Annotated in this window: 51 protein-coding genes (2 of these 51 cut by a window edge); 21 read left to right on the top strand and 30 right to left on the bottom strand. The window is 70.7% G+C overall.

The genetic code is table 11. The features are described 5' to 3' along the window. Positions 1-51 carry the final stretch of an XRE family transcriptional regulator gene (locus tag AB0B02_RS03525; RefSeq protein WP_357296584.1) on the top strand. It extends 597 nt beyond the left edge of the window, so the window shows 51 of its 648 coding nt (coding positions 598-648); its start codon lies beyond the left edge, outside the window; it ends in the stop codon at positions 49-51. Positions 52-242: 191 nt separating this feature from the next. On the opposite strand, the gene AB0B02_RS03530 is transcribed toward AB0B02_RS03525, so the two are convergent. From AB0B02_RS03530 to AB0B02_RS03540, 3 genes are all read right to left on the bottom strand, one after another. Further along, positions 243-812: a GNAT family protein gene (locus AB0B02_RS03530; protein WP_357296585.1), complete on the bottom strand. Its 570-nt coding sequence runs from the start codon at positions 810-812 to the stop codon at positions 243-245. A gap of 125 nt (positions 813-937) precedes the next feature. Beyond that, positions 938-1,288: a hypothetical protein gene (locus tag AB0B02_RS03535; RefSeq protein ID WP_357296586.1), complete on the bottom strand. Its 351-nt coding sequence runs from the start codon at positions 1,286-1,288 to the stop codon at positions 938-940. A gap of 165 nt (positions 1,289-1,453) precedes the next feature. Then, complete coding sequence (locus AB0B02_RS03540) at positions 1,454-1,768, bottom strand: hypothetical protein (RefSeq protein ID WP_281934990.1); 315 nt, start codon at positions 1,766-1,768, stop codon at positions 1,454-1,456. A 348-nt stretch (positions 1,769-2,116) separates the two neighbouring features. Here AB0B02_RS03540 and AB0B02_RS03545 point away from each other — a divergent pair, with 348 nt between their 5' ends. The 4 genes from AB0B02_RS03545 to AB0B02_RS03560 all read left to right on the top strand — a co-directional run bounded on the left by AB0B02_RS03545 (position 2,117) and on the right by AB0B02_RS03560 (position 5,373). Next, on the top strand, positions 2,117-3,715 hold the full coding sequence (locus AB0B02_RS03545; protein ID WP_357296587.1) for a hypothetical protein: 1,599 nt from the start codon (positions 2,117-2,119) through the stop codon (positions 3,713-3,715). Between the two features lie 73 nt (positions 3,716-3,788). After that, entirely contained in the window at positions 3,789-4,592 is an 804-nt protein-coding gene (locus AB0B02_RS03550; protein WP_357296588.1) for a class I SAM-dependent methyltransferase, read from the top strand. A gap of 13 nt (positions 4,593-4,605) precedes the next feature. Then, a complete protein-coding gene (locus tag AB0B02_RS03555) occupies positions 4,606-5,175 on the top strand; it encodes an AAA family ATPase (protein WP_281934996.1) in 570 nt (189 codons plus the stop codon). Between the two features lie 45 nt (positions 5,176-5,220). Continuing rightward, positions 5,221-5,373 carry a hypothetical protein gene (locus tag AB0B02_RS03560; protein ID WP_281934998.1) on the top strand — a complete coding sequence of 51 codons (153 nt, stop codon included), beginning with the start codon at positions 5,221-5,223 and terminating at the stop codon, positions 5,371-5,373. Positions 5,374-5,450: 77 nt separating this feature from the next. Here AB0B02_RS03560 and AB0B02_RS03565 read toward each other — a convergent pair whose 3' ends face one another. After that, on the bottom strand, positions 5,451-6,413 hold the full coding sequence (locus AB0B02_RS03565) for a YafY family protein (protein ID WP_357296589.1): 963 nt from the start codon (positions 6,411-6,413) through the stop codon (positions 5,451-5,453). A 57-nt stretch (positions 6,414-6,470) separates the two neighbouring features. Here AB0B02_RS03565 and AB0B02_RS03570 point away from each other — a divergent pair, with 57 nt between their 5' ends. Beyond that, the gene (locus tag AB0B02_RS03570; RefSeq protein WP_357296590.1) at positions 6,471-7,214 is read left to right on the top strand and encodes an alpha/beta hydrolase; all 744 of its coding nucleotides are present in this window, start codon (positions 6,471-6,473) and stop codon (positions 7,212-7,214) included. Positions 7,215-7,333: 119 nt separating this feature from the next. Here AB0B02_RS03570 and AB0B02_RS03575 read toward each other — a convergent pair whose 3' ends face one another. After that, positions 7,334-7,687 (bottom strand): nuclear transport factor 2 family protein, encoded by a 354-nt coding sequence (locus tag AB0B02_RS03575; RefSeq protein WP_357296591.1) that lies wholly within the window; start codon positions 7,685-7,687, stop codon positions 7,334-7,336. A gap of 187 nt (positions 7,688-7,874) precedes the next feature. Further along, positions 7,875-9,176 (bottom strand): M23 family metallopeptidase, encoded by a 1,302-nt coding sequence (locus AB0B02_RS03580; protein ID WP_357296592.1) that lies wholly within the window; start codon positions 9,174-9,176, stop codon positions 7,875-7,877. Positions 9,177-9,423: 247 nt separating this feature from the next. Between AB0B02_RS03580 and AB0B02_RS03585 the strand changes: the two genes are divergently transcribed. The 4 genes from AB0B02_RS03585 to AB0B02_RS03600 all read left to right on the top strand — a co-directional run bounded on the left by AB0B02_RS03585 (position 9,424) and on the right by AB0B02_RS03600 (position 13,162). Continuing rightward, positions 9,424-9,831, top strand: a complete 408-nt coding sequence (locus AB0B02_RS03585) for a helix-turn-helix domain-containing protein (protein ID WP_357296940.1) — start codon at positions 9,424-9,426, stop codon at positions 9,829-9,831. Beyond that, positions 9,780-11,861 carry a tetratricopeptide repeat protein gene (locus AB0B02_RS03590; protein ID WP_357296593.1) on the top strand — a complete coding sequence of 694 codons (2,082 nt, stop codon included), beginning with the start codon at positions 9,780-9,782 and terminating at the stop codon, positions 11,859-11,861. Before AB0B02_RS03585 ends, AB0B02_RS03590 begins: the two co-directional genes overlap by 52 nt. A 16-nt stretch (positions 11,862-11,877) precedes the next feature. Then, positions 11,878-12,354, top strand: a complete 477-nt coding sequence (locus tag AB0B02_RS03595; RefSeq protein ID WP_357296594.1) for a hypothetical protein — start codon at positions 11,878-11,880, stop codon at positions 12,352-12,354. A gap of 85 nt (positions 12,355-12,439) precedes the next feature. Further along, positions 12,440-13,162 (top strand): DUF305 domain-containing protein, encoded by a 723-nt coding sequence (locus AB0B02_RS03600; RefSeq protein ID WP_281935009.1) that lies wholly within the window; start codon positions 12,440-12,442, stop codon positions 13,160-13,162. A gap of 50 nt (positions 13,163-13,212) precedes the next feature. On the opposite strand, the gene AB0B02_RS03605 is transcribed toward AB0B02_RS03600, so the two are convergent. Continuing rightward, positions 13,213-13,338 (bottom strand): hypothetical protein, encoded by a 126-nt coding sequence (locus tag AB0B02_RS03605; RefSeq protein ID WP_357296595.1) that lies wholly within the window; start codon positions 13,336-13,338, stop codon positions 13,213-13,215. 312 nt (positions 13,339-13,650) lie between these two features. Here AB0B02_RS03605 and AB0B02_RS03610 point away from each other — a divergent pair, with 312 nt between their 5' ends. Beyond that, on the top strand, positions 13,651-14,700 hold the full coding sequence (locus tag AB0B02_RS03610) for a peptidase (RefSeq protein WP_357296596.1): 1,050 nt from the start codon (positions 13,651-13,653) through the stop codon (positions 14,698-14,700). A gap of 52 nt (positions 14,701-14,752) precedes the next feature. Here AB0B02_RS03610 and AB0B02_RS03615 read toward each other — a convergent pair whose 3' ends face one another. Further along, positions 14,753-18,049, bottom strand: a complete 3,297-nt coding sequence (locus AB0B02_RS03615; protein WP_357296597.1) for a hypothetical protein — start codon at positions 18,047-18,049, stop codon at positions 14,753-14,755. Beyond that, complete coding sequence (locus AB0B02_RS03620; protein WP_357296598.1) at positions 18,046-18,486, bottom strand: hypothetical protein; 441 nt, start codon at positions 18,484-18,486, stop codon at positions 18,046-18,048. The genes AB0B02_RS03615 and AB0B02_RS03620 overlap by 4 nt, the downstream gene beginning before the upstream one ends. A gap of 320 nt (positions 18,487-18,806) precedes the next feature. Here AB0B02_RS03620 and AB0B02_RS03625 point away from each other — a divergent pair, with 320 nt between their 5' ends. Beyond that, complete coding sequence (locus tag AB0B02_RS03625; RefSeq protein ID WP_357296599.1) at positions 18,807-19,868, top strand: SMP-30/gluconolactonase/LRE family protein; 1,062 nt, start codon at positions 18,807-18,809, stop codon at positions 19,866-19,868. A gap of 34 nt (positions 19,869-19,902) precedes the next feature. Beyond that, on the top strand, positions 19,903-21,636 hold the full coding sequence (locus AB0B02_RS03630; RefSeq protein ID WP_357296600.1) for a PQQ-dependent sugar dehydrogenase: 1,734 nt from the start codon (positions 19,903-19,905) through the stop codon (positions 21,634-21,636). Between the two features lie 150 nt (positions 21,637-21,786). On the opposite strand, the gene AB0B02_RS03635 is transcribed toward AB0B02_RS03630, so the two are convergent. Beyond that, positions 21,787-22,020 carry a hypothetical protein gene (locus tag AB0B02_RS03635; protein WP_281935022.1) on the bottom strand — a complete coding sequence of 78 codons (234 nt, stop codon included), beginning with the start codon at positions 22,018-22,020 and terminating at the stop codon, positions 21,787-21,789. 309 nt (positions 22,021-22,329) lie between these two features. On the opposite strand from AB0B02_RS03635, the gene AB0B02_RS03640 reads away from it, so the two are divergent. Then, positions 22,330-23,244, top strand: coding sequence for an AEC family transporter (locus tag AB0B02_RS03640; protein WP_281935024.1), 915 nt, complete (start codon positions 22,330-22,332; stop codon positions 23,242-23,244). Positions 23,245-23,330: 86 nt separating this feature from the next. Here AB0B02_RS03640 and AB0B02_RS03645 read toward each other — a convergent pair whose 3' ends face one another. Next, positions 23,331-25,295: a right-handed parallel beta-helix repeat-containing protein gene (locus tag AB0B02_RS03645; RefSeq protein ID WP_357296601.1), complete on the bottom strand. Its 1,965-nt coding sequence runs from the start codon at positions 25,293-25,295 to the stop codon at positions 23,331-23,333. Between the two features lie 53 nt (positions 25,296-25,348). Continuing rightward, a complete protein-coding gene (locus AB0B02_RS03650) occupies positions 25,349-27,016 on the bottom strand; it encodes a CocE/NonD family hydrolase (RefSeq protein WP_357296602.1) in 1,668 nt (555 codons plus the stop codon). A gap of 77 nt (positions 27,017-27,093) precedes the next feature. On the opposite strand from AB0B02_RS03650, the gene AB0B02_RS03655 reads away from it, so the two are divergent. Further along, positions 27,094-28,623, top strand: coding sequence for a glycoside hydrolase family 43 protein (locus tag AB0B02_RS03655; protein WP_357296603.1), 1,530 nt, complete (start codon positions 27,094-27,096; stop codon positions 28,621-28,623). A 14-nt stretch (positions 28,624-28,637) separates the two neighbouring features. On the opposite strand, the gene AB0B02_RS03660 is transcribed toward AB0B02_RS03655, so the two are convergent. The 9 genes from AB0B02_RS03660 to AB0B02_RS03700 form a co-directional block, all read right to left on the bottom strand. Then, the gene (locus AB0B02_RS03660; RefSeq protein ID WP_357296604.1) at positions 28,638-29,507 is read right to left on the bottom strand and encodes a carbohydrate ABC transporter permease; all 870 of its coding nucleotides are present in this window, start codon (positions 29,505-29,507) and stop codon (positions 28,638-28,640) included. Beyond that, a complete protein-coding gene (locus AB0B02_RS03665) occupies positions 29,504-30,457 on the bottom strand; it encodes a sugar ABC transporter permease (protein ID WP_281936241.1) in 954 nt (317 codons plus the stop codon). The genes AB0B02_RS03660 and AB0B02_RS03665 overlap by 4 nt, the downstream gene beginning before the upstream one ends. Positions 30,458-30,528: 71 nt before the next feature. Further along, entirely contained in the window at positions 30,529-31,785 is a 1,257-nt protein-coding gene (locus tag AB0B02_RS03670) for an ABC transporter substrate-binding protein (RefSeq protein WP_281935032.1), read from the bottom strand. Between the two features lie 578 nt (positions 31,786-32,363). After that, the gene (locus tag AB0B02_RS03675; protein WP_357296605.1) at positions 32,364-33,053 is read right to left on the bottom strand and encodes a LysE family translocator; all 690 of its coding nucleotides are present in this window, start codon (positions 33,051-33,053) and stop codon (positions 32,364-32,366) included. After that, entirely contained in the window at positions 33,046-33,444 is a 399-nt protein-coding gene (locus AB0B02_RS03680; protein WP_281935036.1) for a hypothetical protein, read from the bottom strand. Before AB0B02_RS03680 ends, AB0B02_RS03675 begins: the two co-directional genes overlap by 8 nt. A 4-nt stretch (positions 33,445-33,448) precedes the next feature. After that, positions 33,449-34,708 (bottom strand): SidA/IucD/PvdA family monooxygenase, encoded by a 1,260-nt coding sequence (locus AB0B02_RS03685; RefSeq protein ID WP_281935038.1) that lies wholly within the window; start codon positions 34,706-34,708, stop codon positions 33,449-33,451. Between the two features lie 14 nt (positions 34,709-34,722). Then, positions 34,723-35,781, bottom strand: coding sequence for an FAD-dependent oxidoreductase (locus AB0B02_RS03690; RefSeq protein WP_281935039.1), 1,059 nt, complete (start codon positions 35,779-35,781; stop codon positions 34,723-34,725). Continuing rightward, the gene (locus tag AB0B02_RS03695) at positions 35,774-37,138 is read right to left on the bottom strand and encodes a class I tRNA ligase family protein (protein ID WP_281935041.1); all 1,365 of its coding nucleotides are present in this window, start codon (positions 37,136-37,138) and stop codon (positions 35,774-35,776) included. Before AB0B02_RS03695 ends, AB0B02_RS03690 begins: the two co-directional genes overlap by 8 nt. After that, a complete protein-coding gene (locus AB0B02_RS03700; RefSeq protein WP_281935043.1) occupies positions 37,131-37,514 on the bottom strand; it encodes a cupin domain-containing protein in 384 nt (127 codons plus the stop codon). The genes AB0B02_RS03695 and AB0B02_RS03700 overlap by 8 nt, the downstream gene beginning before the upstream one ends. 497 nt (positions 37,515-38,011) lie before the next feature. Between AB0B02_RS03700 and AB0B02_RS03705 the strand changes: the two genes are divergently transcribed. Then, positions 38,012-38,944, top strand: a complete 933-nt coding sequence (locus AB0B02_RS03705) for an NB-ARC domain-containing protein (RefSeq protein WP_357296606.1) — start codon at positions 38,012-38,014, stop codon at positions 38,942-38,944. A gap of 36 nt (positions 38,945-38,980) precedes the next feature. Here the strand turns inward: AB0B02_RS03705 and AB0B02_RS03710 are convergent, their stop codons facing one another. After that, positions 38,981-39,655: a pyridoxamine 5'-phosphate oxidase family protein gene (locus tag AB0B02_RS03710; RefSeq protein WP_281935047.1), complete on the bottom strand. Its 675-nt coding sequence runs from the start codon at positions 39,653-39,655 to the stop codon at positions 38,981-38,983. A 218-nt stretch (positions 39,656-39,873) separates the two neighbouring features. On the opposite strand from AB0B02_RS03710, the gene AB0B02_RS03715 reads away from it, so the two are divergent. Continuing rightward, a complete protein-coding gene (locus tag AB0B02_RS03715) occupies positions 39,874-40,518 on the top strand; it encodes an NYN domain-containing protein (protein ID WP_357296607.1) in 645 nt (214 codons plus the stop codon). Between the two features lie 286 nt (positions 40,519-40,804). On the opposite strand, the gene AB0B02_RS03720 is transcribed toward AB0B02_RS03715, so the two are convergent. Together AB0B02_RS03720 and AB0B02_RS03725 are read right to left on the bottom strand one after the other, a co-directional pair. After that, positions 40,805-45,166 (bottom strand): hypothetical protein, encoded by a 4,362-nt coding sequence (locus AB0B02_RS03720; RefSeq protein ID WP_357296608.1) that lies wholly within the window; start codon positions 45,164-45,166, stop codon positions 40,805-40,807. A gap of 230 nt (positions 45,167-45,396) precedes the next feature. Beyond that, positions 45,397-45,774, bottom strand: coding sequence for a hypothetical protein (locus AB0B02_RS03725; protein WP_357296609.1), 378 nt, complete (start codon positions 45,772-45,774; stop codon positions 45,397-45,399). Positions 45,775-46,075: 301 nt separating this feature from the next. On the opposite strand from AB0B02_RS03725, the gene AB0B02_RS03730 reads away from it, so the two are divergent. Together AB0B02_RS03730 and AB0B02_RS03735 are read left to right on the top strand one after the other, a co-directional pair. Beyond that, positions 46,076-49,168: an NACHT domain-containing protein gene (locus tag AB0B02_RS03730; protein ID WP_357296610.1), complete on the top strand. Its 3,093-nt coding sequence runs from the start codon at positions 46,076-46,078 to the stop codon at positions 49,166-49,168. A gap of 319 nt (positions 49,169-49,487) precedes the next feature. Next, a complete protein-coding gene (locus AB0B02_RS03735; protein ID WP_357296611.1) occupies positions 49,488-50,177 on the top strand; it encodes an SMI1/KNR4 family protein in 690 nt (229 codons plus the stop codon). Between the two features lie 37 nt (positions 50,178-50,214). On the opposite strand, the gene AB0B02_RS03740 is transcribed toward AB0B02_RS03735, so the two are convergent. Further along, the gene (locus AB0B02_RS03740; protein ID WP_357296612.1) at positions 50,215-50,553 is read right to left on the bottom strand and encodes a hypothetical protein; all 339 of its coding nucleotides are present in this window, start codon (positions 50,551-50,553) and stop codon (positions 50,215-50,217) included. A 983-nt stretch (positions 50,554-51,536) separates the two neighbouring features. On the opposite strand from AB0B02_RS03740, the gene AB0B02_RS03745 reads away from it, so the two are divergent. After that, positions 51,537-51,806 (top strand): hypothetical protein, encoded by a 270-nt coding sequence (locus AB0B02_RS03745; protein ID WP_064448886.1) that lies wholly within the window; start codon positions 51,537-51,539, stop codon positions 51,804-51,806. A 703-nt stretch (positions 51,807-52,509) separates the two neighbouring features. On the opposite strand, the gene AB0B02_RS03750 is transcribed toward AB0B02_RS03745, so the two are convergent. The 5 genes from AB0B02_RS03750 to AB0B02_RS03770 form a co-directional block, all read right to left on the bottom strand. Next, positions 52,510-52,920: an SMI1/KNR4 family protein gene (locus tag AB0B02_RS03750; protein WP_357296613.1), complete on the bottom strand. Its 411-nt coding sequence runs from the start codon at positions 52,918-52,920 to the stop codon at positions 52,510-52,512. Between the two features lie 190 nt (positions 52,921-53,110). Then, positions 53,111-53,359, bottom strand: coding sequence for an MmcQ/YjbR family DNA-binding protein (locus AB0B02_RS03755; protein WP_357296614.1), 249 nt, complete (start codon positions 53,357-53,359; stop codon positions 53,111-53,113). After that, the gene (locus AB0B02_RS03760) at positions 53,356-53,493 is read right to left on the bottom strand and encodes a hypothetical protein (RefSeq protein ID WP_357296615.1); all 138 of its coding nucleotides are present in this window, start codon (positions 53,491-53,493) and stop codon (positions 53,356-53,358) included. Before AB0B02_RS03760 ends, AB0B02_RS03755 begins: the two co-directional genes overlap by 4 nt. 355 nt (positions 53,494-53,848) lie before the next feature. Beyond that, positions 53,849-54,166, bottom strand: a complete 318-nt coding sequence (locus AB0B02_RS03765) for a hypothetical protein (RefSeq protein WP_357296616.1) — start codon at positions 54,164-54,166, stop codon at positions 53,849-53,851. Positions 54,167-54,923: 757 nt separating this feature from the next. Further along, the gene (locus AB0B02_RS03770) at positions 54,924-56,123 is read right to left on the bottom strand and encodes a helix-turn-helix domain-containing protein (RefSeq protein WP_357296617.1); all 1,200 of its coding nucleotides are present in this window, start codon (positions 56,121-56,123) and stop codon (positions 54,924-54,926) included. Between the two features lie 331 nt (positions 56,124-56,454). On the opposite strand from AB0B02_RS03770, the gene AB0B02_RS03775 reads away from it, so the two are divergent. Continuing rightward, positions 56,455-57,671, top strand: partial view of a helix-turn-helix transcriptional regulator gene (locus AB0B02_RS03775; RefSeq protein ID WP_357296618.1) — the 5' portion only. It continues 205 nt past the right edge of the window; the window shows 1,217 of its 1,422 coding nt (coding positions 1-1,217); it begins with the start codon at positions 56,455-56,457; its stop codon lies beyond the right edge, outside the window.

The following is a 57,671-nucleotide window of genomic DNA, read 5'->3' on the forward strand; positions in this document are numbered from 1 at the left end:
GCGTCGACATCCAAGGCGACGCTCGATCGCTACAACACGCGAGCGATGTAGCGTGGCTCCGTGGGGGTCCAGCCCACACCCTCCACCCGCCCGATGATCCGTCTGGCATTCACCGCCGAGCACAAGGACCATGGAAAGCGCACCTACCCTGCGAGATCGACACGGGTCTCTGCCAGCGACGGTCCAGGTGGCGCAGCTCTGACCCGGCTCGGCCCCGGCCCGGGGGACGCCGAGTCATCCGGTCACAGCGGTGACGGGTCGTCGCGCAACCGGCTGTAGAGCCATCCGTCCCGCCAGGCGCCGGCCCGGAACTCGCAGGCCCGCAGGACCCCCTCCAGCTGGAAACCGGCCTTCTCCAGCGACCGCTGCTCGGCGGCGTTCTCGGCATGGGTGCCGGCCTGGATGCGCTGCGCCGGGGTGTGGCTGAACAGGTAGTCGCAGAGCAGCGCCTGGGCCCGCCAGCCGAGCCCCCGGCCGCGCCACTCGGGCAGCAGCACGATGCCGATCTCCCAGTACGGCGCCCGCCCGCCGCCCTGGCGCTGCTGGTAGCTGAGGTAACCCGCCGGAACGTCCGGCGGATCGACCTGGACGATCAGGCCGCCGACCTGCTCGCCGAGATAGCCGTCCTCGGCGAAGCGGCGGGCCGGGGCGGCTGCGTCCCGGAAGCCGGCCCAGTCGAGCCCGATCAGCCCAGGTTCGACCGCGAACCGGCGCAGCATCGCCAGATCGTCCTCGGCCACCGGACGCAGTCGTACGGTCGAACCGGGCGCCTCGTGCACGACGCCGACCACCGGCGGATGGGAGCTGTCCATCCTCCGCACCGTAGTGACGGCCCGAACCGCCCGCTGCCCCGCGCAGCGATTCCGCGCGGTGACCACGCCGGGGCCGGGGTCACCGCAGTACACGGCGCAGCCGGCGGCGAGGTCGGGAAGGGCGGTCAGCCGGCGGTGCGGTCGAGCAGTTGCAGCAGCTCGTGCGCAGCCAACTCGACGTCCTTGTGGCGCCACTCGGAGGCGCGGTAGACGCAGGCGATGAGCCCGGAGCGGTGGACCCGACGGAAGTCGCCGTACGCGAAGGCGTAGCGCCCCTTCGTCTCCTCGCTCGCCCCGTCCGTGCAGGCGAGGAACCACTCGCCGTACTCGGTCCACGAGTGCGCGTCGAGGTAGGCGTTCTCGTCGCTCGCCCGGGGTTGCACGGCACCCCAGTCGCTGTCGAGAACGTACTGCCGGGCTTCGATGAGCCGCCGAGCGCGGGCGACGGCCGAGTTGTTCACCGAGTACGACGCCATGGTCGTCAGGATTCCCCGGAGCACGACCTGCTACGCCTCATCGAGCCGGCGCTTTCGAGTCCATTGTCCGACCGGGCAGGACCTCCGCTGCGTCTGAGTTGGGGTGCCGGGCCCCGTCAGGTGCTCACCGGGCCCGGCTGCCCGTGCCGCGTCGCCCGCGAGACGTCAGTAGTCGCACTCGTCGACCCACGGCATCCGATACCAGGTGGTGTGGGTGTCGATGTAGTAGTCGGCGGCGTAGCCCTCGCCGCCCGGATACACGATGTAGTCCCAGATGGTGTCCCCGTTGACCAGTTCGCCGACGTACTGGCAGACGACGTGCACGGCGGTGCCGGGCGCCAGCGTGGCCTGAAGCCTGCATGAGGTGCCCGGCCAGGGCGGCTTCGTCGGGTGGTAGCAGTCACGGACGTTGACGCCGCTGCCGCCGACGTTGGCGGCGTGCCAGCTGGCATGGGCCGGAGCAGCGGTCAGGCTGAGCACCGTGGCACCAACCGCGACGACCGCGGCGAGCCGCGCCGGGACACGGCTTCGGCGCCGTGCGGTCGCTCCGGCAGCGGCATCGCCCCTGTCGCCGGCCCGCCCGCTCCGGGATACGTCTCTGTCGTGGCGCTTGATCCGGAACATCTGCTTCTCCTCCTCGTCGTGCCGCCTCACCGTCCACCCGGCTTCCCTGGTGCGTCGGCGGCTGCCCTCCGTCGAAGCTTCGCCCACGCCCGGCTCTCCACTCCGGACCGTTGCGCGCGAAGACAGCCGTGCAACGGCCGCACCCGCACGTGCGCACCGCGATGGGATGTTGACAACGAGTGACCACCCCGGCACCTTGGGGACATGCTTCCCCTCGCGCCTCGGCGACGGATCGGCTGGATGCTGCGGGCCAACCGGCTTCTGGGGGCAGATCAGAGGCTGCGCTCGGGACGAGAGTTCGCCCGGGCGTTCGCCGCGGACTCCGGGCGCGACCTGGCCCCCTCGCAGATCACCCGCTGGGAACGCGGTGACCTGCCGGTCAACCGGACCGTGCTCCGTTGCTACGAACGCCTCCTGGGGCTGCCCGAGCTGACCCTCACCACGGTCAGCGACGCCGTGCACCGCTTCTACGGTGACCTCGACGACACCGGGACGCGCCGTTACGAGGGTGACGTGCGGGTCACGGAGACCTCTGTTTCGAGGCGGTGGCACGACCTGCTTGCTCAGGCCCGCGTGCCGTACGCGATGACCGGCGCTGCCTGGGACGAGCTGACCGCGGAGATCGGGCGCCGTCCCGGCCTGGTGCTGCACCCGCCCACGCTCTGGGACGAGATGTGCCACCACCTGCTCGGTGAACTTGTCATCGCCGAGGGTCGGGAGTGGCTGCTGCGACAGGAGGCGATGAGCCGGTTGCTGGGACATCCGGACGGAGGCCCCGCGGCGGTCCGGACCTGCACGGCCATGGTCGACGATCGGGCCGTCCCGGTGTTCATCACTCCGCTGTCCCTGCTGGACGCCACCGCGGATCGGCGCGCGAACCGCTACGTGCTCGACCAGCTCGACAATCCGCACAACGAGTTGGCGCATCAGGGCGCCCTGTTGGCCGCGATACGCAAGCTTCGCGCCGGCCACTTTCGGACAGCGCCGGAATGGCGGCGGCTCACCGCCGCTGCCCGGGGTCTGCTGGCCGGTTCCGGGCCTGATCCGGCGGTGCAAGCACTCAGCGGCGAACTTCTCACCGGGATGGCCCGCCTCCTACCGCACGAGAACGGCCTGCGAGCCCAACTGGCCGCCCTCCACCACGACGGCGGCCCGGCCCTCCCGCAGGGCGTCCCCGCCGACCCGGGAGTCCTGGTCGACAACCTGGTCCGTCGGGCCCGGGGTCTGCTGCCCGTCGAGCCTCCCGAGGCCGACGACGTGTTTCCCGCCCTGATCGCAGAGGCGATGCACAGCCCCAACGCCGATCTGAGGCTCTACTCCGTCATGCTGGTGGCCGCCACCCCGTACCGCTGGCCATTGGCCTCAGCCGCCCTCGGGGAGATGCAGGGACGCCTGAAGGACTGGGGCCCGGGGTTGGTCGCCTCGACGCTGCGGATGCTGACTCTCCTGAAGACCCCGGACCACCGGGAGCTGGTCTACGGGCTGCTGGTCGACCCGGCGGCGACGCCACCTCTACGGCATGCCGCCGCCAGCGCCACCCCCCACTGGCGGGCGCGGATGGACGCCGGACGATGGCAGCGCGTCCTGGCCGCCCAACGGCAGCAGGCAAGGCGAGCGCCGTCAACGCTGGATGACGGCATCCTGCGGGCCCTGGCCTACGGCATGGCCACCGACGGCCACCGGGACCTGTTGCGCGAGGTCGAGGCCGGCTCGACGGGCCGGCCGTACCCACCGCAGGCCCAGGCGATCGCGGATTGGTGGACCCGGCTGCCGCCGCAACTCCTCGCCGCGGCCCGCCGCTGAACGAGGCCGGGCGCGGTCTCGCGGGACGAACCGGTCCACGCCCGGGGCCGAGTGGCGGGGTTACGCTGACCCGGTGGCGCCGGACAAGTGGGCACAGTGGCTGCTGACCCGCCGGGAAGGCAACAGCGCGGGGCTGCGCGCCCGCCACGCGCGGGATCGACTCGGCCCGGACGGTCACGTCATCTTCAGCGATGTGTCGCCCGACGTGCTCGACGAGTGCCGGCGCACCGCCGGCGGTGACGTGCGGTGCAACTTCGTGGTCGCGCCGGCCGACGACCTCACCGGAATCGCTGACGCCTCCGTCGACGTCGTGACCACCCGGTCGGTGCTCATCTACTCCGACCGCAAGGCCGCCGCCTTCGCGGAGTTCCTCCGGGTCCTGCGGCCGGGCGGACGGATCTCCCTGTTCGAGCCCATCAACCGCTTCGCGGAACGGCTCCGGCTGGATGATCCGTTCGGCACCGGCAACTCGCCCGTGCACGACCTGGTCGCCAAGGTCGGCGACGTCTACCGGAGCGGGGAAACCACGCGACCCATGATGGACTTCGACGAACGTGACCTGGTCGACTGGGCGACGGCCGCCGGCTTCGAGGCGGTGGAACTGGACTACCGGGCCCGGGTCGACGTGCCCGCCGACCCGATCGAGGACTGGGAGGCACTCAAGCGCGTGGCGCCCAACCCCCTGGTCCCCACGTACGGCGAAGCGATCGCCGCCGCCCTGACCGACGACGAGCGCGCGCGTCTCGACACGTACATGACCGCCCTGGTCGCGGCCGGCACGCCCACCCGGCGCACGATGGCGACGGCGTTCCTCCGCGCCCGACGTCCAGCCCCGGCGACGGCACGGCGTCGAGCAGCACCGGGAGTGGGCACCTAGCAGAGGGGACGACGTGAGCAGCAGGTACATCGTCATTACCGGCGGCCCCGGAGCCGGCAAGACCACGCTGATCGACAGCTTGCGGCGTGCCGGTCACGCCTGCGTCGACGAAGCGGGGCGACAGATCATCCAGGACCAGCTCTCGATCGGCGGCCAGGCGCTGCACACCGGGGACTCACGACTGTTCGCCGAGGTCATGCTCAGCTGGGAGATCCGCTCCTACCGCCAAGCCAGTCGGCATCCCGGCCCCGTCTTCTTCGACCGCGGCATCCCGGACCTCGTCGGCTACCACCTCCTACTCGGCCAGCCCGTCCCCGCGCACGTGACAGCCGCAGCACGGCTGTTCCGCTATCACCAGCGTGTGTTCGTCGCCCCGCCCTGGCCGCGGATCTACACCACCGACAGCGAACGAGACCAAGACTTCGCCGAAGCCGTGCGTACCCATGACGCGGTGGTCGCCGCCTACACCCAACACGGCTACGAACTCCACACCCTGCCCAGAAGCGACGTCGCCTCACGCGTCAGGTTCATCCAACGGCACACCGCAGCCATCGATCACGGACCTACCGGTCGACCCTTCTGAGCCGCCCCGAGTGACGAGACCTCCCGTAGCCTCGGCGAGGATCTCGTGGAGGCCACGCTCCGCCGGACGACCGGCGCGACCGCCGCGGCCCCGACCACGCACCTGGTGCACTGCGCGTCGGGCACCCCACCGACGGCACCGGTCGGCCGGCCCGCCGCGACCGGCGCCGGCCGTCGGCCCGGCAGCCGCCGCTGGTGAGCTTCCGCGGTACGCGCGCCTTCGCGGCGGACCCGGACGCGCTGACCTGGGAATCGGCGCTTCGCCTCCGGAGCCGTTCACCCTCCGGCGTCGGCGTCGGTGAGCAGTCGGGCTGCCAGCGCCCGCACCTCGTCCCTGAGTGTGTCCGGTCGGTCGATCGTGAAGGACCAGCCGAGCCCGGCGAGCATCTGTGCCGCCCCGTCGAGCCGTTCGACCCGGGCGGTGAGGCGTACGCCGTCGGGCACCTCGGTGAGCGTGCCGACCGACGGTGGGATCCGTCGCTGCGCCCGCGCCAGGCTGGTGTGCAGCACCACGGACATGTCGTGCGCGTACGGCACGGCCGCCAGACCGGCGAGTACCCGCGTGGTGGGGTCGAAGCCGGCCGGGATGTCGAACCGGCCCTGGGCGGGGCGGGCCGTCCCGATGCGGTCGAGCCGGAACGTGCGGACGGCCCGGCGGTCGTGGTCGTGACCGGTGACGTACCACCGGCCGGCGTGGAAGACCAGCCCGTACGGGTCGAGCTGTCGCTCGCCGGCCCGGCCGCGCCAGGTGGTGTAGGTGATGCTCACCGGTTGCTGGTGTCGGGCCGCTTCGGCGAGCACCAGCAGCACCTCGATGCCGGGCGGGGCGGACTTCCGGACCGGTGCGGTGAAGTCCACGGTGTCCAACAGCGAGTCGATCCGCCGGGCGAGGACGGCCGGCAGTACCCGGCGGATCTTCGCGGTCGCGCTCTCGGCGGCCGCGCCTTCGGCGGTGACCAGCCCCGCCCGGGTCGCGGCGACGAGCCCGAGCATGACCGCGACCGCCTCCTCGTCGGTGAGCATGAGTGGCGGCAGCTTGTATCCGGGCGCGAGCCGGTACCCGCCGTAGCGACCGCGCCGGGCCTCGACCGGGATGCCGAGGTCGGCGAGGTGCGCGGCGTAGCGGCGGACCGTGCGCTCGTCGACGCCCAGCCGACCGGCCAGGTCAGCGACGGTGAAGCCGCCGCCGGCCTGGAGGATCTCCAGCAACGCCAGGACACGCGCGGTGGGCCGGGCCAAAAATCTGACTCCTTATCCGGGCGGAATCTGTCCGGTATTGATCGTAGCGTGCACCGCATGACGACCTTCGTACTGGTTCCCGGGTTCTGGCTCGGCGCGTGGGCTTGGCGCCCGGTCACCGCCGCGCTGCGTGGGCACGGCCACGAGGTGTACCCGCTGAGCCTGACTGGCATGGGCGAGCGCGCCCACCTGGCCCGCCCGGACACCGACCTCGACGTCCACGTCACCGACGTGGTCAACCTGCTGCGCTACGAGGACCTCCACGACGTGGTCCTCGTCGGGCACAGCTACGCCGGCGCGGTCGTGACGACCGCCGCCGCCGACCGCATGACCGACCGGATCGCCCAACTGGTCTTCGTCGACACCGGCCCCCTGCCCGACGGGGCGACGAACGACGACTTCAACCCACCCCGGGAGCGTGCACGCAACGCGGCGGTGGTGGCCGAGCACGGTGACGGCTGGCGGCTGCCACCCCCGCCCTGGGCCGACCTGGCGGCGGGCGCAGCAGATGTGGATGAATCGGTCGTCGCGCTGCTCGGCGAGCGGTCGACGGCCCAACCGTGGGCGACCGCCACCAGCCCGGTGCGGCTCACCGGGGCGTGGGAGAAGCTGCCCCGCCTCGGCGTGCTGTCGAGCTTCACCGTCGAGCAGGCACGCGGGATGGCCGCCACCGTGCCGCTGTGTCGGCACATGGGCGGCGACTCGTGGCGGTACGAGGAACTGCCGACGTGGCACTGGCCGATGCTCAGCCGACCGGCCGAGCTGGCCCGGATCCTGCACCAGGCCAGACCGACGGCATAGCCCGCGGCGCCCGGGCGACCAGCACCGAGGTCAACCGGGCGCCGGCGCGCAATCGAGGCGGGGCAGCAAGAGGCCGCAGACGCCGTGCGTGGCGGCCCAGCGGGTCGACTTCCGAGGTTCTAGACCGGGGCGAAGGTGGCGGCCAACACCCGCCAGTTGCCGTCCGCACGCACCCACAGCCGGGTGTAGCGCAACCGCGCGGACACGACGGCACCGCCCTGGACGGCATCCACCGCGGCGACCATGCGGGTCACCCCCGTCTCGGCGTCTTCCTGGACGTCGAGCGACTCCTCCACCAGGCGGGTGATGCGCAGCGCCCCCGAGCGGTGACTCTCCAGGTCGTCCTGCTTCGTGAAGACCGAGCCGTCCGGCCCGGCACCCACGACCCGGGGGTGCAGAAGCGCGTCGAGGGCCTCGACGTCACCGGCGCGCTGCGCGGCTTGGAGCTGCCGTTCCGCAGTATGGAGATCCATCCGTCGATCCTCTCCAGCGCACGACCGCGGGACAAGCGGGTTCGCTCGCGGCAGAACCGCGGTCGCCGTGCCGAGCGGGATCGAGGCGGAGGGGTCCGGCCGCGCGCCCGGCGATGCGACGCCGCCTCCCGCAGTCGCCGAGTCGGCCGGTCGCCTCGGCAGCGACCGGCCGACTCGGCTGCCCCTGCTAGAAGACGCCGCTCGCTCCGGTGGGGTTACCGAGGAAGGGCGTGTTGTAGGCGTAGTGCTGCCCGGTGGTGGAGACCATCACGTAGCCGGGCTGGCCGTCGGTTCGGTAGCTGACGTCGGCGATCTCTCCGGTGATGCCGGCCGGTGAGCCGCCCTGGTACTGGGCGTTGCCGTACGCGTAGATCTGTCCGGCCTTGCTCACGAGGACGTAGCCGAGGCCGTCGCTCGTCCGCGACATGGCGACGATTGCCCGGCTGAACCCGGTGGGCGAGCCGCCGAGGTAGGCGGCGTTGCCGTAGGCGTAGACCTGCCCCATCGAGGTGAGCAACCAGTAGCCGCCGCCGTCCGGGGTCATCTCGATGTCGACGAAGCTCCCCGAGTAGCCGCCCGGGCTGCCGCCCCGGTACGGCGTGCCGTAGGCGTAGACCTGTCCCGTCGCGCTCAGCATGACGTAGCCCTGGTTGTCCGGCGTCGCGGCCATGGCCACGATCTCCCCGCTGTATCCCGTGGGGCTGCCGCCCTTGTACGGCGCGTTGCCGTAGGCGTAGATCTGCCCGATCGACGTGAGCAGCCAGTAACCTGCCCCGTCCGACGTCACCTTCGCATCGGTGAAGCGCCCGGAGTAGCCGGTCGGCGAACCGCCGAAGTAGCCGCCGTTCCAGGCGTAGACCTGGCCGGTGCTTGACACGTCGGTGTAGGAGTTCGGGCCGGTGATGTGCACGCCGGCGCCGTTGGTGACCGGTTCCGCGCCGGAGGTCGCACCGATGTTGATCGAGGTCCGGGTCTTCGCGGTGATCACCGTGCCCCGGCCCGCGTTGGCCGAGCACTGGAAGGCGCCGTTCTTGAGGATCTCGAAGTGGACGTGCAGCCCGGTGGAGTCACCGTTGACCGCGGTGTGCCCGATGAGCTGCCCGCGGCTCACCGTCGCGCCGTTGGGAACCAGCGGAGCCGTGGGCGTCTCCCGCAGGTGCGCGTAGCGGGTCGACCAGCCGTTGGCGTGGACGACGTCGAGATAGTTGCCGTAGCCGGCGGGGTCGGCGCCGACGGCGTTCCACCGGACGGTGCCGTCGTAGGCGGCGTACACCTCGGTGGAGGGGCTGCGGGCGATGTCCGTCCCCTTGTGGGTGTGGGTCGGACGGGGCTCGCCGCACGTGCCGGTCACCGTTCCGTTCGAGGGCCACCACAGGTCGCCGTCGGTGGCGGCGGAGGCGGAGGCGGGAGCGAGCGCGCTCGCCATGGCGATCAGCGACGCCACCAGGTTGACCACCGCCACCCGGCGGCCGATCAGTTGAGGTCTCATCCGAGTTTCCCTTCTAGCTCGTACGGGTGTTTCGCCAAGCGTCGGCACCGGGGCTCGTCAACGGTGTGGACAGCGAACACGGTCGCCCCAGCAGGGGGCTTGAGCTGCGGTGACGGTGGACCAACGAGCGATCATGAGCGAACGGTGAACGGCGCACCAGCAGGGAGTACCGACACGGAGCGTTGTTGTCGACTACGCAGAGCTGGACAATGGCGGGGTGTCGGAGGCGTGGGAGGCCGAGATTCTGGTGCTCTGGCAGCGCCTCCGCGCCCCCGCTGAGACATCCGGTCGCGGGGCCGTCCCCTCACTGCGGGCGGTCGCCGCCCGGTCCGGATACTCGGTCGGTTTCCTCAGTGAGGTCCTCCGCGGCCGGAAGCGGCCGAGCCCCGACGCGGCAGCCGCCATCGCCGAGGCACTCGGTGGAACCGAATACGACGTCAATGCCGCGCGCACCTACGCGGAGCGGATGCGGGACTCGCCGGTGCCCCGGCCGCCCCGACCCGTACCCGGGTCCACCGCACCGGGGAGCCGCACTGGCCGTGTCGCATCGGTGTCGTACCCCACGCCGCCGACTGCTGGCAGCGCCGGCCGATCAGCAGCGAGTTGGCCGCTGACCGCCCGGGTACGACCAACTCCGAACCGACGTCGGTCCTGACCGGGCTGGGCGGTGTGGGCAAGACCCAGATGGCCGTCGCCCACGCCCTCGACCTGTGGACCCGAGGCGCCCTGGACATGCTGGTCTGGGCCAATGCCGCCCACCGCCACGGCATCGTCGCGGCCTACGCGCAAGCCGCCCAGTTCGCCACCGGCGCCGACCAGATGGACGACACCGAGGCGGCCCGCAGGTTCCTGGCCTGGGCCGCCAGCACCGACCGGCGATGGCTCGTCGTCCTCGACGATCTGGCGGCTCCCGGCGACATCGCCGATCTCTGGCCGCCGAACACCGCCCACGGTCGAACTCTGGTCACGACGAGGCGTCGCGACGCCGCCCTGGCCCACGAGGGCCGTCGGTTCATCACCGTGCAACCCTTCACCCCGGCCGAATCGATGGCGTACCTCACCAAGAAGTTCGCCACCGCTCCACAGCGCATGCACGGAGCGGCCCAACTGGCCAACGACCTTGGACACCTGCCGGTGGCGATGGGTCAGGCCGCCGCCTACATCCAGGATCGCGGACTGACCTGCCAGGAGTACCGACGGCGCCTCACCGCCAGGCTCGCGAAACTCGCCGACCTCCTGCCCGAGCCCGACGCCCTGCCGGACGACTATCACGCCGCCGTCAGCGCGACCTGGTCACTGTCGGTCCGGCTCGCCGACCGTCTGCGCCCGAAGGGCCTGGCGCGTCCCCTACTGGACACGGCCGCCTGGCTGGATCCCAACGGCATCCCGGTCGTGCTCTTCGAGCACGCAGCCGTCCGCGCCTACCTCGCCCGGCGGCGACCGACCGCCGAACTCCGAACCGGCGACGCCTCCGACGCGCTGGGCAGCCTGCACCGATTGAACCTGGTGACCGTCGACGACTCGGCGGCTGTGGTCAGGGTGCACGCCCTGGTCCAGCGGGCCACCCGGGACGGCCTCGGCAGTTCTCGGCGGCGACACGCACTCCGTGCGGCGGCAGACGCGCTCAACGCCATCTGGCTCGACACCGGCGGCAACGACATACCGGAAGAAATTCTGCACTCCAACGCGCTCGCACTCCACCGGCACGCCGGCGACCAACTCGTCCGCGACGGCGTGCACCCGCTGCTGTTCCGGGCAACCACCAGCCTCGGTCGAGCCGGTCACGTGGCGGCGGCCGTACGACTCGCGCAATGGCTGAACGAGACGGCGTCGCGACTCCTCGGCGAAGACCATCCGGACACGCTCGCCGCCCGTGGCGACCTTGCGTTCTGGCGCGGCGAAGCCGGGGCACCCAGCAACGCCGCCGCTGCGGCCCAGCGGCTCGTCGCGGACTGCCAACGGGCACTGGGGCCACGCCACCGACAGACACTCAACGCGCGCCACCACGCAGCCGGCTGGCACGGGCGCGCGGGTGCGCCGCAGCGAGCGGTCGCGGAACTCAGCGCACTGCTGGCCGATCGAATCCGGATTCTGGGCCCGGACGACCCGGACACCCTCAACAACCGCAACAGCCTGGCCGGATGGCTCGGCTACGCAGGCGATCCGCGCGGCGCCGTCGCGGCACTCCGGTCGGTCCTGATGGATCGCGTCCGCATTCTCGGCGACGACCACACGGACACGCTTGACACCCGACACCATCTCGCCCACTGGCTCGGGGAAGCGGGTGAGCCGGCAGCCGCCGCGGCGGCATTCGAATCGCTGCTCGACGACCGTCGTCGCGTACTCGGCGCCCAGCATCGCGACACGCTCGCGACCCGGTACCGACTGGCCCGATGGCGTGCCGCCGCCGGTGACTCCGCCCGGGCACTGCGCGACATGCAGCAGCTCGTCAAGGACTGTCGGGAAGCCCTCGGCACGCACCACCCGGACACCCTCACCACTGAGGCGTCACTTGCCGAACTGTACGGCGAGCAGGGGAATCCGCACCTCGCGGTGGCGTTGTTGAAGAGGGTGCTCACCGACCGGCTCACGGTGCTCGAGAGGAGCCATCCCGACATCGTCAGGGCCCGCGAACGACTCGCCCGGTGGACGAGCGCCTCGAAGCCGGTACGCGAGACCGGGTGACGGTAGCGTGATGGCCGTGACCGGTGTGTCGGCGACGCGGGGCGGATGGGTCGTCCGCTTCCTGCTGCTGGCCGCCACCCTGATCGGGCTCGCGGCGATGCACAGCCTGGGTCACCAGTTGGCGATGCCCGGCGGCCACGCCGGGCATGGCATGCGCCCGGGCGCGCATCCGGCGACGGCACCGGCAGCGGACCTGACGAGCGGCGCTGCCGCGATGAGCGGCGCCGTCCCGAGCGGGTGCGCCGGCGACGGGTGCCCCAGGCTGGCCGCCGCGCCGGACGGTACGCCGGGACACCTGCCGGGCTGGGCCGTGTGCCTCGCGGTGATCGGCGCGTTCGGGACGGCGCTGGCGCTCGCCGCGGCGCTGTTGGTGACACGGACGGTTTCCGCGCCCGGCCGTCTGCGCTGGTCGTCTCCGGCCGCCTCCCGGGGACCGCCCACGGCATCCCGGCTGGGTCAACGCGTCGCCGCGGTGTCGGTGCTGCGGGTATAGGAGCGACTCCGCCGCGACATCCCCAGGGGGTGTCCGCGCGATCGCTTCCGCGCACGTTCACCGACTCCGAAAGGCTTACCTCGTCATGACCCGTAGCATCCTGCGTCGTGCCCTCGTGGCCGGCGTCAGCCTCACCACCGCCGCCGTCGTCCTGACCGGCTGCGGCAGCGACGACCACAGTGCGGCCGGCGGCGGCCACAGCACGCCCACCGCCACCGCCGCGTCCGACGCCGCGTCCGCCTCGGCGCACAACGCGGCGGACGTGATGTTCGCGCAGATGATGATCCCGCACCACCAGCAAGCCGTGGCCATGGCCGACCTGGCCGCCACCCGGGCCGCCGACCCGCAGGTCAAGCAGCTCGCCGCCCAGATCAAGGACGCCCAGGCACCGGAGATCGCCACGATGAGCGGCTGGCTGCGCGCCTGGGGCGCGCCCGTGCCGACCGGAAGCGGCAGCGCCACCCCTGGCAGTGGCATGCCCGGCGCGGATCATGGCAACAGCGGCATGCCGGGCATGGGCCACGGTGACAGCGCCAGCCCGACCAGCTCCGGGATGCCGGGGATGGATCACGGCATGCCGGGGATGATGTCCGACGTCGACATGGCCCGGCTGGCGGCGGCCTCGGGGCGGGACTTCGACAAGCGGTTCCTCACCATGATGATCGCCCACCACGAGGGCGCGATCACGATGGCCCGGACCGAGGCCGCCCAGGGCGCCAACAGTGACGCGAAGGCCCTCGCCGAGCGGATCAGCACCAGCCAGCGGGCCGAGATCGACACGATGAAGTCCATCCTGGCCCGGATCTGACCGGGAGCGCGGTGGCCGGGTCCGCGTGGACGCCCGGTCACCGCGCCGGTTCAGGCCAGGTACCCGAGGTTGATCATCGTGCCGGTCTCGGCGTGGTACGGGTTGTGGCAGTGGGTCATCAGCCGTCCGCCTCCTGATCCATTTTGGATGACCTGCATCAATGCGATAACTGCCACGGGTGCCGCCGCACTTCACAAGCCGAGGTGGCGGTTGGATCAAGCGCATAAGTGATCTACCATGACGTCAGCCAAGCGCCGACCGAGGCCGACTCTGATAAAAATTGATGACATCGATATTAATTCCCACTGCCTGCTTGGCGTAATGTCGGGAGTAACACCGCTTCACCCATCTCAGTCAAGCAGGTCAATGTTTGCTCGCTTGGCGAGGTCTTTCTCCAGATGACATCCGACGCATTTTGATGACTGCTTCTCCGCTTCTCCGTCGTATCTTTCTATCTCCCCCACACCCCACCCGGAGAGGCAGGGAGAATGTCCCGGAGACTGCTGAGCAGCCTCGCGCTGGTCACCGCGTTGTCCGCGGTGACGCTCACCACCGCGGGCACCGCCCAGGCGAAGCCCGACACGTCCCACAAGGGCGTCGTCGGCGTGGTCGCGCAACTGAGCCCCGAGGTCGCCCGCACCGCCCACGGCACCGGCGTCGACGCCCGCGCCGCCGCGCTGGCCGCCTACTGGACCCCGGATCGGATGCGCGCGGCGCTGCCGGAAAGCGAGATCCCGGCGGTGAAGAACGCCCGCCCCGGCCAGGTCACCGGTGCTGCGAGCCGTCCGCAGGGCACGGCGGGCAGCGTGGCGCCGGCTCCGCCCGTGGCCAAGCCCCGAGCTGACCTGCCCGAGATGGGCACCGACGCCTACGACCCGGCCTACCCGGTCGGACACCCGACCGCCCGGACCACCGGCAAGGTCTTCTTCACGCTCAGCGGCCTCAACTACGTCTGCTCGGCCGCGGTCGTGAACACCGAGGGCAAGTCCTCGGTGTGGAGCGCCGGTCACTGCATGACCGGCAACCTCCAGTGGGCCACGAACTGGGCCTTCGTCCCGAACTACGTCAACGGCTCGGCGCCGTACGGCTACTGGTACGCCACGGGGCTCTGGACCACCAGCGCCTGGTACAACAACAACGGCGACTTCGCCAACGACGTCGGCTCGGCGGTCATCGGACGGGTCAACGGCTGGCGGATCACCGACTACCTCGGTGGCCAGGGCATCGCCTGGAACCAGGCGCTCGGCCAGTACGACTACGCCTTCGGATATCCGCAGGCCTCCCCGTTCAACGGGCAGACCCTCTGGGCCGAGAACGGCCCGACCTACGACGGTGGCGGCGGCACCATCTACATGACGAACTACATGACCGGTGGCTCCTCGGGTGGTCCCTGGCTCATGGCGTTCGACGGCAACTGGGGCCTCATCAACGGACACAACGACTTCAAGTACAACAACCTTCCGCAGTACATGTACTCGCCGTACTACGGCAACCAGGTGGCCGGCCTCTACAACACCGTTCGCAACATCTCTTCCTGATCCTGCCGGAACTGCCCGCCGGGTGCGTCGTCACGCGCCCGGCGGGGTGCCGTCACCACCAGGCAAAACACTCCTCGATCGCGGTGGCACAGGTGGTCGCGTGGGCCGGGCCGGCTATCCGGGCCAGCCGCGATGCCGCGACGTCGAGCATTTCCATGAACGTGGCCCGGTTGTTCTCCGGCAGCATCCGGCGCAGAAACGCGAGCAGCTCGGAATCGCCGACACCGGGTGCGGCTGCGGCCAGCCCGACCATCACCGGCGCGACGTTCGTCTGCTCGTCCGGCTGGAACTGTCGCATGGCTTCCTCAAGCGCCTCTGGCCGTAGTCTGGGCCCGACCGCCGCCACGGCGGAGGGCCTGAGCCACCATCGCTTGCGGGCAAGCATGGCGGCCCGGTCAAGGATGTTTCCGGCGTCCAGTCCGGGTGCTTCGTCGATCAGCCGGGCGATGGCGGCGAGGGCCGGTTCGTCGTAGCTGGACGGCTGGGGGGTGTCGGTCGTGGGCGGCGGCGAGTTCCGGAACGCGGCCAGCGAGACCGGGCTGGGCTTCTGCGGTTCCATCACCCGGTTGATCGCGTCGGACAGCAGTGTCCGGCGCCGCACCGGGTCGGTGATCCGGGGAACGACAGCCGCCGCCACAGCCGGATGGTCATGCGCCTGCCGCAGCACGGCATCGAGATGTTTCTCCGGTACGGCCGACGCGAGTACGGCTAGCTCAACCGGGCCAGCCGAAGCGATCAGGACCGGCAGATGCCGGTCCGGCAGGACCGCCGCAGCCTGCGCGAAACGGGGCAGGGGCAGCGGGAAATGATGGGACCCCCCGCGGGCCGAGGCGGCGACCCGGCTGACCGCCTCGTCGAGGATGTCGTCCGGCAGCAGGTCCGCGACGCAGACCAGGCGTTCGGCAAGTATCTGCTGGCGGGCCATGACGTCGTTCCAGTCCGCGGTGTGCCCGGACGCCATGGCCATGTCCTCTTCCACGGCTTCGGTGATATCCATGCTCCCCCGGTCGTTGCGGATCCGATCGAACAACGCCGGGTGCAGGGCGGGTGGCACCAGCCGGAGCAGATCCGGCGCGATCTTGAGGCTTGCTTCCTCATTCCCGTACGCCGTCAGCAATTTTCGGCACCGTTGGGAACGCTCATTCTCGTTCAACAGGACGGTCAGCGTGGCGCGCGCCGTGCTCCGGGCCGGCTCGGAGAGGTTGCCCGTGCGGTGATACGCCGCCAACACCTCGCGCCGTGCCGCGGACGGCAGAAGCTCCTTCAGTTCGCGTAACGCGTCGATCGACAGTTCGGCCAGGTTGAGCCATGGGCGTAGTAGTCGCGCCGGGTCCGGGGCAGTCTCCACGAGGATCGGTATCAGGGCGCCGAGATAGCCGAAGTCGCTGCCGAGCGCCTCTGCGGTGGCCGTCCGGCGCTCGGGCAGTGGCAGATGCGGCAGGACGACGGCACGTACCCAGGGACCGAAGTCGTGGTCCCTGATCCGGCACGCGGCCTCCCAGACGCGGGCCAGCAGCGCGGGTGGTGCGACCGCGGCGATCTGGCCCAGCGCCGCCGCGATGTCCCAGGCGTTCGCGTAGGTCACCGGGATGGCATTCGCCGACACCAGGGCTTCGGCGACCAGGCTGGGACGGTCAGGCTCCGGGACGTACGGGCAGAGCCCGGCGAGGGCGCGGGCGCGGTCGGTCGGCTGCGTCATCCAGCGCACCAGCATGGCCGCCCGGGACAGTTCCCACAGACCCTCGCCGACGAGCGCGCCGGGCAGAGCGGCGGGGATGCGGTTGGCGATGTCGTGCACGCTGACCTGGATGAGCCGGTAGCGCAGTTCCTCGGGCAGGCGCTGCGGCGGCTGGCCGGCGGCGAGCGCGGTGTCGACGGCCCGGACGGCATCGGCCAGCGCCGTGCCCACGTCGAGAAGGTAGGTGTCGCCGGACGCCGCTGCCAGGTGCGTGGCGTACCAGAGATTGGCAGGCCGGCCATCAGCATCGGTGCTGCCGCGGGCGAGAAGGTCGTGGACTTCGGACATCCGGCCGGACGCTGCCAGGTGCCGGACCAGATGCCGGGCCACATAGCCGTCACCGAACGAGACCGGTGCCACCTGACAGGCGTCGGCACAGCGGCTGTGCGCCTGCCGGACTGCGTCGGCCAACTCCGCCGCCACGACCTCCCGGTCGTCCGGCGTGGGACCGGTGGGCAGGCGCCCGTTCAGGAACTGGCGGAGGCTGACGTGATAGATGCGGTAGGCCCGGGGCCGGCCGGCAACAGTGAGGAACGGGCGGAGTGGGCCGTCGCAGAACCGCCGGACGGTAGCCACCTCGCCGTCCGTCAGATCCGCGACGGCCTGGGCGGTGATCGGCTCGTCGACGGCGGTGAGCAGGCCGAGGATCGGGAGACGGTGCTCCCAGTCGCGTCCTGCCCGCCAATGGTGAACCTGACGCAGGTAGTAGTCCCACAGAGTGCCGGGCAGATCATCGATATTGTCGAAGCCACGCAGCCCGAGTTTGATCTCGGCCAGCAGGTAGCGCAGATATATCCAGATGCCCTGGCAGGCGACGGTGAGGCGGTCGATGAACTGCTGACGGTCCACACCGGCGGCGTCGAGGGCGTGCCGAAGCGGTGGCTCCCGCACCGCTCGGTCAAGGAAGGTTCGCAGGTCGGCACGGTTGCGCTCGTCCTGAGCCGCGATGGTCACAGTGGTGTGCGCGCTGTCGGCAACGGCGGGTGGATGTCCCGTGCGGTAGGTGCCGATGACGAAGACGCCTTCAGGTAACACCGCGGGTAGTCCCAGCGGGAGCTGGTGGGCTTCCCCGTCCAGTTCGTCGAGTCCGTCGATCACCAGGACGATCCGCTCACCGGTGGCGGCCAGGCGGCTCGCGGCCGAGGCCAGGAACACACCGAAGCCCTCCGGTGTCGTCGCCCAGGCCGGGACGATGCCGGCTGCCGCGAGGCCGGTGTGCGGAAACCGCCGGAGTACCTGCGCGGCCAGGTTCTGCCGCGCCACGGCGCTACGGCCGGAACTCTGCCGCGCGAAGTGACACAGCCAGCCTCGGTCCGACACAAGCCGGGCTGCCAGCGCCGACTTACCTACCCCGGCATCGGCCTCGAGCCAGAAGTAGCCGCAGGCATGGCGCCGCAGGAAGTCATCGAGTTCGACGACCAGCCACTCCCGCCCGACAAACCGGTCGGTCTCCAGATCGGCGAATATCGGGGCGGGGTCGAGAAAGGCGACCTCGATCGGCAGCTCGGGAACGGTCGTCGCGTAGGTGGTGATGGTGCTGTTGACGACATCTCCGGCGACGGCGACCGAACCGGCACCGGACGCGTTGGCGATACGCGCTGGTTCGGTCACGACCCCTCATCGATGATCTTGCCGGTTGCCTGAATCTCGCCGGAGGCATCGCGGCCGATCGCCACCGCGCCAGGCCCACGCGCGGTGGTGCCGTCGTGCGCCGTTGGTTCCGGTGGCGCCGCCGGACCGGTACCGTTGGTGACGATACGAGCGCCGCGGGTCAGCGAACCGCCGACCGACACCGCGGCCGGGCCGGACGCCACCACCGGTCCGCTGGCAGGCTCGGACACCTCGGACGGCTCGGACGGCTCGTTCGCATCGCGTTCACCTGAGGTGAGCCACATCTGCAGTCCGGCGGCGGACGCCACTGCGACACCCAGAGCGACGCCCCACGCCCAACCGCCGCTGTCGGTCACCACATTCGTCGCCACCCCGGCCAACGCGGTGACTACCACCAGTAGCCCTGCGGAGCCGATCCGTCGCTGTGCGAGTGCCATGGAAACCCCTTTCCCACCCACGATCACATCTCGAACTGGCCCGACCTTCGCCACGACACCACTGTGAGGGGTTCTCGCCAGTCGATGCCCGTGGCGACCGCCTGCACCAATTCTGCCGCCCCCACCGACCCGGCCAGATCATCGGACGCCTTCGGGGCATGCGCCGAAGGTGATCGTGGCGAACTGATGCGGGGCGCTGCTTTCTCGCCTAAGCTGCGTCACGTGAACATCGATGTTCATCAATAGAAAGCGCTGGTGGCCGAGGCCATCCCACCGGAACCCACGGGCCTCGCATTCACCGATCCCGATGGGAGTACCCGATGACCTGGCGTCCAACCATCGCCGCACTCACCGGCCTGTGCCTCGCCCTCACCACCGCACCAGGCCCCGCCGGTGCCGCACCCCCGGCACCTCGGCGCGCCGCTGATGTGAACGCTCACACGAACCCGCTCGCCGATCCACCCGGCGCGCCCCCCGGAGTCTGCCCGGGCGGCACCGGGTACGGCCCGCCCCTGCCGGCCAGCTCCGTGTCCGCGGCCAAGATCCAGGGCGGGTTCTCGTTCCTCGAAGGACCGGTCTGGATCGCCGACGGCGGCTACCTGCTGATGTCCGACATGGCCGCAGGCACCGGGCCGAACAACGTGCAGCCCTCCACGATCCGCCGGTTCACCCCGCCGGCGACCTTCGACACCTTCATCGCCAACGCCGGCAGCAACGGCCTGGCGCTCAGCCCCGACACCCAGCAGATCATCGCCGCCACCCACGACCAGCGGAACGTCTCCGCATACCGGCTGAGCGACCAGGCCCGCAGCACCGTCGCCGCCGACTACCAGGGCCGGGCGTTCAACTCACCCAACGACGTCACGGTCCGTTCCGACGGCGTCGTCTACTTCACCGACCCCAACTTCCAGCGCGGCAACCGACCGGACCAGATGAGCGGACGTACCAGCGTCTTCCGCGTCTCCGGCGGCCAGGTGTCGCTCGTGGACGACCGGCTGCGGCAACCCAACGGCATCGCGCTCTCCCCGGACGGCAGCACGCTCTACGTGGGCGCCTACTCGGAGAACAAGATCTACAAGTACGTCGTCCAGCCCGACGGCAGCACCGGCGCCCGCAGCGTCTTCGTGAACTACCTCGGCGGTCCCGACGGGGTCACCGTCGACTGCGCCGGCAACGTGTACTGGGCCTCCGGCTCGGACGGGCTGATCCACGTCTACTCGCCCGCCGGCACGCAGCTCGGCACGATCCGCTCCGGCGGCGCCGGCACCACCAACGTGGCGTTCGGCGGACCCGACCGGCAGACCCTCTACGTCACCTCCGGCCGAACGAACGACTCCGGCCTGTACAGCGTGCGACTCAACGTCCCCGGCTACCCGTACTGACCAAGAACCCCGGAAAGGAGGAGCACCCGTGCGGATGAGTCCTCGGAAGCTCCGACACCGCGTCCCGCTCGCCCTGCTGATCTGCGCCGGCACCATCCTGACCGGCGTACCCGCCAACGCCGCGCCGGCCGCGCCGGCGACCGGGAGCCGGCCGGCGGCCCGGCTCGCCGCCGACACCAGCCCACCCACCCGGCCGACCGGCCTGCGTAGCACCCGGCTCACCTGCCAGTCCGTCACGCTCTCCTGGTACGCCTCCCGGGACAACGTCGGCGTCGCCTTCTACGACATCTACCACGACGGCCAGCTCGTCACCTCGGTCTCGGGACGGACGCTGACCGCCACGCTTAGCGTCGTGCAGGGTGTCACCTGGGGCTGGTACGTCAACGCCCGCGACGCCGCCGGCAACGTCTCGCAGGCCAGCTCCACGCTCTCGGTCACCCCGCCGTTCTGCCAGCAGGACACGTCTCCGCCCAGCACGCCGACCAACCCGGCCACGACGGTCAACGGCACGGACGTGACCCTCACCTGGTCGGCCTCCACCGACAACGTCGCGGTCACCGGCTACACCATCCTGCGCAACGGTACGGCGGTCGGCTCCACCACCGGCACCGCCGGCAACCCGCCGGCGACCACGTTCACCGACACCGGGCTGACGCCCGACACCGACTACCGGTACACGGTGACCGCCCGGGACGCCCAGGGCAATGTCTCGGGGGCGAGCGCCGCGGTCACCGCGCACACCGGCTCGGGCTGCACGAGCCCGATCTGCGGCGCCGCGGCGGTCACCACCGAGAGGGACCTGCCCTGGGGCCTGGTGCAACTGCCCGACGGCACGGTCCTCTACGGCCGGCGCGACCTGTTCGACATCGTCGCCATGAACCCGGACGGCACCGACAAGCACAGCATCGGCAGCGTGCCGAACGTGGCCGGCACCAACGGCGAGGGCGGCGTGCTCGGGCTGGCCGTCTCGGCCACCTTCACCACCGACCACTGGCTGTACATCTACCACACCACCACGACCGACAACCGGATCGTGCGCATCCGCTACGACGGCACGCTGCAAGCCAACACCGAGCAGGTGCTCGTCACGGGAATCCCGCGCAACAAGTACCACAACGGCGGCCGGCTGCGGTTCGGCCCCGACGGCAAGCTCTACGCCGCCGCCGGCGACGGACAGGACCCGGACGTGGCCCAGGACACCAACAACCTGGGCGGCAAGGTGCTGCGGCTCAACCCCGACGGCACCGTGCCGGCGGACAACCCCTTCGGCAACTACGTCTGGAGCTACGGCCACCGCAACCCGCAGGGACTCGCCTTCGACTCCCAGGGCCGGCTCTTCGAGCAGGAGTTCGGCAACAACGTCATGGACGAGACCAACATCATCGTCAAGGGCGGCAACTACGGCTGGCCCGCCTGCGAGGGCACCTCCGGCGACTGCGCCAACCCGAACTTCAGGGCCCCGGTCCGGACGTACCCGGTGGCCGAGGCCTCGTGCAGCGGCATCGCGATCGTCCGGGACGTGCTCTACATCGCCTGCCTGCGTGGCAACCGGATGTACCGTGCGGAGATCAGCGGCAACACGCTCACCAACGTCCAGCAGTACTTCGTCGGGACGTACTTCCGGCTGCGCACCGTCGAACCGACCCTCGACGGCAACCTGTGGCTGACCACGAGCACCGGCGGGGACAAGGACAGCACTCCGAACAACAGCAACGAGAAGATCCTCAAGGTGACCCTCGGTGGGGCGGCGTCCGGCCCCACGAGCTGAGGGCGAGCCGGGAACCCGGCACCGCCAGCCCTCGGAGGGTGCCCGCGTCGCGCGGGCACCCTCCGAACGGTCCCCGCAGCATCCGATCCACCGGGCCCACCGGGCCGCCTGCCGGCTTGCCCAACCGGATCTCGCTCTGATGTCGAACCGTCACCGGCCGATCAACGGCAGCGCGGAGAAGGTGTGGTTCTCCCAGATCAGGCGGGAGGACTCCTCCGGATAGGCGGTGACGGTGGACGACGCGTCGAAGCACTGGACGAGCCGGTGATCCCTCTCGTACGCGGGCCAGCCCGGGTCTGCGTGCGCGGCGAACGACGACCAGGCGGCACGCATCCGAGCGGACAGGGCCCGCACCTCCTCCGCCTCCGGGTCGTCGATCAGCATGGCGAGGCGGGCGCGTCACGACCCGTCGAGGATTATCCGGAGCGGACTACCGTGCCGTCATGTCATTTGGCTTCGGCCTCCCCGGCCACCAGCCGGACTGGTTGCCGGGCGCCACCGCCGTCGCCCGGCGGCACGCGGCGGCGAACCGGCAGCCGTACCCGACAGTCGAACGGCACGGCTACGTCCGGACTCGCCCCGGGGCGGCGTCGTCCCGGCACTGGAGAGGCGGAGCCACCGGGCCGGTGAGGGAAGCGGATGCGGGCCCGACGCGGGCGCCCGACGAGGCCCGCAAGCGGACAGGACCCTTGCATGACCTTGATCTCGGCGTTCGTACCGATCTGGATCCTCACCGCGGTCGGCTACCTGGCTTGTCGACAGGGCCTGCTGGGTGAGGCGGCGGCGTCGGTGCTCGGCCGGTTCGTGTTCCACCTCGCGATGCCGTCCGCCCTGTTCCTGACGCTGTCCCGCATGCCGCTGTCCGGCTTCGCCGGTCGCTCGCTGCTCGCTTTCGGGGTGAGCACGGCCGCGGTCGTCGGGGCCGGGTGGCTCGGCGCGAGCCGGCTGTTCGGTCGCGGGCGCGGCGAGCGGCCGGTCTGGGGCATGGCCGCCGGGTACGTGAACTCGGCGAACCTCGGCATCCCGATCGCCACGCAGGTTCTCGGCACCGTGTCGTTCCTGGCGGAGGTGGTGCTGTGGCAGGTGTTGGTGGTGACGCCGATGGTCCTGGTCGCCCTGGACCGGCACCGCAACCCGGCCGGGCGGGTACGGATCCGCCGGATCGCCTCCCTACCGGTGCGCAACCCGGTGATCCTGGCGTCGCTGCTCGGTGTCGGGTGCTCGGCTGCCGGCCTGCGCCTGCCGTCGGTGGCCGACGCGTCGCTCACCCTGCTGGCGGGCGCCGCGGTTCCGACCGCCCTGGTCGCGCTCGGCGCGTCGCTGCACCGCGCATCGCCGTCAGGGGCCGAGCCGGCCGCGCTGGCCGCGATCACCGCGCTGAAGCTCGTCGCACAGCCGGTCATCGCGTACGCGGCCGGGCTGGCCCTGCACCTGTCTGCGCCGCAGTTGCTCGCCGTGGTGGTGTGCGCGGGCCTGCCGACCGCGCAGAACACGTTCATCATCGCCCAGGAGTACGGCGTCGGCGAGACGGTGGCCAACCGGGCGGTGGTGATGACCACGACGCTGTCGCTGGCCACCCTGGCCGCGGCGGTGGCACTGCTCGGATAGGCCGTCAGCCGGCGCACCCCAGGTCCACGAGCAGGCCCGGCGGACCGGGCGCGGACCGGCACCGCGCGACCCGGGGGCCGCCGTGGTCAGAAGAGGCGTGTTCGGCGCGGCCCGGACCGAAGGCGCGCGAGCGGGCCGACGGCGCCGTCTCGTCCAGGTTGCCGGGGTGCGCCCGACAGGTCGATGTCCATGACGGCGGGGCTGCCGTCGACCTCCTCGAACTCCGCGTCGGCGCACCGGACCCGTGCCAGCTCCCGGCCGGTGACCACACCGACCCGGGCCTCGTCGAACGTCTCGGGGAGATCCGTGACGAGCCAGAGCGCGTCGTCCTCGTCGACAACTGTCGCTGTCGCGGCGCCCAGCACCCACGGCTCGCGCTCACCCTCGAACGGCCGGGCGCCCGCGGTGTAGGCGTTCGCGCGGGCGTACACCGGTTGCTTCACGTCGAGGTACTTCTGCTGGTCGCTCGGCGGCTGGTCGGCGAGGCGGGCCAGGTACTCCTCGAACGACGCGGGATGGCCGTCGTATCCGGCGGTGCCGGCCAGCGGTGGCCCCTCGCCCTCCGCGCCCGCCCCGTAGGCGGCGCCCGGGTCGCCGCCCAGGAAGAGGTTCCCGACGTACCTGTCGTCGCCGCCGTAGATCACCGCGTACCCGGCGACCTGGGTGCTGTGCGGGCGGTGGTAGGGCGTGGCGCGGTCCAACACCGGCTCCAGCCGCACGGTGCCACAGATCAGGTTCTGGACGAACGCGCCTCCCTGACTGAACAGCTCCAGCGAGGCGGGCGAGCCGAAGATGTTGTGCTCGACCAGGTAGGGACCGTGGCTGACCTCGACGAAGAGGTCCCGGCAGTTGTCGTGGTAGACGTTGCGGGACAGCCGGGTGCCCTGCGCCTGCCAGTCCAGCCAGGTGCCGAGCGAGCAGTCGTGGATCCGGTTGTGCCGGATCACCACGTCGATGGCGGCGTGCAGCTTGATGCCGGCGATCTCGTACCCGTAGAACTCGCGCTTCACGCCGATGCGGTAGATGTGGTTGTCCTCGATCGTGGAGAACGCGCACCCGAGGTGACCGACTATCGCGTTCTGGCCGCAGTCGTAGATCGTGTTGCGGCGGATCACGTGCGAGCCGATGTGCTCGCGGTCCCACCCGATCTGGCGGGCCGCGAAGACCGACTCCACCTGGTACTGGTAGCCCGGCTTGTCGCCACGCAGAGCGGAGTGGTTCTGCCCGGTCGACCCCTCCTTCCCGATCGAGATCGCCGCGCACTTGGCGTCATGGATCACGTTGTCCTCGATGATCCATCCTTTCGCCCAGTTGGGTCCGATCAGGCCCGGCTGGTCGGCGGTCGGCGGCGCCCACGGGCTGGCCGCGTGCGCCAGCTCGAAGCCACGGACCGTGAGGTAGTCCAGGTGCGGCTGTTCCGGGTGGAAGACGCTGCGGCGTACGTTGATCTCGACCAGCTCCGTGTTCGGGTCGGCGCCCTGGAAGTTGGCCCAGATCGTCGTCCGCTCGCCGACCTCGGCGTACCAGACGAGCTGGGTCTGGTCCGGATCGCCGACCGGACGGGTCACCCTGGTCCAGTCGTCGACGACCTCGGTGCGCCGGGGCGGAGCGTCGACCTCCGCCCGGCTCGCCACCTCGAAGAAGCTCACGCCGTTCAGATAGACGTCGCCGAGGTGCCGGCGTGGCGCACCCGTGCCGTACACGATCCAGTCGCCGGCCACCTCCTCGGCGAACGGGTTGAACGCGCCGAACAGCGCGTTGTCGACGACCGCCCGCCACACCGTCCTGCCGAGCGGTTCCCAGCCCGTGACACGCTCCGATCCCTTGATCACCACGTGCTCGCCGGGCGCGGCCTGGTAGGTGATGCGGCGGGAGTCGCTGAGACCGCCGTGGCGTGGCTTCACCCACTCGCGGTACTCCCCCGCGTGCACCACCACGGTGTCACCGGGCTGGGCGACGCCGGCCGCCCGGTTGATCGTCCGGAACGGCCGCTCGGCGCAGCCGTCGGCGTGATCCGAACCGGTGGTCGCCACATGGAATACGGATGTCATCCGGGGAATCCTCCTGACGTTGGTCACGTAGCTGTCGACACGTTCGCGCCCGGTCACGTCCACACCGGCAGGTCGAGCCGGGACGGGTGGGCGCCGTCGTGCGAGATCTCCTGCCGCGCCCGTACCGTCGTGGTCGCGGTGGCGGCGGGTTCGCCGCTGCCGGGATTGCGGGCGTAGCGCGGATGCGCTCCGGAGCTGACCTGCACGGCGACGCGGTGGCCGGCGGCGAAGCGGTGGAACGCCGGCCACAGCGGCACCGCCAGCTCGACGAAACCGTCCTCGTCGGGCCGCGGGTCGGTGGCCGAGGTGCCGACGCCGCCGAGGCGGCGGATGCCGTCGCACACGCTCATCGAGCGGCCGTCGGGGTGCACGTCGCAGATCCGGACGAACACGTCCGCGCTGGCCGCCGTCGAGCGGAACCGCACGTGGGCGATCGGCTCCCCGGCGAGGACGACAGCGTCCGCCAGCGGTGGACCACGGAAGACGACCACGTCCGCACGGCGTTCGTGGGCGCTGTTGTCGACCGGGCCGGGGGCCGGGCCGGGACCACCGAGCGCGGGTGTGGGCCGGTCCGGATCGTAGGTGTAGCGGGTGCTGCCCCCGGCGGGTACGGCCGCGTCGAGCAGCCCGGACGGATGCAGGTGCCACCGCTGCACGACGGTGCCCGGCGGCGGCCACGCGGGTAGGTCACGCCACTGTTCCGCGCCGGTGAGGAAGGCGCGCACCGGCGCCGGCCGGGCCGCGGGCACGCCGGCGAAGTGTTCCTTGAGGAACGCGATCGACTCGGCGAGGAACGGACTCCGGTCGCCGCGGTGGCCCCACGGGCCGATGGTGAGCCGTGGCGGGCGACCGGCCGTGGCGAGTTGGGCGTAGTTGCGCAACTGCCAGGGAAGGAAGATGTCGTACCAGCCGGTGGCCATGTACACGGGTGCGGTGACGTCGGGCACCGACGCGGTGTGCGACTGCCGGGTCCAGTAGTCGTCGGAGAGGCTCTCGTGGGCCAGCCAGTCCTGGTACCAGCCGATCGGGTGGCCGGCCACGACGGTGTCGGCGCGGGACAGGGGCAGGACGTCGAAGGCTTCGGCCAGCTTCCGGTCCGGCCGCCACGCGAGCCGCGCCCGGACCAGCGCGCCACGCATGCCCCGCAGCGCCATCCGGCGCGACCAGCCGAGCGAGCCGCCCAGCGAGAAGGCGCCGTTGTTCCAGGTGACCGCGCCGAGGTCGGCCATCGTGACGTTCAGGCACAGGGCGTCCGGCGCGTTCCCCGGGTCGTCCCGGCACATCCGTCCCGCCACGGCCCACTGGACGTAGCCGAGGTAGCTCTCCCCGTACGTCGCGACGGTGCCGGTGAACCAGGGCTGGCGGCGTACCCATCGGTGGGTGGCCATGCCGTCGCGCTGCTCGTCGAGCTGCGGCCGGAAGCTGCCACCGGAGCCGCCCGTACCGCGGCAGCTCTGCACCAGAACCGTGAACCCCTCGCCCGCCAGCGCCGGCGCGTGGGTGAGGGAGCCGTGCCGGCCGTACGGCGAGCGGACGACGACAGTGGGCAACGGCGGTTCGACCGTGCCGAGCGGCAGGTAGAGGTCGGCGCGCAGCTCGACACCGTCGTCCATCGGCACGCGCAGCCCGCGCCGCACGGTGAGGGCGTACGGCGGCTCGGTGGCCGCGTGGCGACGGGCGCGCCGGAGCCGGCCGGACAGTCGGCGGCGGAGGCTCGTCATCACTCAGCCTCGGTGCTGGCGGTGATCGACGACACGACCGGCTTGCCGAGACGCTTCACGACATCGACACTCATGCCGTGTCCGCCCACGGTGAGTCCCCCAGCTACCGCAACCCGATCCTCCCGGGTTTCTGGCCCGATCCGAGCATCTGCCGCGCCGGTGACGACTACTACCTCGTGTGTTCGAGCTTCGAGTACTCGCCCGGTGTGCCGATCTTCCACAGTCGGGACCTGTTCAGTTGGCGCCAGATCGGCAACGTGCTCGACCGCGCCGGTCAGCTTCGGCTGCCCCCCGACACGCTGGCCTCGCGGGGTATCTACGCGCCGACGATCCGCTACCACGACGACCGGTTCTGGGTCGTCACGACGAACGTCACGCTCGGTCGACACCTGATCGTCACCGCGACCGATCCCGCCGGCCCGTGGTCGGATCCGGTCTACCTGGACCTGCCGCACGTGGACCCGTCGCTGGCGTGGGACGACGACGGCAACTGCTGGCTGACGGTGTCCGGGGTCGAGTCGTACCGGATCGACCCGGGTACCGGAGAGGTCTTCGAGGGGCCGGTGCCGATGTGGTCGGGAACGGGTGGCCAGTACCCGGAGGCGCCGCACCTGTACCGGGTCGGTGACTGGTGGTACCTGCTCGTCTCGGAGGGCGGTACGCACACCGGCCACGCGGTGAGCGTCGCCCGCGCGCGCTCGCCGCGCGGGCCGTTCCAGCCCGGGCCGGCCAATCCGATCCTGACGCATCGCGGTACCGACCAGCCGGTGCAGGCGACCGGGCACGCCGACATGGTCGAGGCCGCGGACGGCAGCTGGTGGATGGTCCTGCTGGGCATCCGGGCCAAGGGGCACTGGCCGCCCTACCACGTACTCGGGCGGGAGACGTTCCTGGTGCCGGTGCGCTGGGTCGACGGGTGGCCGGTGGTCGAACCCGTCCGGTGCGGGACCGGCTCGGCGGGGACGACCGGGTGGGACGACCGGGACGACTTCGACGACGAGCGGCTGGGCGCACAGTGGATCTCCCCCCGTGAGCGGCCCGCCTCGGCCTGGTCGTTGACCGAGCGGCCCGGCTGGCTGACCCTGCACGCGACCGGCGACAGCCTCGACCGGAGCGGCGCCGTCATCGTCGGCCGTCGCCAGCAGCACCATGACTGCCGGGTCAGCGCCCGCGTCGATCCCGGCTCCGGCCGGTCCGGCCTGACGATCAGGATCGACGAGGCCCACCACTACGACCTGGAACTCGCGCGGGGCCGGGCTCGGGTCATCGGCCGGGTCGGGCCGTTCCGCCAGGTGTTCGGGGAGTGTCAGGTGCCGGCGGGGGCGGTGACCGTGGCACTGAGCATCCGGAGCACCGACGTGCTGCCGCCGACGGTCACCTCGTCCGACGATCTCGCGCGGGCGGGCCACGTGGGCGTCGTGGCCGCCGGCAGTGACACGATCAGGTTCGAGGTCGAGACCGGAGACGGCTGGGCGTACCTGGCGGAGCTGGACGGGCGCTACCTGTCCACCGAAGTCGCCTCCGGCTTCACCGGACGGGTCATCGGCATGTACGTCACCGAGGGAACCGCCGGGTTCGACTGGTTCGACTACCGGCCGACCGGATGACGGGACCGGCACGCTCACCCCTTGAAGGCGCCTTCCATGATGCCCTGCACCAGACGTCGTCCGACGAAGACGAACAGCACCAGCAGCGGGAGGGTGGCCAGGAAGGAGCCGGACATGGCCAGGCCCAGGTCGATGTCGCGGTTCTGTTGCAGTGCCTTGATGGCGATCTGGACGGTGTAGTTCTCCGGTGACTTCAGGACGATGAACGGCCACAGGAAGTCGTTCCACGCGTAGACGAACGTGAACAGCCCCAGCACGTACGCCGCCGGGCGGACCAACGGGAAGGCTACCCGCCAGAAGATCTGCCAGGTGGTCGCGCCGTCCACCCGCGCCGCCTGCATCAGCTCGTCGTCGATGGTGCTGCCGATGTGCTGGCGCATCCAGAAGATGCCGAACGCGCTGACCAGCCCGGGAACGATCACCGCCTGAAGACTGTCCACCCAGTTGAGCTGGGAGATGATCAGGTACTGCGGCACCACGGCCAACTGCGCCGGCACCGTCATGGTCAGCACGACGACGAGGAACAGCGTGTTGCGGCCGGGGAAGGACAGCTTGGCGAAGGCGAAGCCGGCCAGGGCGCAGAGCAGCGCCTGGCCCACGGCGATCGTGCCGGCGACGACGAGGCTGTTGAGCAGGGACTGCACGAACGGCACGATGGTGAGGACCAACTCCGCCAGGTGCAGGAAGTTGCCGCCGGGCGTGATCGTCGGCGGCAGCGTCGTCGCGGTGGCGGAGTCCGTCGTCGCCACCACGAACATCCAGTAGAGCGGAAAGACGCTGACCAGCGCCATGAGGGTGAGCAGCGCGTACACCGGGAGCGGGACGCGGTTGGCCGAGCGCCGCCTGGCCCGCCCGGGCGCGGCGGTCGAGGGTGTGGGCTTCATGGGCGCTCCGAACGGATGCGGGTGGCCAGCAGATAGTTGAGTCCGGAGAAGGCCACCACGATGACGAAGAGCGCGACGCCGACCGCCGCGCCGTAGCCGAAGTGGAACTGCCCGAAGGACTGCTCGTAGAGGTAGAGGGTGACGGTCTGGCACTGCCGTGCCGCTCCGCACGTGAGTCCGCCCACCGGGTTGGCCAGCAGCGGCTCGGTGAAGACCTGCAACCCGCCGATGGTCGACGTCACGACGGTGAACGCGATGATCGGCCGCAACGAGGGGATGCTGATGTGCAGGAACTGTTTCCAGCCGTTCGCACCGTCGGCGGCGGCGGCCTCGTACAGTTCCCGGGGGACCGCCTGGAGCGCGGCGAGGTACAGCAGGGTGTTGTAACCGGTCCAGCGCCAGGCGATCATCGTGGCGATCATGATGTGGCTGCCCCACAGCGACGCCGTGAAGTCGATGTGGTCGAAGCCCAACAACCCGAGGAACCAGTTGATCATGCCGTAGTCGCGGTCGAACATCTGGGCGAAGACGATGGTCGTGGCCGCCACCGAGGTGACGTAGGGAACGAGCACCGACATCCGGAACAACGCGGCCAGCCGCAGCCGTGCGTGGTTGAGCAGGTGGGCCAGGCCGAGCGCCAGGAGCAACTGCGGCACCGTCGACAGCACCCAGATGCTGAACGTGTTCCGCAGCGCCCCCCAGAAGCGCGGGTCGTGCAGGAGTTCGGAGAAGTTGTCCAACCCCACGAAACGGTGCTCGCCGATGGGGTCCCAGTCGAACAGGGAGATGTAGAACGTGAACAGCAACGGGAAGAGGCCGAAGATCAGGAAGAGCACGAAGAACGGTGAGATGTACGCGTACGGCGCCAGGGACTCCCGTACGCCCTGCCGGATCCGCCGCTTGCGACCGGGCCGCCGGACGTCCGGTACGGCCGTGGCCGGGGTGAGCATGGTGGTCAAGGCGTCACCTTCCCGATGGGCGGCAGCCGGGCGGTACCCGGCCGCCGCGCGTCAGTCCTCCGTCATTCGCGTACGGCGTTCTTGACGTTTGTCAGCGCGGTGTTCCAGGCGTTGGCCGGGTTCACCTTGCCCTGCTCGACGCTGGTGAGCGTGTTGAGGAACTCGGTGCCGACGGGGCCGTCCTGCGGACCGAAGTAGAAGGGCTTGATCCCCACCACCGACTGGGTGTAGATCTTGCCGATCGGCGCGTTGCTGAAGAACGGGTCGGTCTTGCCGACCAACTGCGGGTCCGTGTAGACCGACGGCGTGGTGGGCAGCGACCCCTGCATCAGGAAGTGGTCCAGTTGCCCCTTCGGCGACTGCATCTCGGAGATGTAGTTCCAGGCCGCCTTCGCGTTCTTGGCGCGCTTGGGGATGGCGAGGAAGCTGCCACCCCAGTTCCCCGAGCCACCGGGAATGGTGGCGATGTCCCACTTGCCGTTCGTCTCGGGGGCGTTCGTCTTCATCTGGCTGAGCATCCAGGACGGTGAGCACACCACCGCGTAGTCGCCCTTCTTCATGGCCGCGGTCCAGCCGGACGAGAACGACCCCTGCTTGGCGGAGATGCCCGCGCCGAAGGCCTTCAGCGTCACGTCGAACGCCGACTTGACCTGCTCGTTGTCGTAGTCCAGCTTGCGGTCGGCGCTGTAGTAGCGCTGGCTGCCCTGGTTGACCGCCTGGAAGAAGACGCTTGTCGGCGTGTTGTCCACGAACGGCTTCCCGGTCTGCTGGACGTACTTCCTGCCGACGTCGATGAACTTGTCCCACGTCGGCCAGAGCTTGGCGACCTCGTCCCGGTCGGTGGGCAGGCCGGCCGCCTTGAACAGATCGGTCCGGTAGGCGACCGCCAGGCCACCGACGTCGGTCGGCACGCCGATGATCTTGCCGTCCTTGGTCGTCGACTGCGCCATCACCCAGTCGAGGTAGTTGCCCTTGATGTCGCCCGCGCCCAGCGTGGTGAGGTCGACGAAGTTGTCCGGCGACTGCATGAACTTCGGCAGGTCGTCGGCCTGGATCAGCACCAGGTCGGGCACCTTGCCACCGGCCAGCGCGGCGGTCAGCGCCTGCGCGGTCTCGGTCGTGCTGCCCACCTCGGTGAGCTTGACCCGCACGTCCGGGTGCGCCTTGGTGTAGACGTCAACGTCGGCCTTCTGGTTGATGTTGGCGAACGACCAGAACTCGAAGGTCTTCGAGTCGGACGTGCCGTCTGATCCCCCACAGCCGGCGAGGAGGAGCGCGAGGGTGGCGATGACGGCTGCGGTGCTCCGGACGCGTTTCAACGGCCCTCCATCGGTGATCGTGAGCGGCGGTGGTCGGGTGACCGCGGCGGGTCAGGGCGACGGGTTCCCACCAGCGGGCACGCGGGCGGAAGCCGACGGACGGCTCACCGACGGTCAGCCGTGGCCATGTCGTCGCCTCGGAAAATTATCGAGATATTTACATCTGATGATTCGTTCGCTGAGGCTACTCAGTGCCCCGGTCATCCGTCAATGACCTCGCTGCCAGCAGGAGCACCGGACGGCAGGTCAGCATCCCGACCGGCACAGCGCCGAAAGTTTCGGGGCGGGTGACGCCACTCGGCGCGAAGAAAGCCACCACGAGGAGCCGCTGCCCCTCCTGCTCGACCTGGAGGACGCCGCGGCGCCCGTCCGGGTCTCGGAGCGGATCGGGTGGCCGCACTCAAACGTTGGACAGGCGCGCAGTCGCTTGTCGCAGGCCCTGGGCCGGTGCCGGGAACAGCGGCCGGATGCCGCCGTGGTCACGGCGGCGGGAACCCCGCCGGCGCCGACGCGCTCCCCGGGCGGGGCAGGCGGCGGTGGCCGGCACCCCGGAGGCGGGGTGCCGGCCACCGCCGTGCTCACCGGGTCAGCGCGATCCGCACGGCGAGGACGATCAGGATCACTCCGGTCAGCCGCTCGATGACCAGGAGCACCGCCGGGCGGGTCAACCAGGCGTGCAACCTGTCGATGAGCAGGATGTAGCACGCCCACCAGAGCACCGCGAGGCCGATGAACGTCGCGGCGAGCACCGCCGTGCGGGCCGCCGCGCCGTCGCCGGACGTGACGAACTGCGGGACGAACGAGACGTAGAAGATGACCACCTTGACGTTCAGCAGCTGGCTGGTGATGCCCATGACGAACGAGCGACGGGCCACGTGCGGCTCGTCGGCCGCCGAGGCCGGCTCGGGCGGCGCGCTCGGGGTCTCGCCGCCCCCGCCGGCGCCCACCGGGACCGGCTGCGCGGCCGGCACGGGGCGTCGGGGCCGGGTGGCCCAGAGAATGCTGCCCCCCAGGTAGAGCAGGTAGAGGGCACCGGCGATGCGCAGCACGGTGTACAGCCGCGGCGAGGACACCAGCAGCGCCGAGAGCCCGGCCGTGGCGAGCGTGGCGTGCACCAGGGCGGCCACGAAGAGCCCGGCCAGCACCACGAACCCGGCTCGCCGCCCGTACCGCACGGTCTGCCGGGTGACCAGGGCGAAGTCCACCCCGGGCACGACGATGATCAGGATGCTCGCGGCGACGAAGCTGACGAGCTGGATGTCAGACATGTTGGTGGATCTCTTCCTGTGCGACGAGGGCCGGGACGGCCTCCTCGATGACCGACACGCCGCTGTCCCGGCGCGGCCCGTGCCGGCGCCACTGCTCGCGCAGGCGGATCCGCCCGTCCGGCAGCCGCTCGGGACGGGAGACGCACTCGCCGACGACGATGGTGCCGTCGGTGAGCACCTCCAGGTAGGCGAAGCGCACCACCCCCTCGGCGTCGCAGGTCCCGGCCAGCGAGCCGTGCCGCACCGCGCCGCCGGTGATCTCGGCCCAGACCAGGTCGCCGCGCTGGTGGTAGTGCCCGGTCAGCGGCCCGGCGTCGCCGGTCGTGCCGTGGTCGGTGCCGGCCTGGTCGGCGGCGACGAAGACCCGGCCGTCGTAGTCGAAGGAGGCCATCGGGTCACGCCCACCGGGTGCTGAGGAACTCGTCGCGGAACGGGCAGACCACCCGGCCGGCGATCGAGTTGAGCACCATGGCGCTGCGCACCGGCAGGATGCTCAGGTTGGAGTCGACCAGCCCCTGCACGTAACGCCCCCGGTTCAGCACGAAGATCTTGTGCTGGTCGGCGTGCTTCCACCGGATCGAGTAGTCCGACTCGATGACGGGCTGACCCCGCTCGTCGACGTCGACCAGCGCGGTCAACTCCTCGTCGAAGGGCAGCGGGGCCTGCTGCCGCCCCGCGGCGACCACCAGGTGCACCGCCCGGTGCCGCTCCTCGCCGCTGCCGGCGGTGAGGCACTCCAGCTCGATCTCCCCGTCGAGCTGCCGGGCCGCGGTGACGGTGCGGCTCGGCATGATGGTCACCGGGAACCGGCCCGTCCGAAGCCGCTCCTCGTAGTTGTGCTGGTAGATACCGCGCAACGTGCCCGGGGAGATGCCGTCGCTGGTGAGGATCTGCCCGGAGACCAGGCGTTCCCGCACGTCCCGGGAGAGGTTGAGGAACGCCTCCTGGTAGGCCGGCCGGTACAGGTCGTTGGCCGAGGGAGAGTCCTCCAGCGGCGCGAACCACGACCGCCGGCCGATCCAGCGGATGTCCCGGACCCCGCGGGCCAACAGCGCCGCCACGCACTCCGCGCTGGTCTGCCCGCTGCCCATCACGATCCACGGCACGTCCGGCTCGTCGGCCACTGTCGACAGGCGGTGGTGCAACTCGTCGGCGACGAAGACGTGCCGTGGATCCAGGGCGGCGAGGAAGTCCGGCAGGAACGGCACGGTGCCGGTGCCGAGCACCAGGTGCCGGGAGCGGGCGACGGCCACGTCACCGCTGCGACTGACCAACGCGCCGTCGAAGTCGACCCGGTCGATCCGGGTGCCGTAGACGATGTTCGGCAACTGGCCCGCCGCCCAGCTCAGGTACTGCTGGTACTCGATCCGGGGGATCGTGTCGAAACCGGCGCCCAGCAGGGCGTAGACCCGCCCGGTGGTGACCAGGTAGTTGAGGAACGACAGGGGGTGGGTCGGGTCGTAGAGGGACACCAGGTCCTTGACCCAGCCGGTCTGCATCCGCACGCCGCTGTGCAGCATCCCGTCGTGCCAGCCCGGCTGGTCCCGGGACTCGAACAGCGCGATCTCGTGCGGCGCGAGCACGTCGTACATCGCCGCGAGGCTCAGGTTCGCGGGCCCCGCGCCGATCCCCACGGTGTGGTATGTCTGCGTCATCTCTCTGCCTTCGGCTAACCCGTCGGAACCCCGACGGACGATGGGTGGTCCAGCAGAGCGCTGGCTGCGCGTCGGCTGGCGGCCAGGGCGGTCTTGGCGGCGCCCCCGCTCCCGCCGGTGAAGGTGTGCACGGTCCCGGAGACGGCCCGCAGCGCGAGGCCGGGGGGCTCGCTGTAGCAGTCGGCCGCGCTGACCGGCGGGCCCGCCGGGCGCGGGTCCAGGCCGGGCAGCCGCGACGCGGCCACCACTCGGACCCGCGCCGCGAGTTCGGCGTCGGGCGCGGGGGCGGCCGGGTCGACGTCCCAGCGGGAGCTGGGCAGGCCGAGCAGGAGGCGTCCGGGGCCGGCGGGCCGGCCGTAGAGGCCACTGGTCTCGTCCACGAACGACGGCAGGTCGGCGCGGCGCACGGCGTGGTGGGCGTACTGGATGTGCTTGGTGCGCAGGCGGGTGGCCAGCCCGGCGGCCCGCAGCAGTCCCGGGGTCCACGCCCCGGCGGCCACGACCACGAGGTCACCGGCGAGCCGCCGGCCGTCGCGCAACTCCACCGTGTCGCCGTCGAGCCGGGCCATCGGCACGGCCTCGGTCCGGGTCAGCCCGGCCAGCACGGCCCGCCGCAGCCGGTCCGGCACCACGTGGCCGGCCCGGCGCTCCCAGACCCCCACGGCGTGCTCGGGCAGCCCGTCGACGCCGAAGCGGCGGGCGACCTCCGCAGCGGTGAGCACCTCGGCGTCGACCGCGGCGGCACCGGCCCCGATCCCGCCGCCGCCCCCGGCGACGGTGTCCGGTTCGAGCAGGTAGAGCGAGCCGGTGCGCCGCCAGCCGGCCGCCGCCGCCAGGCCGGGGTCGCCCCGCAGCTCGGCGAGGCTGGCGGCGGCCAGGGCGCGGGCGGCCGGCTCCGGCTCGAAGGCCCGGACCAGCCCGCCCGACGCCGCGGTGGCGTCCCGGTACCCGCCGGTCGGGCCGTCGGGCGCCGTGCCGATGAGCACCGCCTCGGCGCCCGCGTCCTGCAACCGCCGGGCCAGCAGGACCCCGGCCAGCCCGGCGCCGACGACGAGCACCCGCGGCTCAGTCACCCGCGCCCGCCGGGAGGGTGCCGCCGACGAGGCCCAGCAGCCGGGCCGCCCGTTCGGGTCGGCTGCCGGCGGCGGCCAGCGCCGCGCGGACCGCGGCGGCCGGGTCGAAGGCGTCCGGGCGCAACGCCCGCTCGCCCCGGGTCAGCTCGATGTCCGCCAGCGCCGCGTCGAGGTGAGGGCCGGCGCCGTCGAGCGCCGCGGTGTAGCCGGCCTTGAACGCCTCGTACGCGGCCGGCAGGAAGTCGGACTCGTAGCTGTCCGGCCGGTCCCAGCTCACGAACGCCCGGACCACCGCCGGGTCCTCGGTGGCCAGGAACTCGTGCGCCCAGATGGCGTGCCCCCGGCTGGTGGAGAACTTCGCGCCGGTGAGCCGGTAGAACTCGTTGACCACCAGCCCGGTCGGCCGCTCGGGCAGCCCGGCGGCCAGGTGCAGGGCGGGGATGAGCACCGCGTAGTAGAAGGCGTTGTCGATGCCGAGGAACAGCCACTGTTCGTCGACGTCGCCCCAGGCGTCGAGGTAACCGGTCAGCGTGTCCACCCCCGGACGCAGGTGGCGGGCCGGCAGCACCAGGTTGGCCAGCGCCATCTCGGCCCAGACGTCCACCCGCAGGCCGTCGCCCCACTCGATGCCCCAGTCGCTCGGGTAGGCCAGCGCGACGTCCGGCAGCCCCGTGTCGAGGTACGCCGCGACCAGCCGGCGCAGCCGGGGCGGCAGGACCGCCCGGGACCAGAACTCGCACAGCCGCTCCCGGTGCTCCTCCAGCCGGAGGACCGGCACCTGGTGGGTCACCGGCTCCGGGGCGGCCGAGCAGCAGGTCGAGCGGGCGTCGACCAGGTCCGCCGCGGCGAGGAAGCTGCCGCACCCCTCACAGGTGCCGCCGGCCGCCCCCGCCCCGCAGCGCGGGCAGGCCCCCACGACCCGGGCGTGGTGCAGGATCCGGTGACAGCCGGCGCAGGCGCGCAGCGACATCGGGGCCAGCTCGACGACCTTCGCCTCGACCAGCTCGGTGAGCAGCCGGGCCACGGCGTCGCGGTAGCCCGCGTCGACCAGCGGGTCGACCATCACGTCGTACCCGATGCGCGCCGCGCGCAGCGCCTCGCCCACCAGCGCGCCGTAGTGCGCGGCGGTGTCCGCGGGTGCCTCGCCGCGCGCCTCGGCCCGGGCCGGCACGTAGTTCTGGTGGGCGTCCAGGCCGCACTGGGTCAGGACCCGGCGGCCGTCGGCGCGCAGCGCGCGGGCCGCGATGTCCCCGGCGACGTACGGGCCGGAGAGGTGCCCGACGTGCAGCGGCCCGTTCGGTGTCGGCGGCGGCGTCACCACGAGGACCACCCCGGCGGGGGCGGCGCCGTCAGTCACGGCCCGCCCCGGCGTCCCGGCCGCCCTCGGCGTCGGCGTCGGTGGTCCGGGGCATCCAGTAGATGCTCAGGATGGTCAGCGGGACCTCCGGGGAGGGGTTGTGGATCACGTGGGACCGCTCGGGGTCGAGCAGGATCACCCCGCCGGTCGGCACCTCGACCTTCTCCCCGGCCGCCTCGTAGATGGCGGTGCCCCGGGTCACCACCGCGAACTCGACCTCCGGGTGCACGTCCTCGGCGCTGCTGGCACCGGGCGGGATCACGCACCACATCGCGTCGAACGGCAGCGGCCCCAGGTCGCGGTACTGCTTCCAGCGGCCGATCTGAATGCCGTACTCGTCGGTGAGCTGCGCGGTGTCGCTGACGTACTTCCGCATGCTTGTCCTCCTGATCGCGGGTGACCTGAGCGGCAGGGCCGTGGGTCGGCGCCGACGGCCCGCCGGGGGCGGCGGTCGTCGGCGTGACGGCGGGTTCGCGTCCCGCCGGCGTCGTGGCGCGGGCCGGTCGGCGGCGTGCCACCGGCCGGGGCGGGGCCCGCGCCGGCGGCCCGGCGGTGACGGCGGCGCGGGCGTCCCCACCGGGGGCGGGGACCGGCCCCGGGCCCGGCGCGCGCCGGGCGGCGCGGTGCGTGACCAAGCCACGATGGGTCACGGCGGACCGCTGCTCGAAACACCGCCTCCCCGGCTCCGATTGATTCGCCGCGGCGAATGGCGGCACTGCCACTGTCGGCGTAGGGTCGCTCTGCGAACAGGCAGACAACCGGCAGTTCAACGGCAACATCTCGGCCGACTCCCGGATCAGTGGCCCCGGCTACGGCGTACCGTCGGCACGAATCGGCCAGACCCGCACGGAGCAGGCGAGTGGGGATGGCATGGTGATCGACTACCCGGTTACCCTGAGTGATGAGATCGTCGCGGCCCGACAGCGGGCCCACCTCACCCAGGAGGAGTTGGCGGCCCGGACGGGGCTGAGCGTGCGCAGCATCCGCAACCTGGAGTCGGCGCGGGTGCTGCGGCCCCGGCCCGCCACCGTCCGACTGATCCGCGACGCGCTCGGCCTGCCCGGCCCGCCCGGCCCGTCATCGCCACCGCCCCGGCCGCGGCCGATGCAACTGCCGCTGGACGTGCCCGGCTTCACCGGCCGCGTCGCCCAGCTCGCCCAACTCGACCGGCTCTTCGACGGTGGCCCCCGGCAGATGTCCACCGTGGTGGTTTGCGTCCTCATCGGCCGCGCCGGGATCGGCAAGACCGCACTGGCGCTGCACTGGGCGCACCGGTTCGCGACCCGTTTCGCCGACGGGGTGCTCCACATCGACCTGAGCGGCAACCGGACACAAAGGTCACCGGCGTCGCCCTCGGACGCGCTGGGCTGCCTCATCGAGGCGCTCGCCGGGCCGGCCGGCGGCATCCCGCGTGGCCTCGACGCCCGGGTCGGGCTGTACCGCAGCCTGCTCGCCGGACGGCGGATGCTCATCGTGCTCGACGACGCGCGGGACGCCGACCAGGTCCGGCCACTCCTGCCCGGCGCGGCCGGGTGCATGGTGCTGGTGACCAGCCGGGACCGGCTCACCGGGCTGGTCGCCGGAGAGGTCGCGCACCCCGTCGTGCTCGACCGCCTCGCCCCGGAGGAGGCGTACGAGCTGCTGCGGGCCCGCCTCGGCGCGCACCGCCTCGCGACGGAACCCGAGGCGGTACGCGGGATAGTGGCCCACTGCCAGGGCGTGCCCCGGGCGCTGGCGGTGGTGGCGGCCTGCGCGGCCGTCCAGCCCGGGGTGTCGCTCACCGAGCTGGCGCGGCAACTGCGCTAGCGGCGCCGGTCGGCAACCCGGCCCGCGCCGGTGCTTTCAGGACCGGTCGGCGCGGGTCCCGGCGCGTGCGGCCACGTGCGCCGGCACCGCCACGGTCGCGGGCAGCGCGGGATCGGTCAGCGGCTGCTGCCACGTCGCGACCAGGGGAAGCTCACCGGCCCAGAGGCCGAGCGCGGCGTCCGGGCCGGCGCCGTCGTCGGGCGGGCCGCTGCGGGTCTTGACCGACGCCTCGGCCAGTGGCAGCGCCAGCAGGACCGTAGCCGCGAGCTCCTTGCCGTTCGGCCCGCGGGTGTAGTCCCACTGGCCCGGCGCGACGTGCTCGGTCAGCAACCGCAGGCCGTACCGCTTCTCCTCGGCGTCGACGACCCTGCGCGGGGTCCCGTAGACCATCGCGCTGCGGTAGTTGACCCCGTGCTCGAAGACCGAACGGGCCAGGACCAGCCCGTCGACGACCGTGACCGTGGCGCAGACCTCGGCGTCGGTGGTGAGGCTCCGGCTGGCCACCGAGCCGTGCAGGAACAGGTGCGTGGTGTCGAAGCCGTAGACGGTCGGCACCACCATCGGACAGCCGTCCACCAGCGCGCCGAGGTGGCAGACGAGACCGGCCCGCAGCACCTCGAAGAGGGCGGCGCGGTCGCCGCGTCCCTTCTGGCTCATGCGGCGCAGCCGGGTGCGGGGGGTTGCGGACAACGGCGCGTCGGCGTCGCTCATGACTCGTCTCCCGTCGGTCGGAACGGACCCGGGCGCGAGCGTACTCACCGGCCGGTGCCCTCCGCCTCCTCGACCGGCGCCTGGCGGCTCAGCGGTGGTCCTCGGCGGGGTCCCGGTCCGGCCAGCTGTGTGGCGGCGGGGTTGGCTGAGGTTCTGGTCGCGGTGTCAGATCCGCTGTGAGGCCCTGCTGGCAGTGCTGGCAGGCAATACCCTCGACCATGAGCCCCGGCTTCCTCCGGCACGTCGAACGCTCGGGCTCGACCGGTCCGCGCTCGCTGCTCGACTCGAGAGGCACAACAATGCCCGGTACAACCGCACCCGTCACGTATCTCATCGTGGACGGGGAGAACATCGATGCCACTCTCGGCAACAGTGTTCTGGAGCGCCGGCCGGCCCCTGCGGAGCGACCCCGGTGGGAGCGTCTGCGGGACTTCGCGCGGGACACGTGGCAGCAGCCGGTGAAGGCACTGTTCTTCCTCAACGCCTCGGGCGGCGGTCTGCCGATGCCCTTCGTCCGGGCCCTCCTGAGCATGGACTACCGCCCCGTCCCGCTCGCTGGTTCGTCGGATCAGAAGGTGGTGGACATCGGCATCCAGCGGACGTTGGAGGCTATCGCCCGACGCTCGGGCAATGTGATGCTCGCCAGCCACGACGGCGATTTCCTGCCGCAGGTCGACGAGCTCCTACGAGGTGATCATCAGGTCGCGATCGTCGGGTTCACGGAGTTCCTCAACGCCGGCTTCGCGGACCTTCCGGGCCTGCATGTATTCGACATCGAGGAGGATGCGGGCTGCTTCACCAACGTCCTTCCTCGGGTTCGCATCATCGACCTTGAAAGCTTCGACCCTGAGCGCTTCTTGTAGGCCGGACAGCATCCGCGCCTGCTCGCGGTATGAGCGCATGTCCGCAGCGCAACGTCTAGGGTGTTGCCGTGATCCTCGTGGCGGCGCGAGCCGCCGCTGACCACTGATGAGTCGGCCGAGCTGGAATCGCAGCTCGCTGTCGAGCTTCCCGCCGAGTACGCACGGAAGTAGCGGCAGAACCGGATACCCGTCGAGGATTACCTGGATCACAACTATCCTGCCGTCATGTCGCTCAACTTCGGTATCCCCGGCTACCAGCCAGCCTGGCGCCGGGGAGTCGTCGACGTCACGAGGCGGCACGCTGGGCGACTGCTAGGCCGTCCGTGACCGACATCGTCAGCGTGGGGCGGGACGGCGCACCGATCTGGCCGGTCGCGGGCCACCAGGTGACCACGTCGAGCAACGCCCCGACCAGTTCGTCGACGGCATCGTTCCCGCCCTGACGCCGTATCCACCAGGCTGACGCGGCGAGCATCCCGCACAGGGCCCTGCGGTCCACCCCGGTCGGCCAGGTGCGGGGCAGGTCGCCGCCGCCCAGGGCGGTCGTCCCCGGCCATTCGTCTCCGAGTCGCCGCAGGATCGTGGCCTGGGCGCTGGCACGCGAGGCAGGGCCACGGGCCCGGGTGACCCGCGCGTACAACTCGACGAGCTCGTCACGCTCCAGCACGCCGACGGCGGAGGCGAAGCCGGCGTCCGGCGCCCAGGAGGTCGAGGCGTCCGGCGTATGACAGCTGATCAGCCGCTCCGCCAGAGTCTCGAACCGAACGGCGTCGTCCCGACGCATCCGGGCCAGGAACGGGAGGATGCCCCGCTCACTCGCGAGCTCCACCTCCGTCATCCGGAGGGCGTGCGCGAACATCTCGGGTGCCAGGACGGCTGCGGCGTCCGGCGCCAGCCGCCTGGCGAATGCGATGACCACGCTGAGGCGGAAACCATCATCCAGCTCGTCTTCCATCATCGCCCGGAGCGCCCTCCGGCGCTGATCCCCGTCGAGGCTGGGAGCCAGGACGACGAGCACCTGATAGTTACGCCGCCCGGGCGAGTCCGCGAGCGTCATCGCCAGGGCCTCCTCGACGACGGACGCCGGCAGCGGAGCACCGAACGCCTCAAGGACGACCGCGTCCCACTCACCGCTGACAGCCAGTAACGCACGCAGCGCCGTGGTTGCCGCTTCGGTGGCTCCCGCCCGGTACAGGTACCCGAGCGTGCGGGCGTCCGCCGAGTGGGACCGGTTGGTGGTCCCACCCTGCCACCGGGCGGTCGCCAGCATCGTCAGTACCGCTCCGGTCAGGGAACTCCGCTCGGCATCGGGCAGGTGACGGCTCAGACCCGCGAGGGCCTGCGCGCGCAGCGGACCGTCGCGGCGGGCGAGCAGGAGGTCACACGCGCGGCGTACCTGTTCCACCGGCACCAGTTCCGCGAAGCGGAGCAGCGGCGACACCTCGTCCTCGTCGATCAGTGGCATGTGCTCGGCGGCGTACGTGAAGACACCGTCGAGAAGCTCGTCCTGGCCGGTGGAACGGAGTCGCGACACCAGACCGGGCGCCCAGAGCGCCATCTGCGCGGCGCTCTCCGGGTCATCGCCCACCGCGGCGGCCCAGGCCCGTGGCAGCGCCTGATCCGGCAGCGCCCCGCTGAGCGCCTCCACGGCCCGCGCGACGCCCCCGAGGCCGTACACCCGCTCTGCGCTGATCATCGTCGTGCTCAGGCCGGGGTCCGCCGAGGCCATGGTCAACGGCCGCCACACCGGCTGTTTCCGCGCCCAGAGAGGCACCGAGCGTGACCCGGACTCCAGCAGCGCCAGCGCGTCCACGGCGACCTCCGAGGACAGCAGGGGGGCGAGCCTCGCCACCGCGTCGGCAAGGGTCCGCGACTCCGGGATCCCGCGGACGAAGGTCAGGACGCGCCTCCCGGTCCGGCTACGTGCCTCGGGGGGAAGAACCCGTCCGATCTCGGCTACGGCGGACAGGTCGTCCAGCCGTACCGGGCTCGACGTGCTGTCGGCGACGGCCTGTCGCAGCACGTCCTCGGGAAGGTGCGGAGCGAGCACGTTGAGTGCCGTCACCCGGGCGCCTGACTCGACGGCGTCCTCCGTGTTCACCGCGCGCAGTGCCGCCCCGAGCTCCTCCTCGCTCAGCTGCGGCGCGATGATCGCGAGCGTCTGCGCGTACCTGGGGTCGTCGTCCCATGCCTCAATGGCTTCCGCGACGTACCGGCGACGCGTCTCCGGGGAGAGATACCTGACCAGGTGTGGTCGGGCGTCCAAGGCGAGTGGGTGGTCGATCCGGACCGGCAGCCGTTCGATCTTCGGGATCGCCGCCATCTCCTGCTCGGCGTAGTCGCGTGCCTCCTCCGGCGGCAGCCGGTCGAGCATCGCGCCGAGCAGAAGGTGTCGGACCGCGGCATCCAGCAGCCGACCCGACTCTCCGTCGGGCGGGAACAACTCGCTCAGCCAACCTCGCACCTCGGTGGTGGACAGTTGTCCGCAGAGCGCGTACAGCAGATTCGGCGAGCGGAAGTCCAACCTGAACCGCAGCGCCAACTCCAGCAGGGCGGGCACTTCCGACCTGCCCCAGTCGAGGTGCGCGGCCACATGGAGCATGCGGGCGGCGACCTCCATGTCCACGCCCTTCTCCAGCACCCACCGCAGTCGCTCGATGCCGCCGGTGGGCCGGGGACCAGGCGTGGCGGGCCTGTCCCCCGGTCCGTCAGGCCGGTTCCCGAGCAGGGTCAGCACGTCGTCGAAAACCGCCTCGGTGACGGGCACGTGCTGGAGCAGGGCGATCAGCTGGTCCCGGCCCGGCTCGTACTTTCCCGAGCCGAGGATCCGTAACGCCTTGCGCGCGCCGGCCCCCCGGTCCGGGTGCAGAAACAGGGTGACGACAGCCCGGACGAACTTCCGGTTGCCGTAGCGGTCCTGCAACAGATGATGGTGCAGCAGGTCCGTCAGCGCGTCGTGCGGCAGCCGGGCGGCCGCGGTGGCCAGTGGCCCGGGCAGCAGTCGGCCGTTGTCGGTGTCGAGGGCCAGTTCGACCACGACCGGAACGAGTTCGTCGGCCAGGAGCGGCAGGATCGCCTCCAGCACGGCGGAGCGTTCCTGGCTGCCGTACGAGGCGGCGAGGCTGAGCACGTCCGGATGCGTGCGCTCCGGCAGGTCCGGTACGAGAAGTCGAACCCCCGTCGCCTGATGATCCGGATTGCTCATGATCGCGACACGCTGGAAGCCCTGCTCGACGGTCCAGTGTCCCCGAGTGACCATCTCCCGCACCAGCCCGGGCGGGATGGCCGTCACCGCCGAGGTCACGCTCGCCCGGATGAGGCGGTACCGCAACCGGAGCGTGAGCCGCCCGGTCGCCGCCTCCGCCAACTCGACATCACGCAGATAGCTGCCGACATCACCGGCCTGCGCGTGCACCGCGTACCAGAGATTCTCCCGACCCCGGCTCAGCGCGAGCAGGCGGTGCAGGTCCGCGTCCCGGCCGGTCGCCAACAGGTGCGACGCCAGATGCCGGACGGGATACCCACCGTCCGCGCCGGCCAGCTCCGGCCGGGCCACCAGGGTCCCGAGCCCGGACTCCAGGCCACCCCACGCCGCCAGGTAGCGGTCGCAGACACGGGCGTGAGCGGCCCGGGCCGCCTGCCGGAGGGTCGCGTCGGACGCGCCCGACAGGTACTCCCGGAGACTCGGGTGGTGGGGCGCGAAGCGGGCCGGCTCGTCCACCTCCTCACCGGGGCCGACGACCGTGCAGAAGGGCCGCAGCCCGTCGCGCATGAGAGCGTCCACGAGGGACGGCTCGTCCAGCCCGGCGAGCGAGCAGAGAGTGCGGGCGTCCACCGGCTCGCCGGCCACGCCGAGCGCCGCGAGCAGTCGGACGCGTCGCTCGTCGTACTGCCTGTCCCCGCCGAGGCAGAGCGACAGGACGCGGTGCTGGTAGTAGGCCTCCAAGCCTTCCGGCAACCCGGGAAGATCCCGAATCCTCCGCGGATCCTGACCGATGGATTCGATCACGTAGTGGGCGTAGACCCACGACCCTCGACTGCGTTCCAGGATCCGCAGGGCGAAGGCCTCCTCGGTGACGCCGTGTCCGTCGAGCGCCCGGGCGACACGGGGGTCGTTCCGCGCACGGTCACGGAGGAAACCCTCCAGAGCCGCACCATTCCCCGGCGATTCCGGCAACAACGCCACACGACGTGTCTGGTCCCACGGAAGGTTCCTCAGTCGCCCGGTCCGCGCGGTCACGACGACGTACACGCGTTCCGGAAGCCACTGCGGCAGCCCGAACGGCAACTCGGTGGCGGGATACTCGTGGGCGGCGTCCAGCGCGTCGACGACCACGACGATGGGCCGTGTCGGCCCCTGCTCGTTGCGCCGTCGCGCCGCCTGCTCGATGACGTCGGCCAGCCACCCGGCCTCTCTGCTGGAGTCGGAGAGCCAACCACCGGGGGCGAGATCGTCCAACGTCCACGTGGTGATGAGTTGAGCGCCCAGGCTGCGCACGACTGTCGCCGTCAGTCCCGCTCCGGCGCCGTTCTGCACGAAGTGCGCGGCGTCCGTCTCCGGTCGCGCCTCGACCCACGCCGCGAAAGCCGACTTCCCCATGCCGGGCTCGGCCTCCACCGCGAAGTATCCACGATCCTGTTCTGCCATGAACCGGAGGAAATCCGCGACCAAGGGATTGTTCGGGTAGTAGGCCCGGGTCAGCGAATCGACGTATGCCCCGTACGCCTGGGGAGCATCCCGGAGCGGATGGGCCCCGGCGGCGGTCACGAACGTGATGTTGATGTTGCCGCTGTTGTTGTCCGCGTTGATGACGGGGCTGTTGTCCCCTTGCGTTTTCGACGTACCGCGCCGCTGGGGAAACGGCCGCCATCTCCTCATCAGGTCGGATCGCCGTTGTCGCCGGACGGCCTGTCGGATCTCGGCGGCGCGTGGAAGGTGATGTGTCCGCTGTTGTTGTCCGCGTTGACGATGGGGCTGTTGTCCCCGTGCGTCTCGGATGTCCGGGCCGTGGCCGGCGGTGATCCGGGGCGCTGAAGCGCGGTCAGCCCGGCCCAGAGCAAGGCGACCGCGACGAGCGCCACGACGAGCGGCGGCGTGATACCTGCGGTGACCAGATTGGTCAGGACACCGGCGACGATTGCCAGCACCACCGAAAGAGCGGCAATGAGTCTTTGGTTCATCTGTCCCCACCCGTGCGACGGCGACCCAGATTCGCTGACTGCCGCTCCCATCCTGCCATCGGTCTCGACGGTCACACCAGCTTGTCCACTCGCTCGCCGGCCGGAATCGGCGAAGGCAGCTGCCCGAGCACGGGTCGGACACGGTCAGACCGTCCGACGCCCAACAGGGGTGCAGACATCGGTGTCGGACGGCGTGTCCGTCGGGGTGGGCCGGCTGGACCGATGCACAGGACGAGCAACCTACGCGTCGGGACCTTCGAGGCCGCCGAAGAGGTCATCGTTCAGGCCGCCCTGCTCAGAGGTTCGCAGAGATCCGTCATCGACGGATCTGCGTTGAGCATGCCCGACTCGTCAGCGATGATGAGGTGTGCGCAGCGTGCGGGTACGCCGACTGTTTGCGGTCGTCGTGGTCGGCGTGGCCCTGGCCCTGCTCGCACGAGCCGGCTGGTCAATGCGTGAACACGGCCTCGACTGGGGCGACAAGGCCGCCAGCATCGCCGGATTCGTGCTCCTGGCCGCCGGCACACTCGCGGCGGTCCTGCGCCGGCTACTGGGTTGGACCCGCGACGCGAAGCCCCTGTCCAACGCGGATCTCGAGCAGGCCACCGAGGACCTTGCCGTAGCCCTCACCCGCATCTGGGCCAACGAGGAGCGGCTACGGCGGATCAACGACCCGTGGCCGCTGCCCGTGCGATGGGCGACCGTCGACAGCCCCAGCAGCGACACAGGTGAACCGAACGCCACGTCAGGCGCCGGCGTGTTCACCGACGTCGCGGCGTTCTTCACGGCCTTGGCCACACCACGGCTGGTCATCCTCGGCACGGCCGGGTCGGGAAAGAGCGTGCTGGCAGCCCGCCTGGTCCGCGACCTCCTGGCCGCACGATCAGCCGGAGATCCCCTGCCCGTTCTCGTGCCGCTGGGCAACTGGCACACCGGAGCCACCCTGAGCCGGTGGCTGGCAGACGAACTGGTGAACCTCAGCCCCGCGCTCGCCGCGCAGGTACGCGCCGGCGACCACACACCCGTCACCGTTGCTCAAGCACTGGTCGACGCCGCGAGGATCCTGCCCGTCCTGGACGGATTGGATGAGCTGCCCGCGCCAGAGCGCGCCTGGGTGATTGAGCAGATCAACGCCTACGGCTCGGACCGGCCGCTGGTGATGACCAGCCGCCCGGATGAATACCGGGGCGCCGAGCATCGGGCGGGACGCCCGATAGCACTCGCCACAGCGGTGCACCTGCGTCCGCTATCCACCGACGAGGTGTGCGACTACCTCCTCGCCGCCACCGCGGGCGCGCGAACGGGCCGCTGGCAGGCCATCTTCAACAACGTCACCGCCGCGCCGACCGGCGCGCCGGCGCAGGTGCTGACGAACCCGCTGATGCTGTGGTTGGCCCGCACCGTGTACGAGCACCAATCCAACGATCCGGCGGAGCTTCTTACCTTCTCCGATGCGCACACCATGGAACAGCACCTGCTGGAAGCCCTGATACCCGCGGTCTACGCTGACCGGCCCGCTCCGACGCCGTTTCGCTGCCGCCCGAAGCAGGCACGGCGGTGGCTGGCCGCTCTGGCCGCCGACCTGGCCCGCGCGGACAGCCGAGACCTCGCCTGGTGGCGGATGAGCGACCCCAGCCGGTTCTGGGCGTCGCTTGTCGTGGCGGTGCGCTGCGCCATCGGCGCGGCGCTGCTCTGGGGTGCCGTCGCCCTCGCCATCGCACTGGACGCACCCGGCCCGGGACGAAACCTCTTCGCCGAGTGGGGTCGACTGGCCTCGTCAGGCCCGATCGGTGTCCACCTCCCGCCGTCGGTCACGGAGACGATAGACGCCCTACAGGGCTCCGATCTGCCACCGGAGATCGACGTCGGCGTGATGGCCGACCTGCGGGTCTTCGCCTCGTGGGTGGCGGTCTGGGCGATCTTGGGCACCGGTCTTGTCGCCCTGGGACGCTCCGTCGAAGTGCCGCCGCTGCCCTCGGCCCTTGGGCGGCGCCCCGTCACCTGGCGGTGGACGCTCGTGCGACTCTGGGTCGGCGTCTCGCTGACCGGGCTGACCGCCTTGGGCGTCGTGCGAACCTGGTACCCGCATCTGGCGGTGCCGAAGATCAACGGCTTCCTGCTGACAGCGGCGGTGCTTGGCGTGGTCATGGCCGACGCACCGGGCTGGCTGGTGCAGCCGGTCGATGTTTCCCGCGCCGTCGGGCCGGCGCAGCTGGTGCGTCTGGACAGACGTGCCGGGCTGGTCTCCATGCTCGGCCGACGCGGCACCTTCGCGCTACTCATCTGGCTGTTCGCCGGCCCCGCCACGCTCGTTGGCTACCTCGCCTACGCCGTGGCTCGCGCCGCCGTGACCGCGCTGATCGGTGACTTCGGTCCGGCGTCCAGTCGCTTCGCGGCCACGCGGTTGTCCTACGCGCTCCGGCGCCGCCTGCCCTGGCGGTTCATGCCGTTTCTGACCGACGCCCACCGGCGTGGCGTGTTACGCCAGATCGGCGCTGTCTACCAGTTCCGCCATCTCCGACTGCAGAACCACCTCGCAGAAGCCGACGCCAACGGACGCGTGCAACAGCGCTTGGAACAGCTCGTCACCTGGATCGAGCGGCACCGCACTGCGCCGAGACGTGACGCGTTGGTCCTGCAGCGGCTGCCGTGGTCCCGTCAACGCTGGCGCGATCCCACCCTGGCCACGAAACTCGCTGCCCGTGCACCCGCCGCCGAGCATGTCACCGATCCGATCGACGATTGGAGCACCGGTTGGAGGGCAGCCCACACATGGCAGTTGGGTCCGTGGCGTCAGATGGCCGAGCAGGGCAGGTTACTGCCCGGTGAGCATGTGCGTGTTCACCTGACCATGCATCCCGTAGCGGTGCTGCCCGCCGTGACGGTCGTCGCCGCGGGTATCGCCTCGTGCCTCCTCCTGTTCCCGAGCCTGCTATGCCTTGCGATCGGACTGATCATTACCGCCGCCGTGCCGTTCTTCATGGCCTCCAGCGAGCAGGTGACCGTCACGGACCGCCGCATACGAGTGGTGACGATGTCACGACGTGTCGAGGTGCCGTTGCGGCACATCACCGACCTGCGATACGAGCAGTCCCTACTCGGCAGAGTGCTCGGATACGGCCAACTAAAGGTCACCACCGTCGACGTCGCGCAAGACGACACCACCAGCCGGCGCACGAAGCGTGAGCGGGTCGGCTGGCACAACATGGAGGCAACCGCTGAGGGAACAGTGATCGCCCACCTGACGGGCCTGCGAGACGTGCCCCGCGCCTACGAGCTGATACGTCACCTGCTTCCGCCGGACCGTGCCTCCAACCGACCCCACGAGCTACCTCAAGTCGGATCCGACACCACCACCAGAGCCTCAACCGGACGCGCCGCCACCCAGATGGCCGCGCCGGACGCCAACGACGCCCTCCATCCGGGAAAACCGCCGCTGAGCCACCAGGAACCTCAGCCAGATGAGTAGAGGTCATCGCCTCGCGCAGGTCCCCTGGTCGCGACACGTATGAAGCCCTGCCGCCCGCTTCGCCCACGGTCGGCAAGGAACAGGCCACCCCCCGTAGCCGCTCACGCTGCGGCCGATCGCGGGAAGGCTGCCTCTCACGCGATCCTGCGCTCCCGTGGAGCCGCAAGCCGAGCAGACCGACAAGAAGCGGCGCGGGTCCGGAACCACCGTCCGCGCCAGTGCTGAGGACGCTGGGCCGGTCAGCGTCATCGCCGGCACAACACCCGCGCTTCGCTCGCGATGTGAGCGCATGTCCGCAACCCACGTCTAGGGTGTTGCCGTGCTCCTCTCGGACTGGTCGGATGTACCCGATCGCCTGGCCAGATTGTCGACGCACCCGTCTGCCGGCACGGTCTTCGGAGCCAACGGCCATCAGTGGCGACGCGAGCCGCCGCTGACCACTGATGAGCTGGCCGAGCTGGAATCGCAGCTGGCTGTCGAGCTTCCCGCCGAGTACCGCTCCTTTCTTCTACAGGTCGGTCGTGGGGGCGCGGGCCCGGCGTACGGCCTCTTTTCCGTTGACCGGGTTGGTGGCCGTTGGCGCTGGGAAGGCGACGGTGCCGAACTCACCGACCTGGGAACGTTGCGCCAGCCGTTCCCGCACACCGATGCGTTCAACCCCGCGGACGGCCTGCCGGATCCGCCCGATGAGGCGGACTTCGACTCCGAGGGCACGTTCAACGAGGCTGAAGACGCTTACTGGCAGCAGCACGATGCCGTCGTCTTCGCACCCGAACACTCCATCGGGTTGCTCTATCTCTGTCACCGTGGCTGCGCCTGCCGCGAAGCCCTCGTCATCAGTGGACCAACTCGCGGTCAGATGTGGGCCGACGACACCGCCAGCGACGGCGGGTTCCGGCCGCTGCACGAGCCCGACGGAAGCCCGACGGGCTTCACGCGCTGGTACCGAGGCTGGCTTGAGCAGGCCGAAGAGCAAACCCGGTCCCGATCAAGCCGGAACACTCTGTAGCGCACGCACGGCGGCGAGAGTGCTTTACGCGGTTGGACTAACCCCAGTCGGCGGCGTCGAGGGCGTCCGTCTGTGCCCGAATCTCCGACAGAAGGGCGGCGGGTAGAACCACGACAAAGTCGTAGCTCGCGGGGTCTCGGCCCACGCTCAAGGCGAGTTGGCCGTCGCTCACGCTCCACCACACGGGGCGTCTCGCCGACGTCCCGAGGCTTACGTCCAGGCGCTGCGCGTGGTCGGCACCGGCAACGCGAGGGAGTTTCCTAGCCCATTCCTCCGGACTCGCATGCACGTTCAGAAGCCAGGAGGTTCCGCTCAACGCGAGCATCACGTTGTCGTCATCGAGCTGCGCGTCCACCCTTACGTCAAACTGCTCCATGCCGAAGAGTGTCGCAGCGGGCACGCCGCAGAGACCGCCTCGGCCGTGAAAGCCCACCCCGATCAAGTTAACGGCAATGCGCCCACCGCCGCCAGCGACGACGTCGATCGCCAGCCCATCCCGGTCACTCGACCGTCTCAGCCCCGCCGGCCGCCCGGCCGTCGGTCCCGCGAACTAGCCACGCTGATTCCCTTGGCGCGCCGAAGAGATCACCGAGCAGGAAGCCCTGGTCAGAGGGCTGCCCGTGGGATTCGAGTCTCAGCTGCCGGCACCCCGACAAGACTCCGCCACGGCGGATCTAGAGCCGCACGTCGATGCAGGATGGTCCTGCGACTGGTGTCGGTGGGCCCAGGACGACAAGCCGGCAGTAGGCAGGCGGGGAGCAGCCAATGCTGACCACTTCGGAGTTCTCTGGGAGTTCACACCAGACCTCTCTCCCACATCTCCGCAGCCAAAGCCCTTCCACCCTGCCCGGCCTCGATGAGCTCTCCACACCTGGCCGAGCTGGACGGCTGCGACGGCCACCAGCTCCCGGTCGCCGGTAGCGGCGAGCATCGCCGGGTCCACGGCCAGCCACGCCAGCTCAGCATCATCGAGCTTGACCAGGAGAGCGGCGGTGACCCGATACGCTTCGACCAGCGGCCCGCCCGTCGTCGGTTGACATCGGCTCGCCCCGTCCACCCCTGCTGCTGTCACCGATGCTGTTGACAGCAACAGGGCCGTAGCGTCGGAGTTCCGCGTGCCCTGCCAGCTTCGAAGTCGAATAGACCCAGACTCAACGACGGGTGCGGCTTCGCCGGACCGCCCAGACTCCCCCAACCACGCGTGCGAGGGAACTCGGATCGAACGATCTTGATCAGGATGGTGCTCGACAACGGTAACGCCGAGGGTGACCGAACGCGCCCGATCAGCGGCAAAGGAGTGCACGGGCCTCTGCTGTTCGACGGCGGGCTGTGTGCCGTCCAACATGCGATCATCGCCGCATGTACGAGCGGGCGGACGAGTTGCGACGATTGCTCAACGAGTGGGATTTCATCGGTGTCTTCGATCCGGAGACCAACGTCGACGAGTACGACTGCATGCTCTCGCCGCTGTTGACGAGGCTGGCCGGTGGAGCGGACAGCAACGAGATTCGGGAGTACCTCGACGAGGAGATCCGCGGTCACTTCGGCATGTCGCCCGAGGGCGCCGGCACCGGGCCCATGGCCGAACGTCTGGTTGCCTGGCGGGAGGTGGGAGACGGCGAGCACTGACCGATCTGGCGGGCCGCCGCGTCGGAGCGGGTGCTGCGTGACCTCGTCCGGACTGGCTTCGCGTCTGCCCGGGCTGCCTCGGTCGGTTGCCGAACAATCTCGGCGAACCCGACGTCGGCCACGATTGAAGCCGGCCACCCGCGCCATGTCGCCCCGGCGCCATTGATATGTGGCCAGGCCCTCAGACGGCGGCAGATCAGCGCGGCTCCGTCTGGCGGCTGTGCCAGGCGGTTTCGTAAATCGTTCGAGCTGAGGTAGCCCAGTTCCTTCGACGTATGTCACGCTCCGGCGGTGACGATCACTAGGCCGATGGTTGCCGGAGCGGTCGTTGCCATCGCTGGGCACGGCCTTGCTGTTGGGCTCACGATTGCCCTGGCCACCGCCGCTGGTGGCGGCCCGAATGCGGACGTGGATGCCGGTGGGAGGTTCGCGGCGCTCTTCTTCGGCGTACTCACGTACGGGATTGCGCAGCTGGTGTTGCTGGGCAGCTGCTTCGCGCTGTCCGGACGGGCTCGGCCGTGGGTCATCGTCTGGCCTGGTGGCCGCCTGGATGTTGGGACTGGCCACGAGCCTGTACTACCTGTGCAGCGGGTTCAGCACCTAACGAATGCCCGGCCAACTGCACGCCATCACGCATACAGTAGGCGCGACCGAACGTTGCGCCCGGTCGGCGGCAGAAGAGCAAAGGGATCCCTCGGCACAGTCAGATCCCGAGGCGTTCGATCAGCATCTCGATGTTGGGCGCAACCTCGATCCAGTCCGCCGCTGTACTGAGGTAGATCACCGACGGTGCGGCCGACGAAGGTCTGTAGTCCAACGCAAACGGCTGGTCAGGTCCGAGATCACCGATCAGGAGAGACCGGTCGGGATCCACGTCGCCGGGCGGGCTCTGCCGGTCCGGTTGACCGAGGTAGAACCCGCGATAGTCCTCAGGGATGTCATCGAGCCAGCGCCTGTTGGCCGTCATCCGGCTCAAGGGAAGGAACTGCGGGGCTACGGCGTCATCACCGAAGACTTCCCGGTACGTCGGCGACGAGCGGCCTGGAGCTACCCACCGACCCTGCTGCAGCACCCGGAGGAGCGCAGACGGGACCGGCAAGCTGTCGATGATCATGTAACTATCGTCGGTGCTCCGAGCGGTCCCCCACAAGACTCCGACGCACACCACCAGCGGCATGAACGTGCCCCGGATCAAGGGCGATCAGGGCGACGGGACCGGGCCACGCCTATGAGAACCCTGGTGCGGGCTGACGCTGTCGTCGGCATCTTCGACTGAGACTGATTGCCGAGCAGCTGCGGGGTGCTCAGCGCCGTCGGGAGTCGAGCAGCGTGATCCTGCGTGCACCGGCCGTACGTCGGTAGCTGGCGTCGAGTAGCTCGCCGACCTCATCCCAGCCGATGTCATCGGTGAGGTCCACACCGAGCCACCCGTAGGCCCCTAGGTAGGCCGGCACGAAGCAACGGTCTTCTGCCAGCAGCGCCGTGCGCTCTTCGGGGTCGACCAGCACGATCACCGACTGTCCGTGCTGTTGATAGACGCCGTCGACCTTCACCGATCCCCGTAGTAGGCGAAGACTTTGGTGGTGTAGAAGGCGGGACGCCCATGGGAGACCTTCTCGGCCGCGTCGGGGAAGGCCAGGGCGAGCGTCCGCAGCCGGCCCAGGAGCGGGTCCGCCTCGTCAAACATGATGGGGTGCGGCATACCAGAAGGTAAGCACATCCTGGGCAGCCACGGCGACCTGCACCACGCGCCTCGCGGCATGTGCGGACGCCGGCCAGGCGGATCGCCTACGGCGCCCTGTGGTGATCGCGACTCTCTGCTGTGGCAGCACCGGGACCGGCCAGTCAGTGGCAAGCCGTCATCGATCAGTCCTCGGCGAACGGGCTTCGGCGGCCTTCCACGAAAGCGGCGGCCCGTTCTCGCGTTTGCACTATTGATCGATTACCGACGTCGGTGATCAGACTGAGTCGGCAGCCAGACAGGGCAGGCGTCGGCCCGCCCTGGTGACTTCAGCGGCGAGCGAGGTGATCACTTGGGCGGGTTATGGTCTGAAGGTTTCGAGGCACAGGATCAGCACTTGGCCGTCCTCGAAAGTCTTCCAGAGGACGTCGTCGGCTGCCGGAGAGCCGGCGCACGTATCATTGAGAACCTTCTCTGTCACCGGGCTCGGCCTTATCTCGCGGTACACCACTCGCCTGCGCGCAGTCGGATCGTCACAGGCGACGATGCGCGTGTCCGCTACCGCCGCCCCGGCTACGCAGTCCCCAATCTCGGCGGAGAACCGCTCTACATCCCGCACGCTGCGGACGATGCCGAGGATGCAACTGATCGCACCAACGACGGCAAGAATCGCGGCCACGAACACCCGTAGGCCCGACGCCCGAGATCCCTGTCCAGCGGGCAACGACATCAGCACTCCAGCGGAAGTATTGGCAGAGTCGATGGCACCCAAGGTAGGGCTCGCCGTCAACCGCTAACACACGACGCCTGTCAATCCGGGCGCCGACCGGGACACATTCTGGGGCGGTCAATGCGCATCCGGCCGCGGCGGTCGCCAAACCACAATCCGGCGAGCGGGCCGACCGAAACCCGGACGGCGCCTGGAGCCGCCGATGAAGATTGAGCCCCGCCAGCGGCCTCCTCGACCTGCCGAACGCGCCCGCACTTGCAGATCAACAACTCTCGACCAAGCATGATCAGATGCACGTATCCCGGCATGAGCGGATGTCGCCGACCCATCAAGCGGAGTCTTCGGCGCTGACGCTTCTCGGGCGCACCGAAGAGGTCAGCGTGAAGGAAGACCTGCCCACAGGTTTTAAGGCGGGATCAGAGTCCCAGCTGGAGAGATCAGCACCAACGCGGTCGCAACGACCTCAGTGCTTCACGTCGATGCAACGCCACCACCCCGATCGGGGCCGGCAAGCCCAGAACTACAGCCGGCGCCAGCGGAGACGGGCAGCAACGACGCCTAACCACTTCGGTGTGAACTCTCGGCGAGCCGGTCGGAGCGGGCTCGATGCGAGGTCAGACGGACTGCTGAGGCGCTTCTCGGCTCGGTTCGGCCGGCACGGTTGCTGTACTTCACTGCTGTACTTCTCGTCCTCGTGTAGCGCTGCTCAGCCGACCCCGAGCGTGGCGGCGAGCTTCGCGATCGTGGTCGGGGCGCGCGGGTCGCGGGCAATCTCGGTGAGGATGGCCCAGGCGGCAGGCCGGTGCGTAATCTCGGCCAGCGCGGTGCGCTCGACCTCGGTCAGCATGCGAGCCGCGTTGCCCACGTCCCCGGCGTGCAGGTAGGCGCGGGCGACGTCGAGCAGGTGCCCGGCGCGGTGTTCAGTGGCTAGCCCTCGCCAGCCGGAACGCGTCGTGGCCTTCTCGTGCCAGGCGATCGCCGCGTGAGCGTCGCCGACCTCGACGGCTGCGGCGGCGCGGGCCAGTTCAACGACGGTGGGTCCGAACCCGGTGCGGTGATGGTCGCACCCGTCGCCGATCTGCTCCGCCATACCGGCGGCCTCGTCCAGCAGCTCACCGGCGGCAGCCTCGTTGCCATCCTGCGCCGCCGCCAGCGCGGCCTGGATGAGCAGCGTCCCGCACAGCGACAACTCCCCCGGTGCGCCGTACTCGATCATGGGCGGAGCGATCCGGTACGCGGCGGCGAGCATCACCGACCTCGCCTCCCGAGCCCGCCCGAGCGCGCGCAACACCTGCCCGAGCTGGACGGCTGCGGCGGCCACCAGCTCCCGGTCGCCGGTGGCGGCGAGCATCGCCCGATCCACGGCCAGCCACGCCAGCTCGGCGTCGCCGAGCTTGTCCAGCAGAGCGGCGGTGACCCGGTACGCCTCGACCAGCGGCCCGCGACCCGAGCCCCGGTCGTCAACATAGGTGCGCTGCGCGTTGGTCAGCAGGTCCGGCACCAGGTCGACCACCTGCGGATAGCGGGCGTACTGGAACGTCGTCCACGCGTACCCCACATCCCGCAGCATCCGATCCACCGGAACCACCGGCCCGCTTGCCAGCTTGCCCAACGGGATCTCGTAGCGGGACAACGCCGCTCTAATCCGCTCGACCCCGTTGCCGCGACCCTTTGCCTGCGCGGGCGCGGCGTCCTGGCCGACAAGCGCGGCAGTGTCGACGCGGAGCACCCGGGCGATCTCCTGAAGCGTCGACAGCTTGTCCAGCCGACGCACGCCCCGCTCGACCTTGTCGACCCAGCTCTTCGACTTGCCCAGCCGGTCGGCGAACACCTGCTGCGACAACCTTCGCCGGCCCCGCCAGTACGCCACCCGCCGACCGACCGGCAACACCTCAACGCTGCCCACGACGCCACCGCCGATCCGGCACCGCCCGGGTGGTCTCCTCCACCGGAATCCGATCCGCCTCCGCCTGGGCCAGAAGCCGCCGCTTCGCCGCCTCCCGCTCGGCCGCCTGAATCTGCTCGCCCCGGCTCACCGCCGACTCATCGCCCTTACCCGGCATCTCTCGCCTCCCGCCACACCCCAGGTGACGGAGAAGCTACGGAAGGCTGTGCATCGGCCCCATGGCCAGCGGCCATGTCACCGTGACATGGGACGACTCGACCAGCGCGAATGGCCGCCCTACGCTCGTGTCTCGAACACCATGAGTAGTCCGAACGCGACGCTGGGAGCCGCCGTGCTGCTCGATCCGCTTCGAATACCTGAGGATGTGTGGTCGCACAGCGAGGTGCTGACCGCCTTGGCCGCCCGCGACATCGGCGGGCTGTTCCGCTGGATCACCAGCCTCACCGGGGCGAGTCAGAGCCGGATCGGGGCCGCCGTCGGGCTGGAACAGGGCTACGTCAGCCGGATCATCGCCGGACGCAAGGTCACCTCGATCGACGTCCTGGAGCGGATCGCCGACGGATGCCAGATGCCCGACCAGGCGCGAATCATGATGGGCCTGGCACCCCGGCAGGTCGCGTTGACGGCCGAACAGGGCCGGCTTCCCCTCCATCGGCCCAGCGAACCGTCGACTACTCGGACCTGGCAAGACGACGTACGCAGTGCCACAGAGCTTTGGCGAGGTGACGTGAACCGTCGAGACGTGCTCCGGCAGGTGGCCTTCAGTTCGGCCGGCTACACCCTGCCGGCGTTGCGCTGGTTCACGGCTCCCGATCCGGCCCCGGTGACCCAGCCCGGCCGCAGTACCGTCGGTCAACCGCAGATTGACACCATTCGCGCGATGACCGCGACCTACCGCGGGCTGGACAACCAGTACGGCGGCGGGCACGCCCGTGACACCGTGGCCCGCTACCTCCACCAGGAGGTAGCCCCACTGCTCACCGATGGCCGCTACGACCACTCCACCGGTCAACGGCTGCTCAGCGCCGCTGCCGAACTGGCCCAACTCGCCGGATGGCAGGCGTACGACACAGCCGAACACGGCATCGCCCAGCGATACCTCACCCTCGCCCTGGACTTCGCCCACGCCGCCGGTGACAACGGCCTCGGCGCGGAGATCCTCGCCGCGATGAGCCACCAGGCCACCTACCTCGGCCACACCGCCACTGGCCTCGACCTCGCCCGCGCCGCCGGCCAAGCCGCCCGCCGCGCCGGGGTCCCCGTCCTGGCCGCCGAAGCCCACGTCATGGAAGCTCACGCCCTGGCCAAGGCCCGTGACGAACGAGCCTGCGCCGTCGCCCTGCACCAGGCGGAACAAGCCCTCGACCGGGCCGACCGCAGCACCGAACCGCAATGGCTCGCCTACTTCGACGAGGCATACCTGTCGGCTAAGTTCGGCCACTGCTTCCACGCCCTCGGCCGCAACACCCACGCCGAACGCTTCGCCGCCCGATCCCTGCGCATGGACAACCGCTATGTACGCGGCAGAGCCTTCAACCTCGCCCTGCT

The sequence above is a fragment of the Micromonospora sp. NPDC049240 genome (assembly GCF_040647835.1).
Classification (GTDB): Bacteria; Actinomycetota; Actinomycetes; order Mycobacteriales; family Micromonosporaceae; genus Micromonospora.

What these genes read in the sequence shown, in the direction of transcription:
- AB0B02_RS03665 (WP_281936241.1), bottom strand. Translation starts at nt 30,457, where the DNA reads ATGCTCACCCCGGCCACGGCCGTACCGGACGTCCGGCGGCCCGGTCGC.
- AB0B02_RS03675 (WP_357296605.1), bottom strand. Translation starts at nt 33,053, where the DNA reads ATGTCTGACATCCAGCTCGTCAGCTTCGTCGCCGCGAGCATCCTGATC.
- AB0B02_RS03700 (WP_281935043.1), bottom strand. Translation starts at nt 37,514, where the DNA reads ATGCGGAAGTACGTCAGCGACACCGCGCAGCTCACCGACGAGTACGGC.
- AB0B02_RS03575 (WP_357296591.1), bottom strand. Translation starts at nt 7,687, where the DNA reads ATGGATCTCCATACTGCGGAACGGCAGCTCCAAGCCGCGCAGCGCGCC.
- AB0B02_RS03680 (WP_281935036.1), bottom strand. Translation starts at nt 33,444, where the DNA reads ATGGCCTCCTTCGACTACGACGGCCGGGTCTTCGTCGCCGCCGACCAG.
- AB0B02_RS03710 (WP_281935047.1), bottom strand. Translation starts at nt 39,655, where the DNA reads ATGAGCGACGCCGACGCGCCGTTGTCCGCAACCCCCCGCACCCGGCTG.
- AB0B02_RS03760 (WP_357296615.1), bottom strand. Translation starts at nt 53,493, where the DNA reads ATGTTTGACGAGGCGGACCCGCTCCTGGGCCGGCTGCGGACGCTCGCC.
- AB0B02_RS03570 (WP_357296590.1), top strand. Translation starts at nt 6,471, where the DNA reads ATGACGACCTTCGTACTGGTTCCCGGGTTCTGGCTCGGCGCGTGGGCT.
- AB0B02_RS03640 (WP_281935024.1), top strand. Translation starts at nt 22,330, where the DNA reads ATGACCTTGATCTCGGCGTTCGTACCGATCTGGATCCTCACCGCGGTC.
- AB0B02_RS03630 (WP_357296600.1), top strand. Translation starts at nt 19,903, where the DNA reads ATGAGTCCTCGGAAGCTCCGACACCGCGTCCCGCTCGCCCTGCTGATC.
- AB0B02_RS03620 (WP_357296598.1), bottom strand. Translation starts at nt 18,486, where the DNA reads ATGGCACTCGCACAGCGACGGATCGGCTCCGCAGGGCTACTGGTGGTA.
- AB0B02_RS03545 (WP_357296587.1), top strand. Translation starts at nt 2,117, where the DNA reads ATGCTTCCCCTCGCGCCTCGGCGACGGATCGGCTGGATGCTGCGGGCC.
- AB0B02_RS03685 (WP_281935038.1), bottom strand. Translation starts at nt 34,708, where the DNA reads ATGACGCAGACATACCACACCGTGGGGATCGGCGCGGGGCCCGCGAAC.
- AB0B02_RS03610 (WP_357296596.1), top strand. Translation starts at nt 13,651, where the DNA reads ATGTCCCGGAGACTGCTGAGCAGCCTCGCGCTGGTCACCGCGTTGTCC.
- AB0B02_RS03660 (WP_357296604.1), bottom strand. Translation starts at nt 29,507, where the DNA reads ATGAAGCCCACACCCTCGACCGCCGCGCCCGGGCGGGCCAGGCGGCGC.
- AB0B02_RS03750 (WP_357296613.1), bottom strand. Translation starts at nt 52,920, where the DNA reads ATGATCATCGACAGCTTGCCGGTCCCGTCTGCGCTCCTCCGGGTGCTG.
- AB0B02_RS03720 (WP_357296608.1), bottom strand. Translation starts at nt 45,166, where the DNA reads ATGGCAGAACAGGATCGTGGATACTTCGCGGTGGAGGCCGAGCCCGGC.
- AB0B02_RS03715 (WP_357296607.1), top strand. Translation starts at nt 39,874, where the DNA reads ATGAGCCCCGGCTTCCTCCGGCACGTCGAACGCTCGGGCTCGACCGGT.
- AB0B02_RS03530 (WP_357296585.1), bottom strand. Translation starts at nt 812, where the DNA reads ATGGACAGCTCCCATCCGCCGGTGGTCGGCGTCGTGCACGAGGCGCCC.
- AB0B02_RS03625 (WP_357296599.1), top strand. Translation starts at nt 18,807, where the DNA reads ATGACCTGGCGTCCAACCATCGCCGCACTCACCGGCCTGTGCCTCGCC.
- AB0B02_RS03740 (WP_357296612.1), bottom strand. Translation starts at nt 50,553, where the DNA reads ATGGAGCAGTTTGACGTAAGGGTGGACGCGCAGCTCGATGACGACAAC.
- AB0B02_RS03650 (WP_357296602.1), bottom strand. Translation starts at nt 27,016, where the DNA reads ATGACGAGCCTCCGCCGCCGACTGTCCGGCCGGCTCCGGCGCGCCCGT.
- AB0B02_RS03600 (WP_281935009.1), top strand. Translation starts at nt 12,440, where the DNA reads ATGACCCGTAGCATCCTGCGTCGTGCCCTCGTGGCCGGCGTCAGCCTC.
- AB0B02_RS03535 (WP_357296586.1), bottom strand. Translation starts at nt 1,288, where the DNA reads ATGGCGTCGTACTCGGTGAACAACTCGGCCGTCGCCCGCGCTCGGCGG.
- AB0B02_RS03645 (WP_357296601.1), bottom strand. Translation starts at nt 25,295, where the DNA reads ATGACATCCGTATTCCATGTGGCGACCACCGGTTCGGATCACGCCGAC.
- AB0B02_RS03635 (WP_281935022.1), bottom strand. Translation starts at nt 22,020, where the DNA reads ATGCTGATCGACGACCCGGAGGCGGAGGAGGTGCGGGCCCTGTCCGCT.
- AB0B02_RS03580 (WP_357296592.1), bottom strand. Translation starts at nt 9,176, where the DNA reads ATGAGACCTCAACTGATCGGCCGCCGGGTGGCGGTGGTCAACCTGGTG.
- AB0B02_RS03745 (WP_064448886.1), top strand. Translation starts at nt 51,537, where the DNA reads ATGTACGAGCGGGCGGACGAGTTGCGACGATTGCTCAACGAGTGGGAT.